General features: G+C 31.0%; 62 protein-coding genes, 1 tRNA gene and 1 pseudogene (1 of these 64 running past the window's edge). 15 read left to right on the top strand and 49 right to left on the bottom strand.

All coding sequences use genetic code 11. The annotated features are described in order from the left end of the window. Window positions 1-3604: the 5' portion of a carbohydrate binding domain-containing protein gene (locus tag IF125_RS08950; protein WP_225542253.1), read on the bottom strand. It extends 50 nt beyond the left edge of the window; only the first 3604 of its 3654 coding nucleotides appear in the window; it begins with the start codon at window positions 3602-3604; its stop codon lies off the left edge, out of view. 44 nt (window positions 3605-3648) lie between these two features. After that, window positions 3649-4335 carry a hypothetical protein gene (locus IF125_RS08945; protein ID WP_225542252.1) on the bottom strand — a complete coding sequence of 229 codons (687 nt, stop codon included), beginning with the start codon at window positions 4333-4335 and terminating at the stop codon, window positions 3649-3651. A 565-nt stretch (window positions 4336-4900) separates the two neighbouring features. Between IF125_RS08945 and IF125_RS08940 the strand changes: the two genes are divergently transcribed. Next, on the top strand, window positions 4901-5656 hold the full coding sequence (locus tag IF125_RS08940; RefSeq protein WP_171624015.1) for an acyl-CoA desaturase: 756 nt from the start codon (window positions 4901-4903) through the stop codon (window positions 5654-5656). A 35-nt stretch (window positions 5657-5691) separates the two neighbouring features. On the opposite strand, the gene IF125_RS08935 is transcribed toward IF125_RS08940, so the two are convergent. Then, window positions 5692-6300, bottom strand: coding sequence for a class I SAM-dependent methyltransferase (locus tag IF125_RS08935; protein ID WP_225542251.1), 609 nt, complete (start codon window positions 6298-6300; stop codon window positions 5692-5694). Then, a complete protein-coding gene (locus IF125_RS08930; protein ID WP_225542250.1) occupies window positions 6300-7211 on the bottom strand; it encodes a UbiA prenyltransferase family protein in 912 nt (303 codons plus the stop codon). Before IF125_RS08930 ends, IF125_RS08935 begins: the two co-directional genes overlap by 1 nt. Window positions 7212-7626: 415 nt before the next feature. Between IF125_RS08930 and IF125_RS08925 the strand changes: the two genes are divergently transcribed. Both IF125_RS08925 and IF125_RS08920 read left to right on the top strand, forming a co-directional pair. Continuing rightward, window positions 7627-8340 carry a CoA transferase subunit A gene (locus tag IF125_RS08925; RefSeq protein WP_171622125.1) on the top strand — a complete coding sequence of 238 codons (714 nt, stop codon included), beginning with the start codon at window positions 7627-7629 and terminating at the stop codon, window positions 8338-8340. Window positions 8341-8345: 5 nt separating this feature from the next. After that, window positions 8346-9002: a CoA transferase subunit B gene (locus IF125_RS08920; protein ID WP_171622126.1), complete on the top strand. Its 657-nt coding sequence runs from the start codon at window positions 8346-8348 to the stop codon at window positions 9000-9002. An 80-nt stretch (window positions 9003-9082) separates the two neighbouring features. Here IF125_RS08920 and rimO read toward each other — a convergent pair whose 3' ends face one another. The 4 genes from rimO to IF125_RS08900 form a co-directional block, all read right to left on the bottom strand. Beyond that, a complete protein-coding gene (rimO, locus tag IF125_RS08915) occupies window positions 9083-10387 on the bottom strand; it encodes a 30S ribosomal protein S12 methylthiotransferase RimO (protein WP_171622127.1) in 1305 nt (434 codons plus the stop codon). Between the two features lie 182 nt (window positions 10388-10569). After that, window positions 10570-11607: a glycosyltransferase gene (locus tag IF125_RS08910; RefSeq protein ID WP_225542249.1), complete on the bottom strand. Its 1038-nt coding sequence runs from the start codon at window positions 11605-11607 to the stop codon at window positions 10570-10572. Window positions 11608-11613: 6 nt separating this feature from the next. Continuing rightward, window positions 11614-12048 (bottom strand): DUF2750 domain-containing protein, encoded by a 435-nt coding sequence (locus IF125_RS08905; RefSeq protein WP_171622129.1) that lies wholly within the window; start codon window positions 12046-12048, stop codon window positions 11614-11616. 5 nt (window positions 12049-12053) lie between these two features. Further along, a complete protein-coding gene (locus tag IF125_RS08900) occupies window positions 12054-13211 on the bottom strand; it encodes a THUMP domain-containing class I SAM-dependent RNA methyltransferase (RefSeq protein WP_171622253.1) in 1158 nt (385 codons plus the stop codon). A 164-nt stretch (window positions 13212-13375) separates the two neighbouring features. Between IF125_RS08900 and IF125_RS08895 the strand changes: the two genes are divergently transcribed. The 4 genes from IF125_RS08895 to IF125_RS08880 all read left to right on the top strand — a co-directional run bounded on the left by IF125_RS08895 (window position 13376) and on the right by IF125_RS08880 (window position 17096). Beyond that, window positions 13376-15151, top strand: a complete 1776-nt coding sequence (locus IF125_RS08895; RefSeq protein ID WP_225542248.1) for an aminopeptidase P family protein — start codon at window positions 13376-13378, stop codon at window positions 15149-15151. 126 nt (window positions 15152-15277) lie between these two features. Next, window positions 15278-15658, top strand: coding sequence for a Fur family transcriptional regulator (locus IF125_RS08890; protein ID WP_225539198.1), 381 nt, complete (start codon window positions 15278-15280; stop codon window positions 15656-15658). Window positions 15659-15663: 5 nt separating this feature from the next. After that, the gene (locus IF125_RS08885) at window positions 15664-16392 is read left to right on the top strand and encodes a class I SAM-dependent methyltransferase (RefSeq protein ID WP_171622132.1); all 729 of its coding nucleotides are present in this window, start codon (window positions 15664-15666) and stop codon (window positions 16390-16392) included. After that, window positions 16389-17096 carry a ZIP family metal transporter gene (locus IF125_RS08880; protein WP_225542247.1) on the top strand — a complete coding sequence of 236 codons (708 nt, stop codon included), beginning with the start codon at window positions 16389-16391 and terminating at the stop codon, window positions 17094-17096. Before IF125_RS08885 ends, IF125_RS08880 begins: the two co-directional genes overlap by 4 nt. Before the next feature lie 43 nt (window positions 17097-17139). On the opposite strand, the gene IF125_RS08875 is transcribed toward IF125_RS08880, so the two are convergent. From IF125_RS08875 to IF125_RS08865, 3 genes are all read right to left on the bottom strand, one after another. Next, complete coding sequence (locus IF125_RS08875) at window positions 17140-17733, bottom strand: hypothetical protein (protein WP_225542246.1); 594 nt, start codon at window positions 17731-17733, stop codon at window positions 17140-17142. 70 nt (window positions 17734-17803) lie between these two features. Beyond that, window positions 17804-18502, bottom strand: a complete 699-nt coding sequence (locus IF125_RS08870) for a pseudouridine synthase (RefSeq protein ID WP_225542245.1) — start codon at window positions 18500-18502, stop codon at window positions 17804-17806. A 66-nt stretch (window positions 18503-18568) separates the two neighbouring features. Continuing rightward, window positions 18569-19363 carry a prohibitin family protein gene (locus IF125_RS08865; RefSeq protein ID WP_171622136.1) on the bottom strand — a complete coding sequence of 265 codons (795 nt, stop codon included), beginning with the start codon at window positions 19361-19363 and terminating at the stop codon, window positions 18569-18571. Window positions 19364-19655: 292 nt separating this feature from the next. Here IF125_RS08865 and IF125_RS08860 point away from each other — a divergent pair, with 292 nt between their 5' ends. Beyond that, window positions 19656-20393, top strand: coding sequence for a Rossmann-fold NAD(P)-binding domain-containing protein (locus IF125_RS08860; protein ID WP_225539201.1), 738 nt, complete (start codon window positions 19656-19658; stop codon window positions 20391-20393). 199 nt (window positions 20394-20592) lie between these two features. Here the strand turns inward: IF125_RS08860 and lpdA are convergent, their stop codons facing one another. The 3 genes from lpdA to IF125_RS08845 form a co-directional block, all read right to left on the bottom strand. Further along, window positions 20593-21993, bottom strand: a complete 1401-nt coding sequence (lpdA, locus tag IF125_RS08855; RefSeq protein WP_225539202.1) for a dihydrolipoyl dehydrogenase — start codon at window positions 21991-21993, stop codon at window positions 20593-20595. Window positions 21994-22247: 254 nt separating this feature from the next. Further along, on the bottom strand, window positions 22248-23261 hold the full coding sequence (locus tag IF125_RS08850) for a 3-oxoacyl-ACP synthase III family protein (protein WP_225542244.1): 1014 nt from the start codon (window positions 23259-23261) through the stop codon (window positions 22248-22250). 83 nt (window positions 23262-23344) lie between these two features. After that, window positions 23345-24220, bottom strand: coding sequence for a DMT family transporter (locus IF125_RS08845; RefSeq protein WP_225542243.1), 876 nt, complete (start codon window positions 24218-24220; stop codon window positions 23345-23347). A gap of 174 nt (window positions 24221-24394) precedes the next feature. Between IF125_RS08845 and IF125_RS08840 the strand changes: the two genes are divergently transcribed. The 4 genes from IF125_RS08840 to IF125_RS08825 all read left to right on the top strand — a co-directional run bounded on the left by IF125_RS08840 (window position 24395) and on the right by IF125_RS08825 (window position 27606). After that, window positions 24395-25201: a TerC family protein gene (locus tag IF125_RS08840; protein ID WP_225542242.1), complete on the top strand. Its 807-nt coding sequence runs from the start codon at window positions 24395-24397 to the stop codon at window positions 25199-25201. A 48-nt stretch (window positions 25202-25249) separates the two neighbouring features. Further along, on the top strand, window positions 25250-26065 hold the full coding sequence (locus IF125_RS08835; RefSeq protein WP_225542241.1) for an HAD family hydrolase: 816 nt from the start codon (window positions 25250-25252) through the stop codon (window positions 26063-26065). Window positions 26066-26143: 78 nt separating this feature from the next. Then, window positions 26144-27031 carry a polysaccharide deacetylase family protein gene (locus IF125_RS08830; RefSeq protein WP_225542240.1) on the top strand — a complete coding sequence of 296 codons (888 nt, stop codon included), beginning with the start codon at window positions 26144-26146 and terminating at the stop codon, window positions 27029-27031. A 281-nt stretch (window positions 27032-27312) separates the two neighbouring features. Then, window positions 27313-27606, top strand: coding sequence for a hypothetical protein (locus IF125_RS08825; protein WP_225542239.1), 294 nt, complete (start codon window positions 27313-27315; stop codon window positions 27604-27606). A gap of 266 nt (window positions 27607-27872) precedes the next feature. Here the strand turns inward: IF125_RS08825 and IF125_RS08820 are convergent, their stop codons facing one another. From IF125_RS08820 to IF125_RS08810, 3 genes are read right to left on the bottom strand one after another with little or no spacing between them, the layout of a single operon-like run. Further along, entirely contained in the window at window positions 27873-28310 is a 438-nt protein-coding gene (locus tag IF125_RS08820) for a protein-export chaperone SecB (protein WP_225542238.1), read from the bottom strand. Between the two features lie 3 nt (window positions 28311-28313). Then, window positions 28314-28709: a hypothetical protein gene (locus tag IF125_RS08815; RefSeq protein WP_225542237.1), complete on the bottom strand. Its 396-nt coding sequence runs from the start codon at window positions 28707-28709 to the stop codon at window positions 28314-28316. Continuing rightward, the gene (locus IF125_RS08810; RefSeq protein WP_225542236.1) at window positions 28706-29107 is read right to left on the bottom strand and encodes a hypothetical protein; all 402 of its coding nucleotides are present in this window, start codon (window positions 29105-29107) and stop codon (window positions 28706-28708) included. Before IF125_RS08810 ends, IF125_RS08815 begins: the two co-directional genes overlap by 4 nt. A 327-nt stretch (window positions 29108-29434) precedes the next feature. Here IF125_RS08810 and IF125_RS08805 point away from each other — a divergent pair, with 327 nt between their 5' ends. Beyond that, window positions 29435-29680, top strand: coding sequence for a hypothetical protein (locus IF125_RS08805; RefSeq protein WP_225542235.1), 246 nt, complete (start codon window positions 29435-29437; stop codon window positions 29678-29680). Window positions 29681-29817: 137 nt separating this feature from the next. Here IF125_RS08805 and IF125_RS08800 read toward each other — a convergent pair whose 3' ends face one another. Genes IF125_RS08800 through IF125_RS08790 form a run of 3 tightly spaced genes read right to left on the bottom strand, consistent with a single transcriptional unit; the run spans window position 29818 to window position 31355 of the window. Continuing rightward, window positions 29818-30378 (bottom strand): hypothetical protein, encoded by a 561-nt coding sequence (locus IF125_RS08800; RefSeq protein WP_225542234.1) that lies wholly within the window; start codon window positions 30376-30378, stop codon window positions 29818-29820. 3 nt (window positions 30379-30381) lie between these two features. After that, window positions 30382-30882 (bottom strand): M15 family metallopeptidase, encoded by a 501-nt coding sequence (locus tag IF125_RS08795; protein ID WP_225542233.1) that lies wholly within the window; start codon window positions 30880-30882, stop codon window positions 30382-30384. A gap of 2 nt (window positions 30883-30884) precedes the next feature. Beyond that, window positions 30885-31355 (bottom strand): phage holin family protein, encoded by a 471-nt coding sequence (locus IF125_RS08790; protein WP_225542232.1) that lies wholly within the window; start codon window positions 31353-31355, stop codon window positions 30885-30887. Window positions 31356-31546: 191 nt separating this feature from the next. Here IF125_RS08790 and IF125_RS14340 point away from each other — a divergent pair, with 191 nt between their 5' ends. Further along, window positions 31547-31702 (top strand): DUF1660 family phage protein, encoded by a 156-nt coding sequence (locus IF125_RS14340; RefSeq protein ID WP_225542231.1) that lies wholly within the window; start codon window positions 31547-31549, stop codon window positions 31700-31702. Here IF125_RS14340 and IF125_RS08780 read toward each other — a convergent pair. The 16 genes from IF125_RS08780 to IF125_RS08705 all read right to left on the bottom strand — a co-directional run bounded on the left by IF125_RS08780 (window position 31692) and on the right by IF125_RS08705 (window position 48372). After that, window positions 31692-33938 carry a sialate O-acetylesterase gene (locus IF125_RS08780; RefSeq protein WP_225542230.1) on the bottom strand — a complete coding sequence of 749 codons (2247 nt, stop codon included), beginning with the start codon at window positions 33936-33938 and terminating at the stop codon, window positions 31692-31694. The genes IF125_RS14340 and IF125_RS08780 overlap by 11 nt on opposite strands. Window positions 33939-33954: 16 nt before the next feature. Further along, window positions 33955-37395, bottom strand: coding sequence for a phage tail protein (locus tag IF125_RS08775; RefSeq protein WP_225542229.1), 3441 nt, complete (start codon window positions 37393-37395; stop codon window positions 33955-33957). After that, window positions 37380-38018: a hypothetical protein gene (locus IF125_RS08770; RefSeq protein ID WP_225542228.1), complete on the bottom strand. Its 639-nt coding sequence runs from the start codon at window positions 38016-38018 to the stop codon at window positions 37380-37382. Before IF125_RS08770 ends, IF125_RS08775 begins: the two co-directional genes overlap by 16 nt. Then, window positions 38015-38539 carry a hypothetical protein gene (locus IF125_RS08765; protein WP_225542227.1) on the bottom strand — a complete coding sequence of 175 codons (525 nt, stop codon included), beginning with the start codon at window positions 38537-38539 and terminating at the stop codon, window positions 38015-38017. The genes IF125_RS08770 and IF125_RS08765 overlap by 4 nt, the downstream gene beginning before the upstream one ends. Then, window positions 38529-42788 (bottom strand): tape measure protein, encoded by a 4260-nt coding sequence (locus IF125_RS08760; RefSeq protein WP_225542226.1) that lies wholly within the window; start codon window positions 42786-42788, stop codon window positions 38529-38531. The genes IF125_RS08765 and IF125_RS08760 overlap by 11 nt, the downstream gene beginning before the upstream one ends. After that, window positions 42788-43009: a hypothetical protein gene (locus tag IF125_RS08755; protein ID WP_225542225.1), complete on the bottom strand. Its 222-nt coding sequence runs from the start codon at window positions 43007-43009 to the stop codon at window positions 42788-42790. Before IF125_RS08755 ends, IF125_RS08760 begins: the two co-directional genes overlap by 1 nt. 5 nt (window positions 43010-43014) lie before the next feature. Further along, window positions 43015-43530: a hypothetical protein gene (locus IF125_RS08750; RefSeq protein ID WP_225542224.1), complete on the bottom strand. Its 516-nt coding sequence runs from the start codon at window positions 43528-43530 to the stop codon at window positions 43015-43017. A gap of 145 nt (window positions 43531-43675) precedes the next feature. Beyond that, window positions 43676-44191 carry a hypothetical protein gene (locus IF125_RS08745; protein WP_225542223.1) on the bottom strand — a complete coding sequence of 172 codons (516 nt, stop codon included), beginning with the start codon at window positions 44189-44191 and terminating at the stop codon, window positions 43676-43678. A gap of 26 nt (window positions 44192-44217) precedes the next feature. Beyond that, window positions 44218-44619: a hypothetical protein gene (locus tag IF125_RS08740; RefSeq protein WP_225542222.1), complete on the bottom strand. Its 402-nt coding sequence runs from the start codon at window positions 44617-44619 to the stop codon at window positions 44218-44220. Between the two features lie 5 nt (window positions 44620-44624). Continuing rightward, window positions 44625-45074, bottom strand: a complete 450-nt coding sequence (locus IF125_RS08735; protein WP_225542221.1) for a hypothetical protein — start codon at window positions 45072-45074, stop codon at window positions 44625-44627. Then, window positions 45065-45397, bottom strand: coding sequence for a hypothetical protein (locus IF125_RS08730; protein WP_225542220.1), 333 nt, complete (start codon window positions 45395-45397; stop codon window positions 45065-45067). The genes IF125_RS08735 and IF125_RS08730 overlap by 10 nt, the downstream gene beginning before the upstream one ends. Next, window positions 45385-45705 (bottom strand): DUF6706 family protein, encoded by a 321-nt coding sequence (locus tag IF125_RS08725; RefSeq protein WP_225542219.1) that lies wholly within the window; start codon window positions 45703-45705, stop codon window positions 45385-45387. The genes IF125_RS08730 and IF125_RS08725 overlap by 13 nt, the downstream gene beginning before the upstream one ends. Before the next feature lie 2 nt (window positions 45706-45707). Beyond that, window positions 45708-46163 (bottom strand): hypothetical protein, encoded by a 456-nt coding sequence (locus IF125_RS08720; RefSeq protein ID WP_225542218.1) that lies wholly within the window; start codon window positions 46161-46163, stop codon window positions 45708-45710. An 11-nt stretch (window positions 46164-46174) separates the two neighbouring features. Then, the gene (locus tag IF125_RS08715) at window positions 46175-47275 is read right to left on the bottom strand and encodes a hypothetical protein (RefSeq protein ID WP_225542217.1); all 1101 of its coding nucleotides are present in this window, start codon (window positions 47273-47275) and stop codon (window positions 46175-46177) included. Window positions 47276-47298: 23 nt separating this feature from the next. Further along, window positions 47299-47688: a hypothetical protein gene (locus tag IF125_RS08710; protein WP_225542216.1), complete on the bottom strand. Its 390-nt coding sequence runs from the start codon at window positions 47686-47688 to the stop codon at window positions 47299-47301. 18 nt (window positions 47689-47706) lie between these two features. Next, a complete protein-coding gene (locus IF125_RS08705) occupies window positions 47707-48372 on the bottom strand; it encodes a hypothetical protein (protein WP_225542215.1) in 666 nt (221 codons plus the stop codon). A 249-nt stretch (window positions 48373-48621) separates the two neighbouring features. On the opposite strand from IF125_RS08705, the gene IF125_RS08700 reads away from it, so the two are divergent. Then, complete coding sequence (locus IF125_RS08700; protein WP_225542214.1) at window positions 48622-49089, top strand: hypothetical protein; 468 nt, start codon at window positions 48622-48624, stop codon at window positions 49087-49089. Here the strand turns inward: IF125_RS08700 and IF125_RS08695 are convergent. The 13 genes and pseudogenes from IF125_RS08695 to IF125_RS08635 form a co-directional block, all read right to left on the bottom strand. Then, window positions 49086-50114 carry a hypothetical protein gene (locus tag IF125_RS08695; RefSeq protein WP_225542213.1) on the bottom strand — a complete coding sequence of 343 codons (1029 nt, stop codon included), beginning with the start codon at window positions 50112-50114 and terminating at the stop codon, window positions 49086-49088. The genes IF125_RS08700 and IF125_RS08695 overlap by 4 nt on opposite strands. Next, complete coding sequence (locus IF125_RS08690) at window positions 50093-50500, bottom strand: hypothetical protein (protein WP_225542212.1); 408 nt, start codon at window positions 50498-50500, stop codon at window positions 50093-50095. The genes IF125_RS08695 and IF125_RS08690 overlap by 22 nt, the downstream gene beginning before the upstream one ends. A 60-nt stretch (window positions 50501-50560) precedes the next feature. Next, complete coding sequence (locus tag IF125_RS08685; protein WP_225542211.1) at window positions 50561-50887, bottom strand: hypothetical protein; 327 nt, start codon at window positions 50885-50887, stop codon at window positions 50561-50563. Between the two features lie 262 nt (window positions 50888-51149). Further along, entirely contained in the window at window positions 51150-52547 is a 1398-nt protein-coding gene (locus IF125_RS08680) for a phage portal protein (RefSeq protein ID WP_225542210.1), read from the bottom strand. 7 nt (window positions 52548-52554) lie between these two features. Next, window positions 52555-54036, bottom strand: a complete 1482-nt coding sequence (terL, locus tag IF125_RS08675; protein WP_225542209.1) for a phage terminase large subunit — start codon at window positions 54034-54036, stop codon at window positions 52555-52557. Further along, window positions 54026-54703, bottom strand: a complete 678-nt coding sequence (locus IF125_RS08670; RefSeq protein ID WP_225542208.1) for a terminase small subunit-like protein — start codon at window positions 54701-54703, stop codon at window positions 54026-54028. Before IF125_RS08670 ends, terL begins: the two co-directional genes overlap by 11 nt. 11 nt (window positions 54704-54714) lie before the next feature. After that, on the bottom strand, window positions 54715-55239 hold the full coding sequence (locus tag IF125_RS08665) for a dUTP diphosphatase (RefSeq protein ID WP_225542207.1): 525 nt from the start codon (window positions 55237-55239) through the stop codon (window positions 54715-54717). Then, on the bottom strand, window positions 55236-55751 hold the full coding sequence (locus IF125_RS08660; protein ID WP_225542206.1) for a hypothetical protein: 516 nt from the start codon (window positions 55749-55751) through the stop codon (window positions 55236-55238). Before IF125_RS08660 ends, IF125_RS08665 begins: the two co-directional genes overlap by 4 nt. A 192-nt stretch (window positions 55752-55943) precedes the next feature. Then, window positions 55944-56016, bottom strand: a tRNA-Phe gene (locus IF125_RS08655). 35 nt (window positions 56017-56051) lie between these two features. Beyond that, window positions 56052-56498, bottom strand: coding sequence for a hypothetical protein (locus tag IF125_RS08650; RefSeq protein WP_225542205.1), 447 nt, complete (start codon window positions 56496-56498; stop codon window positions 56052-56054). A 311-nt stretch (window positions 56499-56809) separates the two neighbouring features. Then, entirely contained in the window at window positions 56810-57124 is a 315-nt protein-coding gene (locus IF125_RS08645) for a hypothetical protein (protein ID WP_225542204.1), read from the bottom strand. Then, window positions 57121-57405 (bottom strand): hypothetical protein, encoded by a 285-nt coding sequence (locus IF125_RS08640; RefSeq protein WP_225542203.1) that lies wholly within the window; start codon window positions 57403-57405, stop codon window positions 57121-57123. Before IF125_RS08640 ends, IF125_RS08645 begins: the two co-directional genes overlap by 4 nt. A 3-nt stretch (window positions 57406-57408) precedes the next feature. Continuing rightward, a pseudogene (locus tag IF125_RS08635) lies at window positions 57409-57671 on the bottom strand (hypothetical protein); the annotation flags it as partial.

Raw genomic sequence — 57671 nt, 5'->3', positions numbered from 1 at the left:
CGAGTTTAACTCTTAAATATTGTGGATTACCATAGTTTTGTCCTTGACGTTTAGTTTGAACTTTCACTAAAATAATTCCTTCATTTTCATACTCTGTGTATAATCGGTCAATTGAATAATACATCACTTTTGCACCAGTATGACTGTACGTTAATTGTGAATTTGGAATATCTTCGATTTCTAAAATCTCCTTAATTGCATTACCATCTTTGTCTAACAATGGCAAATCATTAGTAGGATCTTCGTCATTGTCAGGAATTGTGTATGTCCCTCCGAATTTAACAACTTTTGCAATCGAAATCTCATATTCTGTACAAAAGTCTGGACTTTGAATTGCTAAAAAGTCAGCTGCACAAATTTTTGTCACTTCTTTTGGATCCTCTTGTCCTTCGAATAACATCATTGGAGCAATACGTATATCATGTACATGCATTCCGTCCCCTAAATTTACACTTACTGTACTAAATTGTTGAATTTCGAAAGAATCAAATGGTATTGTAATTGGTTTTGAAATTACAGCTCTACGTTTGTTTTTAAAGTTAAATAATCCAATATCTAAAACTCTAAATTTTTCCATATTCTCTTCCCCAACTTTTGTATCTCCTAAATAATAAACAATTTTGAAGTTTCCTAATTGCAACAAACTTAAATTTAACACATTGATATTTGGGTAAGCTAACGTAATCTGCACTTGATCTCCAGGTCGAGCTGGTTGACGTAAATGTGTACGTAAAAACTGTTGATTTAACACTCCCGCAGTAGCATTAAATAGAGTATAACTATCATAGTTGTCATCTACAGCATAATAAGGATGCACAACAGATGATAAACCACTTGCAACATTTAAAACTTCTGATCTATTTCCCCAAGTGACATCATTCGTAAATTCATTTAACTTGATATCTGTATTTTTAATTCCTGTTAACTTTGTTCCATCTACATCATTTTGTTCTGTTGGATAAACCAAAGATTTTGGTGGATTTACAATGATATCTCCTAATGGTTTATAATCAGGTGATGTAATTTCTTCCTCTTCCTCAATATACGCATAGAAAACAGTTGCCAAATCTGCTACTGATAACAAAGAACCTAATTGTATACGAACTCCGTTATAGCCTACATGCTTTCCATTAGTTTCTGCTGGAATAAAAGAAAACTGGAATACGTTATCTCCTTTTAACAAATCTAATACTCCTCCTTTTACACCAAATGATGTACCTACATTTGAATTTCCTATTCCTATTCCAATGTCTTCAGGATTAGTCGCTGTTGTATGTCGACCGACAACAGTTAATCCTCCAGCTAACTTTAGTCCTGAATATTGTTCCCCTAATTTTATAGTTACTTTTTTACCTCTAAGCTCTTCTGCTGTATATAAAACGCGTTTAGAATCAGGATCGTTTGGATCAGATAATTTCGTAAAGTACAAATCGACACCTACTGTACCAATTCCTAAAATAACGACACCACCAGTAATCGTTGCATAATCTGCACGGTTTCCATTGACTGCTTTTTCTTTCTCCGAAACTCCACTCGCTCCAGAAGTCCAATCTCTAACATCGGTAGCGAAAATCTTTTTCTTCACAATGTCACAATCTTTTAGATCGTATACAATTAATTGAATAGTAACAGAAGTAACACAACCTTCTACTGGCGCATCAGTAGTAGTTGTCGCTTGGATTGTGTACGTATATTCACCTTTCTTTAGATCAGATATTTTATTTCCTACTTCATTTCCTTCTGAATCATAGATAGTAATAGTAGACGAGAATTTTGTTGACACCGTTGGGAAAATAAATTCCTTTCCTTGTTCTACAGCAAATGCATTGACATCATTAGGTAATTCAATTCTATTTTCTTCTGATGGAGTAACTAAAACTGGTGTTGTATAACTTTCAAATCTTTTTGCGGGTAAAGAAAGTCTATAAATACTTGCTTTTCTTCTTACATAAAAAGGTTTTGTTGCGTTATTTATTGTAATTGATTTTTTTCCATCAACAATGATACTACCTATAGATCCAATAGTTCCATCTTCCTTGTCATTATCAGTGGGAGGAGGAGTCCCTAACATCTCATCAGAATTCTTCCAAGATGCCCCATTATCAAAACTAATCTCCCAACTGTATCTTCTACCAACTGAAGAGTATACTGTAATATCTCCTCCACCTGCATTTTCTTCTACAATTTTTACCGAAGAATTGTAACATAAATCAGGATTTTCTACTCTAATACTTCCTGGGTCCCAATCAGAATAAGGAGATTCACTACCCAAAAATGTAACTTGTACATCCTCGCACAAACCTGTCATATTACATAAAGTGTAAAAAATAGCTGTTGTAGGCTTTGGTGTATTAGGTGCTATCGTAATTACACCATTTGCATCCATCGTAATCCCTGAAGGCCAATTCTCTTTTACAGAAATTGTCATATTTTGATCTGATCCAGAAAAAATAAATCCTTCACCTGGTTTATGGTCGTTGTAGATATCATTAGCTATCACATTATAAGTTGTGTTTCCCCAATAAAATGGATCATCATTTCCTGCGAATGGAATTTCTAAAACAATCTCAGCTGTTGTACAAACACCTAATAAGTTACAAACTTGATAAACTAAAGGTAAACCAGGATTTGGTGCATTTGGTGCAATAACCAATTGACCATTGGAATCAAAACTGAACCCTTCTGGCCAAATACCTATTTTACCAATTGTTGCATTTTTTTTATCTCCAGACAAAATAAATTGATCATTCCCTTTATTTAGTGCATCATTTGATAAAACATCAAATTTACCACCTCTTGAATTGAAAGTAAATCGGTCATTTGTAGCTTTAATAATATCATCAAAGTTAACTTGTTCGTTTGCACAAGGTATAACAGGAGCAGTTGGATCATAATATTCTTCCAGTACTATATCGTCCACATAAAAATCATTCCCATCATTTGTTTTTATAGTATTTCTTAATGATATTGCTATATTACTACAATTATCATTTTCAGGAATTTTAAATGTCCAAGATTTTTGTTCCCATTTATTCGCTTCAGACAACAAAAAATCAGATGACTCATCTAAGACTTTTTCAGATAGAATATTTTGAGCTTCAAATTTTACTCCAACATTATTTTTTCCTACACCATATAGGTAGACAGAAATCCTATAAGTCTTTCCTTTTTCTAAAGAGACTGCTCTTCTATAATATTGATTAAGAACTTCATCTCCATTTACAACTAAAACAGCTCCATTATCTGATTGATCAGTATTATTCTGAATTGGTGTCCACCAATTAGCCCAATTAGGCTTACCTGTTGGCAAATTATTGTAAATAAACTTTGGTGCAACTATAGCATAATAACCATTATTTATTGTATTCTGATTTACATTTTCTCCATCATAATTAGGTGCAATTGCAGCATATTTATAGAACTTTGATTGATGAGTAAATACACCTTCTAAACTAGAGTCTCGTCCAGTTTCAGGTACAAACTGAGAAGGTAATCTAATTTCAGATTTTCCAAAATCATCTTTAAAAATTACTTGGGCATCAGCTTGTTGTAGGGTTACTAATCCTAGTACACCAAGGATATAATTTTTTAATTTTAATTTCATATTGTATTTTTTTAAAAGATTTATAAATGATTAACAAGCGTTAATTACTTAACCTTTAATACAATATTCATAAATGTACCATTTCTAATGATAGAATTTGGCGTTACTTTATATGTTAACGTCCCAGCATCATCGACTTTTATATCTGTAAAAACAGTTTTATCTGCATGTGTTATAAAATATTCGTAATTATCTGCTTTTAATACAATATCCTTTAAACCAGTTGTTGTGGTACTATTTGTCACAGGTTCTGTAAATTGTTTTTTGTATAAATCGTGTAATTTAACTGTATATACAGAAGTTGTCGCATCAAATGTATATGAAGAATTTGACGTATCCACTATTCTACTATCAGTTGGTAATGTTGGCAATACAATAGATGGCATATAAAAGAAGCCTGGATTAGCATTTCCCGAAGATAGTTTTACCCAAACAGTACCATCAAAGTAATAAAAGCCTTCAGCATTAATATTTTTAGCTGTATTTTCTTGTGTTCCTGTAGAAATATTATTTACAAAAATCATGGTAGATTTTTCTATATTTCTCATAGATTGCGCTCTTTCTCTATCTACACGTGGTATTAAAATTCCCTCCACTGTTTCCAGATTCCCAGTAGGATTAACAGCTGTAACATCTAATGTTGTTTTAGGATCACTTGTTCCAATTCCAACTTGAGCCATAACATAAGCCGTAGGTAGAGCAAATGCTATTGCAAGTAAAACTTTTTTCATAAATTTATTATTAACTAAACCAATGCATAGGTATAAAATAGAATAACCCTAATTTGCAACATGAATTACATAGCAATACTTTTCAATATTTTATCCATTTAATAAACGGATAAAAAACTGATATATCCTTAATTAATAAAATTCAAAATATTAACATGATTTAAGTCATTCCTTAATAATTTTAACTTATAAATAAAAATATTACACAATAATTTCATTAGTTTTTAATCATTAAATATAAAGCTTATTCAAATTTCTTGAAAAAACAGCCTTACTTTTTATGGTAATTAAAACCTAACGATTAGCTAAACCATTGTGTGTCTATAACTATTCTGAAAATTATTAGTTTAAAAACAAAATTATAGTCTTTATTATTTTTATTCAAATCATATATTTTTCTACTAAGAATCTAATCGTTTAAAATTAAATAGGTAAATTTTTTAGATGAAGAGTATTTCATGTTTTTTTTCATTATAAATAATCCAATATTATTTAACATCTATGATATTGATTAGTCCAAAACACAATACAAAACCCTATATTTGTAGAAATTTTAAAATTAGTAATGACAGCAGTAATCATTATCTTCATCATACATTGGTATGCTTCTTTATTTTTCCAAACTTTTTTTCATCACAGATATGCTTCTCACGCAATGTTTACGATGTCTAAAACATGGGAAAAAATATTTCATGTTTTAGCTTGGATATTTCAAGGTTCATCTTATCTAAGTCCATATACTTACGGTGTTATGCATAGACATCACCACGCGTATGCCGACACAGAAAAAGATCCTCATTCACCACAATATGATCCTAACTTCTTTGCAATGATGTGGAGAACTCGACTTGTTTATAACGAAATTGATCATGATAAAGCACAAGTTTTAGAAAAGTTCAAAAAAGGGGTTCCAGCTTGGAGATCTTGGGATGCTTTCGCAGGAAATAATGCGGTGAGATTAGCTTGGGTAATTATTTACATTTTAATCTATATAGCAGTCGATGCACCGTTATGGACGTATTTTGTATTTATTCCACTACAAGCTTTGATGAGTCCATTACATGGTGTAATCATCAATTGGTTTTCACACAAATTAGGTTACCGTAATTACGATGTTGGAGACACTTCTACAAATTTAATGCCGATAGACTGGCTAATGTGGGGAGAATGTTTGCACAACAATCACCATAAATTTGGTGGACGTCCTAATTTCGCCGTTAAAAAATGGGAATTCGATCCGATGTATCCATGTATCTGGGCAATGAATAAACTAAATATTATTCAGTTCAAAAAAGGAAAATTAGACACCGATTATATGTAAAATAAAAAAAGCGATTCAATCCAGAATCGCTTTTTTTATTTCTTTTGATAAACGTTACTTTCGATGTACTTCTTGAAAAAAAATTGACTATCAATATTCTCATATCTTTTAGCGAAAACTTGTTGCATTTTGGGTAATTGAGTTATATCTAAACCTATAGCAATTCTAAAAAATCTCAACATAAAGTTTGTTATTATTTTCTGCCAACCCTTTTGATCTTGAGTGAAATCTACATAAAACCAAATTCCTTTGGCCTTCAAATTATCATTCAATTGATCAACTAATTTTTCTGCTCTTTCCTGAGAAAAATGATCAAATAAAAAAGTGGTCATCACTACGTCATATTTTTTTGACGTTTTAAATTCAAAAATGTCTGAAACAATAAAATTGATTTTCAAATTACTTGTGTTTACTTTTTTTGCTAAATCAATCATTTTATAAGAAAAATCAATATAATCTATTTCTAATTTCAAGTTGAGTTGTTCTAACGCTGAAATAAACTCTCCAGCTCCTCCTCCTATCCACAGAATTTTGTCACCATCTTTTAAATGTTTTAAAATCAAAAAATGAGCTTGATGTTGCCTATTAAAAAAAAACAACTGACTCAACGAATGATAATATGGTGCAATAAAATCGTAATTCATTATTCAAATAAAATTACGCTTAAAATTCCACAAATTGCTTTGAAAAAAATCATTCCATCAATCGCAATTAAATAATACAAAATAGGTTTTGGACGATGAAGTCTCACTGCAAAAATTGCCAAACAAATTATCGGGATTAACATAAATAAAATTCGATGCAATGGCAAATCATACCAAATACCAAAAAGGACAAAACTTAAAAAACCTAAAAAGATCAAAGGTAAAATGATACGATTTAATGTAAAATGATAGCCATATTTCACTACAAATGTTTTCAAATTTCGATTGTTATCGTCTTCATAATCTTTCAAATCAAACAAAATTGCATTTACAACACAATACATAAAAGTCTGAGAAAATAGAAAATAGAATTTTTCATCAATCATATAATGTGTTTTATTTTTTAACATCAAGAATAAAACAGGTAAAAAAACAGTCGTAATTGCCCATGTCCAACCAATTAAAAAAGGTTTCAATAACATCGTTTTTCTCAACGAAATTCCCAATTTCAAATCATAATAACCGAAAGACAACAATGCTGTAAAGAATAAAACAAAAAACCATTTCCAAGATAAAATATCATAATTTGGTAAACATCTGATTGCCAAAATTGAGCCTGAACAAAAAGCGATAACAAGTAAAAAATAAGTAAAATATCGAATGTTTTTTCGTTGATCAATATAGAATTGAATACGAGGATTTTGAGATGCTTTTACTTGTTTTGGAACACGATAAGCGTACAAATAAAATAAAACCGTGATGGAACTAATAAAAGAATAATACGCTATCGAATTAAGTGGTAAACCAATTTTAATATTCGTTTCAATATTCAGAGCTATTGAAAGTAGAATTAAAAAAAAATTAGAAAAAAAGATGTTTTCGATTACTCGATTTTGTACTTTTTGTTCCATTTTTTCGTTTTTTTAATCGTTGAATAAATCAAGTATCGAATTTCCATAAGTCAAACAGCAGGAAATTTTATTTAATCCAAATATATAATTTTATTCTAAATGGATTTTATTTTTTGTATTCAATAATAGATTAAAAACTGATGATTAAAGTAAAGTTTTAAAAAATTACAGCAAAATATTTCGTGTAAAAAGAATTCTAAATTCTATCTAATCAATTAAGAGGATTTGGGTTTATCTGATTATGTAAAATAGTTATAGTTTTAAATTTTTTCATTTGTACGAATGACAGAAAAAGACCTAATAAAGTGGCTAAATTTTATCTTTTCACAAGATTTATTATAACGGATAATTGAAATATGAGAGGTTTTTATTTATCTTTAGCATATAGAAATATACTCAATCAAACACAACAAAAATGATAAACAAAAAAGTAAACAGCATCGAAGAAGCACTACAAGGTGTAGAAAGCGGAATGACGCTTGCTGTTGGAGGCTTTGGACTTTCTGGAATTCCTGAAAATTTGATTCAGGGATTAGTCAACAAAAAAATCAACAACCTTACTTGTATTAGTAACAATGCTGGTGTTGATGATTTTGGTTTAGGATTATTATTGCAAGGAAAACAAATCAAAAAAATGATTTCTTCTTATGTTGGTGAAAATGCAGAATTCGAACGTCAAATGCTTTCTGGTGAATTAGAAGTAGAATTAATTCCGCAAGGAACTTTAGCTACACGATTGATGGCTGCCGGTTATGGAATGCCTGCAATTTTTACGCCTGCAGGAGTTGGAACTGAAGTCGCTGAAGGAAAAGAAATTAGAAAATTCACGTTTCATGGAATCGAAAAAGAATATTTGTTAGAATATGCTTTCGAACCAGATTTTGCATTAGTTAAAGCTTGGAAAGGTGATACAGCAGGAAATTTAGTTTTCCGTGGTGCAACTGCCAATTTTAATCATCCAGCTGCGATGTGTGGAAAAATTACCATTGCTGAAGTGGAAGAATTGGTGGAAGTCGGTGAACTTGATCCAAATCAAATTCATACACCAGGTGTTTATGTGAATCGTATTTTACAAGGAGAAAAATACGAAAAGCGAATTGAAAATAGAACTGTTCAACCTAAACCATAAAGGCAATGTTAGATAAAAATGGAATTGCAAAACGTATTGCGAAAGAAGTTAAAGATGGATATTATGTGAATTTAGGCATCGGAATTCCAACATTGGTTGCCAATTATATTCCTGAAAATGTAAATGTTGTTTTGCAATCAGAAAATGGATTATTGGGAATGGGACCTTTCCCTACAGAAGGTGAAGAAGATCCTGATTTTATCAATGCTGGTAAACAAACAATCACCACTTTACCTGGTTCAGCCTTTTTTGATTCGGCAATGAGTTTTGGAATGATTAGAGCTCGAAAAATTAACTTAACTATTTTAGGCGCAATGGAAGTTTCTGAAAATGGAGACATTGCAAATTGGAAGATTCCAGGAAAAATGGTTAAAGGAATGGGAGGCGCAATGGATTTAGTCGCTTCTGCAGATAATATTATTGTTGCCATGCAACATGTAAACAAAGCAGGAGAATCTAAATTACTACCAAGTTGTACGTTACCTTTAACAGGAATTAATTGTGTTAAAAAAATTGTGACAGAATTAGCTGTGTTAGAAATTTTACCAGAAGGTGGATTCAAATTATTAGAACGCGCACCAGGTGTTTCGGTAGAAGAAATTAAAAATGCAACTGAAGGAAAATTAATTATTGAAGGAGAAATCCCTGAAATGATTTTATAAAATCAATTATTAAATTGTTTTATACTAAACATAAAAAAACCACTCAATCGAGTGGTTTTCTTATTGTTATATAATTTGAGTTAATCAATTACTTTACCTATTAAATCGAATTCATACGCTTCGATAATTTCTACATTAACAAAATCACCAATTGGTAAATAAGTATCTACTGCAGAAATTAAAATTTCGTTGTCAACATCTGGCGAATCATGTTCAGAACGACCAATAAAATTATCACCTTCTTTTCGATCTATCAACACTCTAAATGTTTGACCGATTTTTTCTTGGTTCAAATCGTAAGAAATTTGAGATTGAATCTCCATAATTTCTTCCACACGTTGTTGTTTTACTTCCTCTGGTACATCGTCCACTAAATTATAGGCATGTGTATTTTCTTCATGAGAATAAGTAAAACATCCTAAACGATCGAACTTTTGAGCTTGAACCCACTCTTTCATTTCTTGGAAATCTTCTTCCGTTTCTCCTGGATAACCACAAATTAACGTCGTACGAATGGTCATTCCTGGAACTTTAGAACGGAAAGCTTCTAATAAAGCATTCGTTTTTTCTTTTGTTGTTCCACGACGCATCGATTTCAAAATGTTTGTCGATATGTGTTGCAAAGGAATATCTAAATAATTACATACTTTAGGTTCTTCACGAATTACATCTAAAACATCTTCTGGGAATCCAGCTGGAAAAGCATAATGTAAACGAATCCACTCGATCCCTTCTACTTTTACCAATTCTTTTAAAAGACTTGCTAATTCGCGTTTTTTATAGATATCTAATCCGTAGTAAGTTAAATCTTGTGCGATTAAAATCAATTCTTTTGTTCCATTTTTCGCTAATTTAGTTGCCTCCGTAACTAAATCTTCGATTGGACGAGAAACGTTTCCACCACGCATCAAAGGAATTGCACAAAATGAACATGGACGATCGCAACCTTCGGCAATTTTTAAATACGCATAATGGCGAGGTGTAGTCGTTAAACGCTCCCCTACTAATTCGTGTTTATAATCTGCACCTAAAGCTTTTAATAACAATGGTAACTCACGTGTTCCAAAATATTGATCAACATCTGGTATTTGCTCTAATAAATCTGGTTTATAACGCTCAGATAAGCATCCTGTCACAAAAACTTTTTCTACTAAACCGTCTTCTTTACGTTGTACATAGTCTAAAATGGTATCGATACTTTCTTCTTTCGCATTATCAATAAAACCACATGTATTAATCACAACAATTTCTCCTGACTGCTCATGAACTACTTCTTTTCCATTTGCTTTCAATTGCCCCATTAATACTTCAGAATCATATACGTTTTTAGAACACCCTAACGTAATTACATTTATTTTCTTTTTCCCAGTCGATTTCGTACGCATTACTATAATTTAAGTGTGCAAAATTACAAAATTTTTAAGAGACTACCCGTAAAGATTAATTGGAAGTGATATAAATGCCTAAAATAAAAACTATTCTATGAAACAAATTCATGATAGAAGGTTTTCAACTCATCATTTTATCTGAATAAACATAATTTATACCCAGAATAATAAGTCAAAAATTAATCAATATGAAAATGACTTGGAAATGCCTTTTTAGGATTTTGCTTAAGTAGATTTAATTTGAATTGACTTTCTAAAAATCCATATCCGTAATTAAAAAATTGAATTAAAGTCGTTTGAATAGATAGTAAACCAACAATCGCAGATTTGAATCGTATGGTTGAAAATATAAAGATTAAAAACATATAAATTAACCACAAAACAAAAGGAAGTTGCAGGATAAATTTATACGCTGGAACGATAAAACTCAATACTAACAAAAGAAAAGCAGCTATTGTTCCGACAAAAAATAAGCTCGGAAACCAAAAAGTTGGTTTGATGTATTTTGGATGACGTCGATTAAGAATTGGTCGAGCAACCCCAAATTGATAGACTTGTTTAGCAAATTTTTTCAAAGAAGTTCTACGTTTATGAATCACTTTCGAATTTTGAAACAAACGAGTGTCAAAACCATTTTCCCATAAACGCATCGATAAATCTGGATCTTCTCCAACACGTAAATCTGCAAATCCTCCCGTTTTTTCATAGGCTACACGAGAAATCCCCATGTTAAAACTACGTGGTTGAAATTTACCTATTTGTTTTTTACCTCCACGAATTCCACCTGTTGTCAGAAAAGAAGTCATCGAAAACGTAATGGCTTTTTGCAAATCTGTAAACGATTCATCTGCATCATCTGGTCCACCAAAAGCATCAACAAAATTAGTTATCAACTCCTTTTTTACAGATTCGATATAAGTTGATGGAATAATGGTATCAGAATCTAAGAAAATGAAATAATTTCCATTCGCTTTTTCCATACCATAGTTTCTCGATTTTCCTGGTCCTGAATTTGTTTTGTAATAATAATGAAGATCTAATTGAGAATCAAATTTAGCACAAACCACATCCAATTTATTTGTAGAACCATCGTCTACAATGATAATTTCGAATAACTTATCCGTTTGTTTTGTTAAACTTGACAATAATTCTGTCAATTCATCTTGACGTTCGTAAACGGCAATAATTATCGAAAGTTGTAAATCTTCTTTTTCCAAAATAAATTATTGATTGAATGATTCTTTCAATTCCAACGTTACTTGCTGAATTTCGTTCAAATTCTTAAAATGATTCAGTTTGAAAGTAGATTTCGTTTGATTTAATTCGTGAACAATTGCCAAAATGGTATCCAAAGGACTTTGCTCCTCTCCTTTTGAAGTTTCGTCAAAATTAATTCCAACCAAAGAAACTTCTTCAATCATTCCGAACAACCATTCTTCTAAAAAAGTATTCAAATCGATTGAATCAATTTTATGATTTTCCCATTGATTATGTTTCGCATTTTTAGCTAAATCTGTATTCGACCAAAAGCAAATCACCTCTAAATTAGAACCATCTTCATACTCAAATTCCTCTGAGTACGAAACAGCAAAACCTTCTTCTGAAGTTAAAATATATACTTTTTGATCTTGACAGATTTCTTTAATAAATTGACTCACTTTTCTTAATTTTGATTTTTAGCTTTTTTACTTCCTTCGTACATTTCATATTGTAAAAAGTCGCATTCTAATTTACCATTAAATACTTTTACTTTTCTCGAAGGACGTAAACCGACATATTTTTTGGCTTGTAAATCTGATGTAATAAACCACGCCAAAGTATTTGGATAACTCGATTTTAATGTATCTCCAATTTGTTTGTAAAATTCTTGGTTATTATTTTCGATACGCTCATCATAAGGCGGATTAAAAACCAGTAAAACTGGGAATAATTCTTTTTTAGATGTAAAAAAATCTTGATTTCTAACTTCAATAAATTCTTCTAAATCTGCAGATTTTATGTTTGCTTGTGCAATTTTCACCATCATTGGCGAAATTTCATAACCAACGATTTTATATTCTGATTCTTTGATTCGATTTAAACGTGTGTTACGAATTTGCGTAAACAATGTTTCGTCATAATCTGGCCAATTCTGAAAAGCAAAATGCTTACGATGAATTTGTGGTGGAATATGATTTGCAATCATCGCTGCTTCGATTAACAAAGTTCCCGAACCACACATCGGATCAAGGTAATTTCCTTTTCCATCATAACCCGCTTTTAACAACAAACCTGCTGCTAAAACTTCATTAATTGGTGCTGGTCCAGTTTCTTCACGATAACCACGTTTGTGCAGAGAATCTCCCGAAGAATCTAAAGACAATGTAATTTTGTCGTGCGAAATATGTAAGTTGAAACGTACATCAGGAAAGTCTTTATCGATACTCGGACGACGACCATCCTTTTCTTTAAAACGATCTACAATAGCATCTTTTACTTTTAACGCTGCATAATGCGAATGTGTAAAATAATCTGAAAAAACAGTAGGATCAATCATAAAAGTTTGATCGACATTCAAATAATTTTCCCAATGGAATTTCTTGAATTTCTCGTACAATTGATGATCATTTTTCGCAGAAAATGTAAGAATTGGTTTTTGTATACGTAATGCTGTACGCAGGCTATAATTGGCTTTATACATAAAACCTAAATCGCCATTAAATTCAACCATTCGGTTTTGAACTTTTACATCTGCTGCACCCAACGCTCTTAATTCTTGCGCCAATATTTCTTCGAAACCAAAAAAGGTTTTCGCAATCATTCTGAAATTTTCCAAGGAAATAAAATTTTTACAAAAGTACGGGAAATAAAGGAAATTGAGAAAGGAATAATCGATTTTCAATTTTCTAAACTTTCTTGCTTTAAGAATTTAAAACAATCGAGATTTTATTTTTCATTCTTCGTACCTTTCGCCCGTAAAAAAGTCAAATTTTAGAACGATATAAAATGGAAAAAATCACTGATCGTCTTTCAGCCTTGAGAGAAGTTATGAAACAAAATGGTGTAAGTGCAACTATTATTCCAGGTACAGATCCTCACGGAAGCGAATATTTACCAAATCGTTGGAAAGAACGTGAATGGATTTCAGGTTTCAATGGTTCGGCTGGTACGGCAGTTGTCACGTTAGAAAAAGCTGCTGTTTGGACAGATTCAAGATATTTTATTCAAGCAGAAGATCAATTGAAAGATACCACTTTCGAATTGATGAAAATGAAAATGCCTGAAACTCCTTCAATTAATGAATGGATTATTTCTCAATTAAAAGCAGGTGAAACTGTAGGTCTTAATCCACAGATGTTTGCACATCATGCATTTACTGAAACAGCGAACGAATTTACATTCAATCAACTTGCTGTTAAATCAATTGATTTAATTGACTTGACGAATAAAAACCGTGATGAATTACCTCAAAATCAATTCTACATTTATGATGTTAAATTTGCTGGAAAATCAGCTGCAGATAAAATTTCGGAGGTACGAAATGAAATGAAAAAAGCAAATACAAACGTTTATTTCATGAACTCGTTAGACGAAATCGCATGGTTATTTAATATTCGTGGAAATGATGTTAATTTTAATCCTTTGACAATTTCATATGCGGCAGTAGATACAGAAAATGCTTATTTATTCATAGATGAAGCGAAAGTAACTCCCCTTACAAAATCTGCTTTAGCAGCTGAAGGCGTTACGATTAAATCATATTTGGAAATATATGATTATCTACAAAACTTAAATGAAAAATCGCACGTTTTGGTGGATGGAAATCGTATCAACCAATCGCTTTACGAAGCTATACCTTCATCATCAACGATCAAATTAGCTTCATCAATTGTAACACATCTAAAATCACAAAAAAACGAAGTTGAATTAGATGGTTTCCGCCAAGCAATGGTAAAAGATGGTGTTGCATTGACGAAATTTTTTATGTGGTTAGAAGAAAATATCGAACAAAATATCAATGAAGTTACGGTTGCAGATAAATTAATCGAATTAAGAGCTCAACAAGAAAACTTTAAAGGTGCAAGTTTCGGAACGATTTGTGGTTACGCTGATCACGGTGCGATGAATCATTATTCTGCAACTCCAGAATCTGCTTATACATTAGGAAAAGAGGAAATGTTATTGATTGATTCGGGCGCACAATTTTTAGAAGGAACAACAGATATCACACGTACATTGATGTTAGGTGAGCCAACTGCTCAACAAAAAATTGATTATACATTGGTTTTAAAAGGAAATATAGCTTTATCAGAAGCTGTTTTTCCTGTTAATTCTCGTGGTTCTTTGTTAGATGTTTTATCACGTAAAGCGCTTTGGGAAAATGGTTTTAATTACGGACATGGAACAGGTCATGGCGTTGGACATTTCTTATGTGTACACGAGGGGCCGCAAAGTATTCGATTAGAAGAGAATTTAACTCCTCTAAAAGTAGGAATGGTTCTTTCGAACGAACCTGGTTTGTACCGCGATGGTGAATACGGAATTCGTATCGAAAACTTAATGGTTGTTCAACCAGCGATGTCAACTCAGTTTGGGGATTTCTTGAAGTTTGAAATTCTTACTGTTTCTCCGATTGATACAAAATTAATTGATAACAATTTGATGACTACTCAAGAAATTGAGTGGTTAAATAACTATCACCAATTTGTATTCGAAAAAATTTCTCCATTCTTAGATGAGAAAGAAACAACTTGGTTGAAAGAGAAATGTAAAGCGATATAAATCGTTGACATAAATAGTTAACTGAATTCGTTTCGGAATTATTCAAAATAAAATCCTATTCGGCATGAATAGGATTTTTTGTTTTCTAACTTTTTTTGTATTATTGCAACATATTTGCATTAAGAGATGAAACGACGAAATACACCAACCAAACAAGCGGTTATTGATTTGTTCAATTCGTGTTCTACTGCATTGAATCAAGAACAAATTGAGACACAATTGCAAGGAAAAATGGATAGAGCGACAATTTATCGTATTCTAAATAATTTTTGCGATGATGGAATGATGCATAAAGTTGTTGGCGATGATGGTGTAAACTATTTTGCGATGTGCAAAACAAGTTGTGAACACACCCAACATCATCACGATCATTTTCATTTTCGCTGTACAACTTGCAATCAATTAATTTGTTTGAAAGAAGAAATAAAAATTAATTTACCCGAAGGTTTCTCAATGCAAGATTGTAATTGTGTCATTACAGGAACTTGTCCAAATTGCCAAAAATAACAACAATGGATTTACAATGGTTTGTAAAATGGTTTAACTCGCCATATTATCATATTTTATACAAAAACAGAAGCTTAACAGAAGCAGAAGATTTTATCAAAAAAATCACCCATTACTTACAACTTCCGCAACATGCAAAACTGTTGGATTTAGCTTGTGGAAAAGGCCGACATTCGATTACGTTGAATAAATTAGGATTTGATGTTTTGGGAATAGATTTAGCCGAAGCAAGTATTTCTTTTGCAAAACAATATGAAAATGAACACTTAAAATTTGAAGTACACGATATGCGCGAAGTGTATCATCCAAACGAGTTTGATGCTGTTTTCAATTTATTTACAAGTTTTGGTTACTTCGAGAAATATGAAGATAATTTTAGCGTTTTTGAAGCCGTAAAACAACAAATTAAATCGCATGGAATTTTTGTGTTGGATTATCTGAATGCAGAAAAAGTTGTTTCACACATGATTCCCTATGAGGAAAAAGTAATTGACGGAATTTTATTTAAAATCACAAAGTCAATTGAAAATGGATTTATTAAAAAAGAAATTGATTTTGAAGATAAAGGCGAAACTTTTCATTTCGAAGAATATGTTCGATTGATTTATTTCAATGATTTCAAAAAAATATATGAAACTGAAGGTTTTGTATTAGATAAAGCTTTTGGGAATTACAATTTGGATGATTTTGATGAACAAACATCCGACCGATTAATTTTAGTATTAAACAAATGAAAGAAAGTTTAATCTTAATTTCAAGTGTTTTAATTGGTGTGATATTCTCTCGAATTTTACTCAAAAACAAACACAACTCAAAATTACTGCTCACCTTTAGTGGTGCTTATTTCTTAGCGATGACCGTTTTAGAAATATTGCCTCAAGTTTACGGACATCCCTCAGATCATCATAGTCATCATTCGATTGGTTTGTTTGTTTTGTTAGGGGTTGTTGTGCAATATATTTTAGAAACAGTGAGCAAAGGTGTCGAGCACGGACATATACATTTGCATAAAAAAGAGCAGTTTCCATTCGGAATTTTTGGAGGATTATTTCTTCACTCTATTATCGAAGGAATTCCCGTTGCAAATGCAGCTTCACATGATTTTATGTGGGCAATTTTTGTACATAATATTCCTGTTTCGATGATTTTATTTAGCGCATTATGTCAACATACAGAATCTAATGCAAAACGTTTTCTCTTTATGTCTTTGTTTGCATTAGCCGCTCCAATAGGTTATTTCTTAGGAAAACACACCATTATTTCGAACTATTCATTAGAAATGAGCGCAATTGTTTCTGGAATATTCTTACACATTTCAACGGTCATTTTATTCGAAAGTAACGAAGGACACAAATTTAATCTACAAAAATTTGGCTCAATTATAATTGGATTTTTATTGGCTTATTTAACCGTTTCTATGCATGTACATTCGCACTAAAATAAAAAAAAAGAAGTTCAAAATTTGAACTTCTTTTTTTTTATTATAACATTTTTCGATGATCTAAAACTAAAATTTCTCCGTTTGAGACAAATTTCCATTTTTGATCTTTTTTGCATTCATTTTTTTCAGTCGTTGATTTAATATCAAATGCGACTTCTTTTCCCTTCATCGAAATTGAAGTGTGGTAATCACAATCTTCAATTTTTACATTTGTCGAAACAAAGTCATTCGCTAATATTTCTGTTTCAGGAATTGCTTTTATCACTTCATTAATAATATTTAAATCCAATTCATTGTAAATTAATTCAAAATTATCCTTTACCAAATTTGTTGACAAACGAAAAGAATTTGATTCTACATCTGTTCTAATCGTCGTATTTTTTGTGCTCAAGTCTAATTCTTCAACACGTTTTGGACAATCTAAATAGTCTGGAAATTTAATTGATTCTTTACTTTGTAAATCTTTTTGAAATGCTTTAATTTCATAAAACAATTGTTTTTTATCCTCAGAAGCATCTTTAAATTCTGATGTTTCAGAAAGTTCTAACGTTGTAAGCTGTTTAACTTCTGACTTGTTCTCGGTGCAATTAAAGAAGAATAAAAATGTAAAAAGTGAGTAAATGTAATGTTTCATAAGCTTGTAGATTTTAATTACCTAATTTACAAAATATAACACTCAATTTCAATAATTTAACACTCCCTAATTATAGGTATTTTTTCAAATCCAATTTCAATATTTCTCCAACTTTAGTAAATTCCTCATTAACTTTCGCATGAAGCGTGATTTTTTTATTTGAAACAGGATGATTAAACACTAACTCATGGGCATGAAGCATCATTCCTTTCAATCCAAAATTCTCTAACCACAATTTATTCTGTTTATTACAGCCATGTGGACGACTTCCTAAAATAGGATGAAAAATGTGCCGAAAATGTTTTCGCAATTGATGCATTCGACCAGTTTCTGGAATTGCTTCAACCAAACAATAACGAGAAGTTGGATGATTATTGAAAGCCAATTCAATTTCAGCTGTTTGCAAGCGATGAAAGTAAGTAATTGCGTTTTGTTTTACACCATCATCATTGGTTAAATCATAATCTATTGTTAGCTCTTCTGGTGCCCAACCACGTAATATCACCAAATATTTTTTTTCGACCGCACGTGTGGCAAAACGGTCATTCATAATTTTTAGACTTTCTTTATCTAAAGCAAATAAAAGTACGCCAGATGTTTTGCGATCTAAACGATGAACGGGATAAACGTGTTGCCCTCCTATTTGGTTGCGCAACTCTTGAACTGCAAAAACAGAAGCATCTCGCGCATAAAAAGATTTATGAACCAATAAACCACTTGGCTTATTAATGGCAATAATATAGTCGTCTTGGTAAAGAATTTCTAACATTGAGCAAAAATAAAAAGAGATTTGGTTTAATAAATCTCTTTTTGAATAATAATTATGTAGATAATGTTAATTAACTGCTTTGAAAAACGAAGGAGCGTTTCCATAAATAGCTGTTTTTCCATCCCACTTTTCTATAAATTGTTGTTGAATCAATAATTGATTTAAAGAAACTTTTCTCAATTCATTTGCTCTTGCTTCAGCTTCGGCTTGTACAATTAATTTTTTAGCATTTGCTTCCGCAACTTTTAATTCGTTTTCTACACGTTGTGCTTCTTGTATCGCGGCATTCTTAGCATTAATGGCTTTTGTAATTGCTTCAGGATATTGAATTCCACTTGTCAATTGTTCTAAAATAAATCCTTCTTGTTTCAAAAATGCATTCATTTTTTGCTGAACTCCATTTTCAAAAGCTTCGCGGCTGCTAATGATTTGATCTGTAGTAAATTTATTAAACTCGATACGGTAAACATCTTTGATATGATTAACTAAAGTATTCTGTAAAACTTCGTTAATATTACGACGATATTTTTTGAAAATTTTTGGCGATTCTCCATCTATAACTTTAAGCGAAATTGTAGGGTCAACCGTAAAAACAGAACCATCTTTTGCATTAACTGTGAATGCTTCATAATTAATAGTCTGCACATAAGTTGGAATTTCGAACACTTGTTCTGTCAAAGGATTATACCAAACTCGACCCGTTACTAAAGCAACATCTTGCACACCTTTGTCTGATCCGTACATTTTGACAAGTAAACCTTCGTGACCAGCATCAATGCGTTCTGTACAAGCTATTGCAACAACTAATAAAAATAATGAAAGTGTTCCTCCTGCAATTAATTTGATTAAATTTTTATTCATTCGTAAAATAGATTTTTTTGAAAATAATTAAAGTTGTAAAAATTAAAATACTTAACAATACGACGCCTATAACAACATGCAGTGTATTTGGTTCGCTAATTAATCCAAATATATATTGAATAGCAAACAATATAAACAGTAACCAAATGGGTACAAATGCAATTTTTAAAATTGTTTTGTTCGACATAATTTAAGTTTTGTTAAAAATATCATAAATAAATTTAATTTATAACATAATTAATCATTGTAAATAGTATTTATTATATTTATATTTATCGAATGTTTTGAAAATATGAAGAAAGGATTAATTATTGGAAAAGGTTGGTTGGGAAGTCGCTTAGAAGAACATCTTGCAAAACACTATCAAATTACTTCAACCAAACGACAGTCTGATGCTCCAAATTGCCTTTCGATCAATTTCGATCAAACATCATTACAACGTATCGATACCAGTATATTCGAGTTTATTATTATTACCATTCCTTTTGGAAAACGCAATACCACAGATGAGTTGAGAATTAGATTTAATCAAATTATTCAGTTTATCGGAACATATAGTCGACCACTTTTTTTGATAAGTAGTACTGGAATTTATCCAGATGTAGAAAAAATTATCAGCGAAAATACGTTAGAAAAAGATAAGCTAAATCAACCTTATTTATTTATTGAAAACAAATTGCAAATGCAATTTCCGCAGCTTAATATCCTAAGATTAGGAGGTTTGATGGGCGATAATCGCCGTTTATCAAACTATTTAACTTTTGAACGTCCTCATTTGAATCAAGTTGTTAATCATGTTCATTTTGAAGATGTTTGTCGAATTATAGCACAATTAATTCAACAAAATAAAACTTCATCTATTTATAATATTGTTGCACCAAAACATCCTACAAAAGAAGAAATTTTGAATTATCAACAACATCAAAAAATAATAAATTCAGAAATAAAAAAAGGTAAAATCATCTCGTCGGATAAAATTATCAACGAATTGAATTACCAATTTATATTTCCAAATCCACTTTATTTTTAACCTATCTTCTTGGATTCTTGCGTTTATTGTTTAAAACAAGAAGAAAAATCACAATTGATAAAACCGTAATTAAAATGGTGTCCCAATGTTCTTTGAATAGTGTACTTATATGATCCATTTTGATTTGTATTTAATTTTAAAAATAACAAAAAAAGCTGTTCTTACGAACAGCTTTTTGAATTTATCTTAAATCTATTGATTAAGCGTGAATTGCACGATTGTCTGTAGCAGCTAAAGCAGCTTCTTTAATCGCTTCTGCAAATGTTGGGTGTGCATGAGACATTCTTGTTAAGTCTTCTGCTGAAGCACGGAATTCCATTGCTGTAACTCCTTCTGCAATTAAATCAGCAGCACGAGCACCAATAATATGCATTCCTAAGATTTCGTCTGTATTTTTGTCTGCTAAAATTTTAGCAAAACCATCCGTATCCATAGAAGCACGTGCACGACCTAAAGCTTTGAATGGGAAAGAACCAACTTTGTACTCTACTCCTTCTTCTTTTAATTGCTCCTCTGTTTTTCCAACTCCAGCAACTTCTGGCCATGTATACACAACACCAGGAATTAAGTTATAGTTGATATGAGGTCTTTGACCTGCCAATTGCTCAGCAACCAATACACCTTCTTCTTCTGCTTTGTGTGCTAACATTGCACCGGCAACAACGTCTCCAATTGCGTAAACGTTAGAAACGTTTGTTTGTAAATGATCGTTTGTTTTGATACGTCCTCTTTCATCTACTTCGATTCCTACATTTTCTAAACCTAAAGAACCTGTGAAAGCACGACGACCAACTGCAACTAAAGCATAATCTCCGTTAATTTCAATTTCTTCTCCTTTTTTAGAAGTCGCTTTTAATGTTACATCGTTTCCATTATTTACAACTGAAGTTACACCTGTAGAAGTGTGGAATTTCATTCCTTGTTTTTTCAATACTTTTGTCAATTCTTTAGACAAAGCTCCGTCCATACCTGGAATAACACGGTCTGCATATTCTACAACTGTTACTTTAGAACCTAAACGTAAATAAACTGATCCTAACTCTAATCCGATAACACCACCACCAATTACGATTAAGTGTTTAGGAACTTCTGTTAAAGCCAACGCTTCTGTAGAAGTAATGATACGAGTCTTATCTGTTGGCGCAAATGGTAATTCAGATGAAACTGATCCTGTTGCGATAATTGTATTTTTTGCTTCGATTTCTTGAGTAGAACCGTCTTTAGCAGTTACAACAATATGAGTTGCATCTTTAAAAGCACCTGTACCTTCTAACACATCAATGTTATTTTTACTCATCAAGTATTTGATACCAGCTACGTTAGTATCTACAACACCTGCTTTGCGAGCAATCATTTGAGTGAAGTTTACTTTTGGAGCATCAATTTCGATTCCGTGCTCTTTAAAGTGATTTACAGCATCGTAATAGTGATGAGAAGAATCTAATAAAGCCTTTGATGGGATACATCCAACATTAAGACAAGTACCACCTAAACTTTCTTTCTCGATAATTGCTGTTTTAAATCCTAATTGCGCGCAACGAATTGCAGCAACATATCCTCCAGGTCCAGCACCAATTACGGCTACATCATAAGAACTCATATAGTTTTATTTTGATTTTGTTATTATAATTTTTTAAACTCCACAAATATAACTAATCCCGAATATATTTGCGTTATAAAATTGTAATGAATTTTATCAATTTAGTCTATTATAAATAATATAAAAGTTTTTAAAACAATATGTATCCTATTTTTTAAAGAATTGATAATAATCTTACAGAAGTACAAAACCCTTCACTTTTCAATGAAGGGTTTTGTATATCATCTAAATTAATTTTAACTTCTATTGAATAATTACCAGTTTATTAACACAGATCCCCATGTAAATCCTGCTCCAAAAGCAGTCATCATCACCAAGTCTCCTTTCTTGATCTTACCTTCTTTTTTCGCTTCACTTAATGCAATCGGAATAGACGCTGCTGTTGTATTCCCGTAGCGCATAATGTTGTTGTAGACTTTTTCGTCAGGTAATCCTAATTGTTTTTGAACAAACTGAGAAATACGCAAATTGGCTTGATGTGGAATAAATAAATCTAAATCTTCTGGCTTTTTATTTGCAGCAGTTAATGCTTCTACAATTGATTCTGGAAAACGAGTTACTGCATGTTTGAAAACGTAATTTCCGTTCATGTACGGGTAAATCTCTTTTTTTGTTAATCCGTGATTATCTTTCAATAATTCGTCTGACCAACCTGTTTTAGTTCCTGGGAAAGTAACGGCTAATTCTTCCGCAAATTCTCCTTCTGAATGTAAGTTTGTTGATAAAATTCCACGACCTTCTTCTTCTGAAGCCGAAACAACTACCGCTCCTGCTCCATCGCCAAAAATAACAGAAACTCCTCGTCCTTCATCAGAATAATCTAAACCAAATGAATGAACTTCTGCTCCAATTACTAAAATATTTTTATAAATACCTGCTTTTATAAAAGCATTTGCTGTAGACAAGGCATACACAAAACCAGAACATTGGTTACGAATATCCATCGCACCAATTGTTCGACATCCTAATTCTTTCTGAACCAACACTCCATTTCCTGGGAAGTAATAATCTGGCGATAAAGTTGCAAATAAAATAAAGTCGATATCTTGTGCTGTGATTCCTGCATCTTCTAATGCATTTTTAGCCGCAATTACACCTAAATCTGTAGATGAAATTTTAGAGCCAGGTTCGATATGTCTTCTTTCAACTATACCTGTACGTTCCTGAATCCATTCATCATTGGTGTCCATTACCTCAGCTAAATCAAAGTTTGTAACTACACGTTCTGGCACATAGTGTCCGACACCTGTTATAATAGAGTTTATCATTTTTTATGGTTTACTTTTCAATTAAAACAAATGTATTAAATGATAACCATTTCTTAAAACAATTACGTCTTTATGACAACAAATTATTTAAAAAACTTTGCTTTTAAGATTCCATTCATAACGATAGAAAGTACCATTACTCCTGTAGCAATATAAAAGACAGGTGTCATAAGTTCTGAATCCCCAAAAATAAGACTTGCTAAAAAGATGCCGTAAACAGGTTCCAAATTTACGTTTAACATCATGGTAAAAGCACTTACATGTTTCAATAAAGCGACAGATTCAATTTGTGCAAATGCTGTAAAAATAACTCCAAGTAATATTAACCATCCTAAGTTTGACCAACTTACATTTACAACTTCCGTAATTGCATCTGGTTGAAACAATACCATAATCAATGAAAGTGTGATAAGCCCTCCAACCATTTCGAAAAATGTAACTTTTGTAGGTTTTATGCTTTTTGGTAATCTCGAATTAAGAACAGCAAATAATGCGGATAAAAAACTACATAAAATACCAATAATTATTCCCAATTTATAATCATCTGGTGACGCATTAAAAATAACAGCAACACAGGCTGAAACAATAATTGCTAAGATAATTTCGAGGAGATTAATTCGTCTTCTAAAAAAAATAGGTTCTAATACTGCACTAAAAAGTGCGCCCATTGATAGTGTGCTCAATGCAATAGAAATATTTGAAAGCTTAATAGATAAATAAAACGTAAACCAATGTATACCTACAATACCTCCAATTCCCAATAGTGTTAACAACTCTTTTTTAGAAACTTGAAAATCAGATTTCTTAAATTTCATGTAAACAAAAACTGCAATTGCGGCAATTAAAACACGATACCAAACCATAGGCAAAGCATTCATGGTAACAAGTTTACCGAAAACACCTGTAAATCCCCACAATAAGACAAGAAATTGTAATCGGAACTGCACGTTTGAAATCATCTTTAGCTTTTTGGCAAAAGTAGAATTAAATTCTTGATTGTAAATAGCTTTTTGAATGAATTATTTACTAATAAAACTCTATTATGAAGTCAATATTAAATTAACATTAAATAATTATTTACATAAAATTAAATATCAATCTCGTTGTATTTTCGTTTTTTTTAAAAATTATCAATGGATTTTAGTATTTTTTTACAACCCGATGCATTAATTGCATTGTTTACATTAACGATGTTAGAGATTGTTTTAGGAATCGATAATATTGTTTTTATCTCTATTTTATCAGGAAAATTACCTGCACATCAACAGAAAAAAGCACAACAACTTGGTTTATTCTTAGCCATGTTTACACGTGTTATCTTATTGTTTTCGCTAAGTTGGGTGATGAGTCTTACGACACCGTTATTTAATATTGGCGATTGGATTGGAATAACATCAATTGAATGGGTAGAGAAATTAGCAATTTCTGGGCGTGATTTGATCCTATTAATTGGAGGTCTATTCTTAATTTATAAATCAACCGTTGAAATTCATCACAAAATAGAAGGCGTAGAAGAAAACGAAGGAAAAGTAAAAGTACATTCTTTTGCTCGTACAATTATTCAAATCTTAATTTTAGACATTGTCTTCTCTTTAGACTCGGTGATTACAGCAGTTGGTATGGCAGAACATATCGAAGTAATGATTGCTGCAGTTGTCATCGCAATAGCTGTAATGATGTTGTCGGCAAGCGCTGTTTCTAAATTTGTAAATGATCATCCAACAGTTAAGATGTTAGCATTATCATTCTTATTGTTAATCGGTGTTTCGCTATTAGCAGAAGGATTTGATCAACACATTTCGAAAGGATACATTTATTTCGCAATGGGATTCTCAGTTTTAGTTGAATTCTTAAATTTGAGAATGAAGAAAAAACATTCAAATCCTGGTGTTATTCGAAATATGGTTGGCGATGCAGAAGAACAAAACAAGAATTTATAACTATCTTTAAGGCCTCAACTAAGAGGCCTTTTTTATTCAATAAAATCAATGCAAAATATAAAATTAATAGTAACTGATATGGACGGAACTTTATTACGTTCAGATCATTCATTAAATCCTGAATTCTATACAATCTATGAAGAATTAAAACAAAATAACATCCTATTTGTGCCTGCAAGTGGACGCCAATATTATAGCATAATCAACTATTTTGAGCATATAAAAGATGAATTAGCGATTATTGCCGAAAACGGAACTTATGTAACGTATAAAGGCCAAGAAGTTTTTGTTGATGAATTGGATAAATCTGTAATAATAGAAATCATTGAAGAAGTTCGCAAAATTGATGGTGCTCACCTTGTTTTAGCAGGAAAAAATGCCGCTTATGTAGAATCGAAAGATGAAACGTTTTTAGAATATTTTAAAAATTTTTACGACAAAAATGTTTGGGTTGAAGATTTAACACAAATCGAGAACGAACAATTCATTAAAATAGCGGTAAATCATCAAGGAGGAACAGAACATCATGTTTTTCCAAGATTAATCAATTTTGAAAAACATGGCCTTAAAGTAGTTGTTTCAGGTGATGTTTGGTTAGATGTTATGAACAAAAAATCAAATAAAGGTGTCGCACTACGAGCATTGATGAATAAATTACATATTTCGTCTGAAGAAATCATTGTTTTTGGCGATTTTATGAATGATTACGAAATGCTAAATTTGGCAAAATATAGTTTTGCTATGGAAAATGCACACCCTTCTATTAAGGCAATTGCAAATTATATTGCTCCTTCAAATGATGAAGATGGTGTAATCCAAATAATTAAACAATATTTACAACAATCAAAAACCATAAATATTTAATAATCTTATAAATAACATCAATTATTTAACATTCAAATCACATTAAATTATTAATTTCGAAAAAAACCTAAATAACCAATGTTCAAAATAAATAAACATCTAAAAAATGTTTTCGTAATCGCCTTTTTACTTGTCATTTTTTCGTGTAAAAACGAAAATCATTCCGTTCAAAATCAAACTTCAATTTCTGAACCGAAAGAAATTTTACAAGATGAAGTCGATTCTATTTATACCGTAAAAATTGACTCTTCTTTGTTACAATTAGACACAATTGTTAAAGCTGAAAAACTGCAAAAAGTTGATTCGACAAAACAATATGTTTATTTAACATTTGATGATGGTCCTTACAAAGGAAGTAAAAATATCAATAAAATATTAACAGAAGAAAATGTAAAAGGAACTGTTTTCTTAGTCGGTTTTAATGCATTTACAAAAGACTTGAAACAAAATGTAGAAGATTATAAAGCAAATCCTAATGTGGAAATTGCTAACCATACTTTTTCTCATGCACGAAACAAATACAAAACTTTTTACAGCATACCGGAACAAGTTTATGAAGATATTCGCAAAAATGAAGTGGTTTTGGACATACATTCGCGCTGGGTTCGTTTGCCTGCACGCAATACGTGGCGTTTGAATAAACGTAAAAGAGACGACCCTATGAAAAATGCAATTCCAACTGCTGATTTAATCGCCAAAAATCAATATTATATTTATGGTTGGGATTATGAATGGAACCGCAACAAAGAGGGCTTAACTTCTCCCGAAAATATCTACAATGGTATTGTAAACCGTTTGGATCAAAATAAAACATTTGAAAAAAATCATTTGGTAATTTTGATGCACGATGATATGTTTAATTCTGATACAAATGCAGAAAAATTAAGACAATTAATCGTTTTGTTAAAACAAAATCCAAAAATTGTAATTGAAGGAATATCAGGATATCCTATAAGAATTAGTTAATAAAAATCAATGAATATATAAAGCCACTTCAATAGAAGTGGCTTTTTTATTTGTTGAAAATTTAATCTTAGTTTCCTAAAATGTAATTGAATGCAATTATTAATCAACTGTATATCTGTAATATACATTGATTTTAAATCTATCATAAAAATTTTTGCAATGATTTTGCAATTCTACCCGTTTTACAATAAACACAAAACGTTCAGAATTGTCGTTCTGAACGCTTAACAAAAGTACGCTTATTTTTGATTTATTAATTAAATTTTTAAGATATTTAATGTATGATTTCGAATTCTGATTTAGATAAAGTCTTTTCGTTGTTAAAATGGATTGAACCACGATCAAGTGAAAGTGCTCAAACTTGGATGAAAGAACGAGATATCATGTCAAATTTTGTTTATAAGATTGAAAAATTAGGAAAAATTAAAATGATCTTCTGTCAAGTTTTCAACTTGAAAGAGGCTAATTTTAAGAAAATTTATAAAAAAAGAAAAGAACTTTTGCATCTTGATTTTACTCTTAAAATTAAAGGAGATAAATGGATTTTAATTTGGGAACCTAAAGATGTAAAATAAGCTTGTTTACTTCATATTTGACAAAATCGATAGTTTCTTGAACTTCTGTAATTCCAATTGGACAATAATCGATGTTTCGCTTATTAAATCTTTCAATTTCAGGTGGCAAATGATATGATGTTCGATGGAGTTGATCTCGAAACTATTCAAACTATTTTCGGACATTCAAAATCTAAGACTACTGAAATTTATGCAAATCAAATTAATCTTATCCGATTTGAGAAAGCGTTTGTGTAATATAAAAAACCGCTTAATTAAGCGGTTTTTTATATTTCTGAAATATTAGCTTCAAGTTTCTCTTTTAAAGATGTTAAATTCATTGTTGGTAAAATAATAGGTTTACCAAAGCCTGAATTTGATGTTAATGTCGTGATATATGATCTGATATAAGGAAACATAATTGCAGTTGAATTCGTTAAAAAATATTTACTTAAATCTTCTGTACTTATATCAGAGTCAAATTCAAATTCTCCAATAGACTCAACTATAAAATGAACATTCTCTTCATTAAGCTCTTCTTCATTTTCATTGTTTTTCAAAACAAAACCTAAGAATAAATAAAAAATGTTATTTTCTCTATCTATTGTTCCTTTTACATCAAAAGCAATGTCAGAATTATCTATATCGAAATCTTTAATAAAATTAAAAATAGATCGAGTTACTTTGAAGTCTGTGAATCTAAATTTTGAGATTGTTTTTTCCATAATTTATGCCGCTAGAGCATATTCAACTCCAGCTATTTTATTGTTAGTAGGTACATGTTCATAGTTGTTTAATTCTACTCCCCCGTTATTATTAAAAAGTTTATTTTTACGAATTAATTCTAAATATGATTGTTCTCTAGAAATTACTAAGGATTCAAATTTTAAATCATTATAAAAATCATCATCAGAACTAATAAAAACAATATTTGTATTATAGTTTTCAATAAAGTTATTAATTATATCGAATTGAATATCAATGAATTTATCTGAATTTAAAAAACTATTATCACTAACTTTTACAACATAACATTCTCCTAAATTATCATAAGAAAATCTAAATTTAAGATTATTGTTTTTTAAATTTTTAAGTTCTTTTATTAATTGTTCTTTAATTTTCATTTGATAGTATTTAAAATATTACAAATTTTATTTGAAGAATCTAAACTATTTTTTGACTCTTTTTGAGTTACTAACTTATCTGAATAATCTCCTTTTTTTCTTAAACTTTTAATTTTTAAAAACTCTGTATTAACATAAATGAAATCTCCTTTCTTCATTTTGCTCTTAAATGATAATACAAATAAATTAAATTTATCCTTATGAGAAGATTGTCCGTTTTTCTGATTATTCTGAATACCTAAAGTTCCAATACCATTGGTTTTAGTAAGTAGAATATGATCCATCATTTGTAAAGTTGCATAATAAGAACAATGCACACTTTGGCAAAAATGATTGCTAGTATGTAAATCTGAAGCAACGGATAAATTATTACTAGATTTGTTATTGTAATTACTCAACTATTATTAAAATTTTAGGTAAATATACATTTGTTTAGTACAAGTAAACAAATGTAACCTATTCATAATTCTATGGTAAGTATAATTTTTTATGATAATTAACCTATCTACAGCCTATATGACACTAAAATAGTGTATTTTCATATTATTTAGAATAATTCCATATTACACACTTGTGTATGTTATTACACAATCGTAGTTAATAGAATTATCAAAATAATTACAAAAATTAGCTCCGTTGGGATATTGATTTCAATATTATATTCTTTATTAATATCCGAATTGTAATACAATTTCAATTTATTACTTTTACAAAAACTAAAAAAAATGAGTAATAAAAAATGTCAGACATGTGGAAAGCCAGCACATAATTTTGAAAAAGAGGAAGCTTTAGATTGTGTACCACCTAAAGATGTATTGATTTTTGGAAAATATTCTATAGATAAAAATTATAGAAAAGCTTTATTTAAAGAAGCTCCATTTTATACTTCAGAGGAAATTGTTGGTAGTTACTTGGGTTACAACCATACATTTCCATCACAAGATGAATGGTTAGATTCTAAGAATAAATAAAAAAGTGGTCGTATTTGACCACTTTTTTTGATTAAATATGAAAAACAGGTATTTTTTATATGACTTTAAATAGTCATTATTTTAATTATTATTTGGAGATGCGCACATTAGTACAGAAAAAAACATCTTTTTACAAATTACAATTTCGGTAATCCAAATTTCCATAGGAGGATTAAAGTTACAACAACTGCAATTGTGATAATTATCGTTGAATTAAATGAAGGTCCGAAGCTTTTATTTTCCTTATTCTTATCAACTTTCGATTTTGATTCCTTAACTTTATTTTGGTTTTTTGAATCGGATTTAATGTCTGTATTTTCGTTGATATTTTCAGATTGAATTTTAATTGTGGCGAAATCGCCTGAATTAGAATCTTCCTTTAAATTAACATTCAGTTTTCCCGAAAATTTCCAGCCTTTATCAGTTTTTTCAATCTTTCCAAAATCTTCTAAAGTTGTTCCGTTGTATGAAATATCATATTGTTTGAAATAATTATTCCACCCAATAGAATCAAAATTTGTGATTTTGTTTGTTTTGATAACTTTCGAAACAGAATCAATTCTGTTGATTTTAAGTTCAGATTTCTTAAAACTCTCTTTTGATTTTTCAGTAACGCTTTTTGAAGTCCTGCAACCGTAAGAAATTACAACAAGAAAAAGAGCTAAAAAGCAGAGTAAATTACCTATAAATGTTTTCATAGACTAAAAATTAGATGGTAAAATTGGATACGATAATCCGTTATATAATTGGGTTTTTAAACCTTTGAAATAAGACCAGCTTAAACCTTTAGAATATTCTAAATGCGGAGCGTCTTTAAAAGATTTAAAATCACCACCCCAAGTAAATCCTTTTGATTTGAAATAGTTCGCAACTCTCTTCCAATATTCATTAACTGTAAAATCAGCTGTTTCAAAAGTGCCATTGTTATCTAAATCTCTTAAAATCACAAAGTCGAATGCAAGTCCGTAATTATGGATAGACTGCCCTCCTTTCGCATTTGTAACTACCGAACCTTTCTTAGTTCTTCCTTGCGCATACAAATCATTCTGTTCCTGGATTGAACGGTAAACGTGTGTAATTCTCAATCGGTAACCTTTTGGAAGTAGCTTATTATTCGCTTCTAAATACCATTCTTTCAACTTATCACGCAATAATGGATGAAAAGTTTCTATTCTATCTAAACTAATTTGATCGTAAAACATAACTACAATATTTCTTTTTGACGTTTTAATTTTTTTTCTTCGACTTTTCGTTGTTCTTCCATGCTTAGGCTGTACATCGGGTTATTTTTGAGCTGTAGCGTGAGTAATCTGTGAAATGGTATAATAAACACTTTGGCGAATGTTGAAGTCTTATCGATAGCAATAGCGTTTTCTAAAATTGAAATAAATTCAATGTAAACCATTAATACAATTACTCCGTTTTGCAACCAATTAGAATAATCTTTGAAGAATTGATTTGATTGGTCGAAACGCATTAGATTGAGCAGCATAACCACAACTATAATAGCTGAGCAGTACTGAATGATTTTCTTGACTGTTTTCCGAAAAGCTTCGGAACTTCGATTTACTTTAAGAAATTTAGCCTTCATAAAGCCAGTTACAAAATCAATTGCCATTAAAAAAGTTAAGGCAATAAACAATATCCAATCAGGATAAATGAAAATTTGATTCATTAATACATTGTTAAATAAGGCGCTAACAATGTTTTGTAAAACTAAATCAACGAAGTCGCATTATGATAGTTACTTTTAAGAAGATAAGAGCGAGATAGTTCGGAAAGGACATAAAAAAACCACCTTTTTTTGAGGTGGTTTAATTTTATTACATTTGCGTTAATATTTAATATTTTTTCAAATAATAACATATGAAATTACTATGTAAACTAAATTTCCACAAATGGATTTATTCGTCGAAAACAGAAAGACGTTGCAATAACTGCGCTATTAAACAAGAATTAATAAACGAAGGAGCCGTGTCTGGCATGTCTGACTTTAAGTACTGGCAGAAAGTTAAAAAATAATCTCAAAAATAGGACACCAATTATATAAATTAAAGTAATCTACAACTTGATTAAAATAGGTTTGAGAATCTCTTAAATTACCTCTTGCACCTAAAACTTTTCCACTTCGAGCATTTGCTGGTCTTACACCATCTATTGAATCATATCCTTGTCCGTTAACACCATAAGTAAGCCTACTACCTACTAATGGATTTCCAGATAAAGTTATTTTAATTGTATCCTCTGAATAGATTTCAACTGAATAGATTGTTATACTTGATTGAGAAATAGTTGCTGTTGTACTAATCTCATTTGTAACATTATAAATATTAAAACCTTTATTTCCATCAGTTAACGGATTTACTAAAATTTCATCAAATTTTAATGGTGGTTTAGGTACATGAAACTGAATAAAGATTTCATTTTCTCTTATAAAATGCTTTATCGGATAAATCGGTAAATAATGTTTTTTATTTACAATTGCCTCGAATAATCCAATACCATAATAATTACCCATATTTCTATAAGTTTTATTTGGTGCATGAACATAATCAGCCGTATTATAGTCTACATCATACATTGTTTTTGCAAGTACAATTCTATTATCTTTCAAACTCGCTTTTAATTGCTCTAAGGCTATTCTTGGATAACGACCATAAGTATTATGACAAGCTAACTGATACATTACACATTTGACATCAATAGTTTGTTTTGTAATTTCTTTAATATCTGCGTTTAAATCATCTACTAATTTTATTAATTTTTCAGCGTATTTTAATGGCTCGTAAGGAGCGACTCCATAGTTAGCTGAATTACCTCCCGATCTGTAATCTTCTTCTCCTTGAGTCCAACAAAAAGCAGGTACACTAAAGGTTTTCCCTAAACTATCAGCAGTAGCTTTAGCGGTTCTAACATTATTAAGTATGTTATTATAATACGTAGTACCTTTAGATAAGTTGCTAATCGATATACCGCCTGCTCCACCTAAACACGTCATTATTTTAAAATCAGAAGGTAATTTGTAATTATAATGTTTTGCCATGTCTTTAAACATTTCTATATAACCTCCATTCATATCTTGTACGTTAGAATTAACTCCGTTGACATTATACGCTATGTCTATTGGAGAAGTGAAAGTTGACGCACCTCCGTTTGTACCGATAGATAATGACTGACCATAACTCGGTATAAGTATTATATCAGTTAGATTATTTTTTTGATTTTCAACTACATAATCCATTACAGCTTTAACATTTGGAATCGATTTTGAAGATGAAAAATCGATTTTATCTACTACTTTACCATTAACTGGAATTGAATTGACAACATTATATTCTAAAGCATATTCTAATAAGTGACCATCTGCTTTAGCAATTGACGACAAATTAATATTATTAGTGTTATTTAAAGGTACTCGCGTGTAAGTTGAACCGTAAATTATTTTACCTGGAGTAGGAACTGTATAAATAGTAACACCTCCAAAATATAAAATATCATTTTTTTCAAAATAAACATCTGTCATATCGATTTCGTTCATTCCAATATTAACAGCATTTATTTTTGTTGATTTATACACTAAGGTAGTACCATTTACACTGTATATTTTTATATATATTTGCCCAGCTGTAGCGCATCGTATTTTTAATTTTTTACCTTTTGCAACTTCATCACTTATTTTATCAGAAAATGCAAAATACCCTCTATCCGCAGCACCTTCAATTTCAGAATCAAAAGTGTTTATTCCTAATATTTTTAAATCTCCGACAACTTCTTCTTCAACTCCAAATAACCAATCATTCACTGCCTTAGAACTCGTTGCATTCTCAGAGGTCGGTATAAATTCTTGGTCGACATCAACCGCAAAATTTTCGATAAACTCATCAACTTTATTTTCATTCTCTGTAATTCGATTTTCTAAAGGCGTTAAATCTTGCATTGGTATTTGAACCTTCGTTAAAACCTTCCAAGTCGTTCCTGTTTTATTAAAACGATACTGCCAACCAACAGGAACATTTGTACCAAAAGCATAAGTTCCAGCTTCTGATGCATAATAATTACCATCAGGTAATGCATTTAATTGTTGTAAAGTTTGCGAAGGAGAAATACTTCCTAAAGTACCTTCTCTTAAATCTTCTACGAGCTCATTTACTTGCGCTTTGTTGTAAACTTTATTTTCTTTTCCTGCATCAACATAAGCTGTATTAGCTAAAGGTGATACGTCATTAATATTGATTGTAATATTTCTATCTATAGCCATTTTAATATTTTTAATTTTAACTTCTTACTATTGTTATCCATGAATTTCCTATAAACACAAGCATCATTGTGTTACTAAATGAAAGCTGTTTATCTTGATGCAACCATTTTGAAGCGATTGAATGATTACGGCTTTTTACAGTTACACTTCCTATTTCAGGTAAAGGGTTTATTATCGTAAGCATTTTACCTATTCTCGGATTATCAGGTAAATAAATTTCATTTGGATAGCCAGTGCGAGGAGTAACATAACATAGATCAGAATCTACCCTGATAGTGTTGGTTGATAAGATGCTCTCCACTTCAAATGCTAAACCAGAGAAGTGTCCATTTTTAACCTCAATAGCTGGATAACTTAAAAGATTATCATTGTAAGATTTCATATCTAAATGAATACCTGCTTTGTAAGACTCCCATGGTGTAATAACTTTTTTAGCCTGATTATGAATCATTAAAAAAGGATAATAATTCTGATCAGGTAAAATTCCCGTTCCAATATTATTTCCTAATCGAATCGATGACTTGTAATCTTCATTTTCATAAGTAAACCAAATACCTGAATTAATATCAGTTGTTGTTAGTAGCTTATCTTGTAAAGTTAAACCACCAATGTAGCCTGAATTCGCTTCTATTCGTCCTGTAAAAGTTCCGCTTGTTGCATGCACTTCGCCTTTGATATAAGCGTTTTCGGCAAACACAGAACCATCATCAAGTACTCTAAAAATAGCATTTGCTCGACCTGAAGCTTTAGCTCCTGCCCAAAAACGAACTGATTGTTTACCGTTTTCTGAAAAACCACTTATTCCAGCATTTGCGCCTTTTAGATTTCCAACCATCAGCATGCCTGTAGCGACAATATTTCCCGAAATAGTTGTGCTTAAAAAACTTGCTTTTTCTTCAATTTCTTTAATACGATTTTCATTGTAAACTTTTATATCGTTACCACTTTCCGAGTAATCAGTTGGAAATTTTCCAAGCTCAAGTTTTGGCTGTAAAAATTCAACTTCAATATCTTGATCGTTTGCTTCATTTTTAAGGACAAGGAAAAACTTTTTATAAGTAGAAATATCGCATTCAAAAGATGCGTGTACTCGACTTCGTTTATTCCCTTTAATTCCTTCAAAAACTTTATAGCCTAAAGCCTCTGCAGTATTATCGTTTTTCCTTCCAATGACATAAAAACAAACATCTATATTAGTCGGTAAAGTCACATCAACAGATATGCAAAATTCTTTTACTTGACCTGCATAACGAAGCTTTTTGTCTTCTTCTAAATCGTAACCTAATTGCTGAGTACTTGAACTGCTTAATAGATTTTCACCACCGATAACAATTCCGCCATAAATTTGCTCATAAGCTTCTGAACCATCTAAAAACATAATCCTTCCACTTATTTCTCCTGTATCTAAATCAAAATAAGTATTACCGCCGCCACTCGATTCAATTCGCCCTGTTTTTATAAATCTTCCTGAAACGGTTGTAAAACCATACATCAATGAGATTTCACGTGCTTTTACATCTTCTGAATAAGTGTTTACTATTCCGATTAAGAAATAATAAAAATTCCCTTGATCTACCGTGTACTGTGTTTCCGTAATTTCAATTACACCAATATTATTTGATTTGTTACATTTTGCATACAAATAATAAGGTTTGTTCGACTCTAAATCCTTCTGACCTCCTTGTATTTGCCAATCAATTATCTTATCAGAAATAGTAAAATGAACAAGTTTACAATTAGACCATCTTATCTTATTAGGATTACCTTCAAAATTAGGTTCGAAAAATGAATCGATAAGGTTAAATTGCATTGACTTAGCACCGACTTGCAGGTGAGTTGTTTCGATTGAATTTGGTTTAATCTTCTCAGTGTAATAATCACCTTCAACATCAAAAACCATATTCAAAACCTCTTGCGCATCCCTCCAAGATCTTCTTGCTCTTGCAGGATCATTAAGATTGTTAAGCTTAATGATATTTTTAATCGTGTTTATTTCTCCTGGAATAGTTCCGTTTAAAAAGTTTGTAACTTTCGAATCTGACAGCGTTAATTTATAATCAAAAGGATTCCTTAAATCTCTTTCAATAGATTTGATTCTGATGTAACGATTAATGTCAAAATCTTCATCAATAACTTTGATAAAATCACCAATTGAAAGGAATTGCGTAACAGTATCATTTAAAATTCTTTGAAGATGTAATGTATCAACATCAAGTAAATACTGAATGTTCGGTTCAAGTTTATCCGATAAATATTCATCAGCTTTTTCAAAAAGTTCAGCCTCTGCGTTATCAATGTAAACTTGTGGCATTTGAATGTCTAAAATTACATACTCATCACCAATACCAATTCTAAATGCATCATTATCTTTTGAAGGAAATTCATAACTATTTTCATCAGCAAATTTGATAATATGAAATTCCTTTGTCGTATGGTTGTAATCGTGAACTTCAAATTCATAACCTGCTAAATCGCCTGTATTAAAATGAATTTTAGCGCTTACTCCATCTAATAGATATTTGGTTCCGTTTTCATCTTTTTCTTTTAAATCAAAATCCATTGATATATCAGAAAACTTGTAAGGTGATTCTGAATTAATAGAGGTTACTTTCCCTTTGCGTCTTGGATAAATATCATCAAAGATTTTAGTTGATTCGTAAATCCCATATTTAGCAACTGCTTGAGTATTTTCAATATAGGAATTAGGTTTGTTTTTATCTTTTAAAACTAATCGATTAGCTCGATAATCAGTACCTAAATTCTTATCTGAACCATAAACTTTTAAGCGAGTAACAATATCGCTTGCATCAACTTTTTCACGAGTTAACGTATAAAGTCCTTTTTGAAAACCGACTTTAAACTCTAAAGGAATTTCAGTTCCTACTTGCTTAAAGTTTAGAATATTAACTCCGTTGTTATTAGTCTTAATTACAAAATCAGTATCATATTCATCGCAAAGCATTTGCAAAGCAGCCAAACAATTCTCTTCTTCTGAAAAAGTAATTGTTTTTGTTTCTGTTTCAGATGGCAATTCACCTAAAACCCATTTATCAGGGAAAACACGATTTATGTTTTCAATTAGAATTTTAGCGAATAATTCTAAATCCGCTGTTAGTGTTTCGCCATAAATTGCAGATCCTGTTGTATCAATATTTACATCATAAGAAGCTCGACGTAAATCGAACATTACACCTTCAAATGTCATTGAGAATTGAAAATCATTTGAGCTATTTTTGAAGTATCGTGGGATTTGATTTAACGTATATTTTTGACCTAAATAATGAAAAGAATCACCAATTGTAAAATTGATAAATTCTCGACTGATAAGCTCAACATTGATAACGTCATTACTCCTTAATTCAGTTGATTGTATAATTGATGAAATAAATACTCCTTTGTTTTTATCTTCTAACAGATATCCAGTATTATCAGCTCGTTTAACTAAAATCTGCTCCATAAAACATCTGCATTTGAGTTAAACGTTGTGATTGAATCCAAATCACCTAAAACCATTGGGTAAAATACACCTGTAGCTTGATAAGTATGAGAATAAATCTCAGCATTTGGAGAAGTGTATTGCTCGGACCCATCTCCCCAATTAATTACTAAAACCTTTTTAGATTTTAAAATAATATTGGTTGTTTTTTGAATTGACTTCAAAATCCTTTTAACAGGCATATTTTCAATCAATTTTAATTTAAAAGTACCTACTGCATTAGAATCGTCATAATTCAATTTATTTTCAGCTGTATCTTGTCTGAAAACTTGATATTCCATTCTTAAATCACCAGCAATAACTGATAATCTGCGAGATCCTTTTTTATCTAAAGCATTATAGAAATCATTGTACTTTTCAATACATTCTTTCAAAGTTTTAGCATGAATAAAGCAATCAATTGTAATCGTTTTAGAATTATGATATCGTGATTGCAAATCAATATCATAACCGTGTTCATCGCTCCAATCTTTCTTTTGATTTTCTTTTACAGAAGCTTTATCAAAAAGATTTGAAGAATCTGAAACATAAACATTGTAATTTTTAAAGGGTATATTGTCAAGTAAATAAACTACAGGAATCATCTATACGTTTTAAAATCTTTATTTGAAATTTTTACATAACTATCATCGTTACTTTTATAAGTAACTTTAGCACCTTTATAGCAATTCACTCGAACGTTAGCTTTGTCGCTTGCTTCTATTTCTAACTTAACATTGTCAAAAATATCAATCATAACAAACGCACTATCTCTTACGACTAACCGAGCTTTCACATTGTCTCGCAAATACAGCTGAGTAACAGAAAATTCATCAGCTAAATAGTTTAATCTTGAATCACCAAGACAAACTATCTCTCTGTTATTATGCAAGTCAATCGAGTCATCAAGGAAAATTCCTTTATGTTCCATTTTTCCTTTTAGATTTCTTCGTATAAAATCATTTGAAATAAATTCAGATGAAAAAGAAAAATCAATTCCTTTGATATACATATCAAGTAGCTCATCCAAAGTTTGGGCGTTTTCCATTTTAACCGCCCATTCTTCGCATATCTCGTTTTGTTTAGCTCTTTTTAGAACTTCTATTTTTATATTATTAAAATCCATATGATCTGTTGTTATCCTTGTTACTTTGCATAAATGCATACATTTTATCTAAAATCACATTTGCATTCTTTGTATTAAAATCGATATTCGCTAATCTGTCTAAGCTTTGAAGTAAAATTCTATTCGTTTCAATCCTTGTTTTATTTGCTTCCACAATTAGCAATCTCATCGCGTTAACTTGTCCAGCTATTAAAGACGCTGTTTCTTCTGAAACTCCTTTAATTGCTCCAGCTAATGAAGATTCGTTAGGATCTACTAAGTCGCTAAATAATTCCGAATAACCTTCAAGCGCGCCTTGGAAACCTTCTGCAATTTCTTTGATTTTATCTCGAAATGCTTGCTGTTCCTCTGGAGTTAATCCGCTCCAACCTTTATCATCAACTCCCATATCTTTTTGAAGTTGATCTAAGGCTTTTTGAAGTTGATCTTCAATAAATCTTTTCTTAAGTTGATTTAATACAGCGTTTTTAAGAACGTCATTCGCAACTTTTTCAAATGATTTCGCCGCATCTTCACCTTTCCCAAAGGCTTCCGCAAGTGCGTCACCTAAAGTGTTTGCTAATTCTTTTGCAGTAGTTTGCAAAATATCGCTTGCAATATTTTCTTGAATTTCTTGAATTTGTCTATCAATATCAGCAATTGCGTTCTTCCATTCGTTTACTTTATTTTTATCAGTTTTCTTTTTAGCTTCTTCATTTTTAATCATTTGCTCCATTAGAATTTTTTGTTCTTGGAGATTTTTAATCTGATCTTGTTGAAGTGAGTAATTTTTGCCGCCTAAAGCTCTATCAATTGCAAAACTCAAATCATCGTACGCACGTTTTAAATCATTAACAGCTTGTTGTTGTTTTTTAATACGTTTTTCTAACCTTTTGTCTTTTGAACCTCCGATAAGTTTCGCAACCTCAACAACTACCTGAACAATACCTGCTACCATTTGCGCCCAGTCACCTGAGAAATAACCTTGAATAGCATTTCCGATACCGTTAACAATATTTTGAACAGATTGTATAGTTTGTTTTGCAGAATCATCTAACTTACCCCCAAATGCTTCCACAGCATCAGTAGTCATATCCATGATTTCTTTAGTAGCTTCAAATGCAGAATTAGAAGCGTTTAAGAAATTTTTAATAGCATCAATATTATCATCATCTGTAGAAGCTTTTATGAAATCTTTCCACGCGTCAGCCATTCCTTTAAAAGGATTCTTTTTAGAAATTTCACCTTTTAATTTCTCTATTTGATCTAATAATATTTTTAAATCTTCTTCATCTAATTCAATACCTAAAACTGAGTTATCTTTAGTTTTCTCTTTAATTTCAGTTAATAATTTATCTAAAGACTTAACCGACATTTTATCAAGACTTCCTAATAATTTAATATAATACTGGGAACTCTTAAGTTGTTCAAATGCGATTTTTGATAAAGCTTTTTTCTTTTCTTGAAGAAGTTGTTCTTCTAATTTCTTATCGTTATTTAGTTTAGCAACTGCAATTTTATTATCAAAATCAAGAGTTATATCAGCTTTTTTTTGTTCGAATGACTTAAATTCTAATAATAACTTATTGTAATTATCATCATTGGTAGGGAGATCTTTTGAATCTTCTGCGAATTTTACACCTCGCTTCCAAATTGAATCATTTATAACTGTTTTTTCAGCTTCCGTTTTTGCATTTTTAAGCGATTCTGTTAAGATTAGAATATCATTATTATATTCATTTGTAAGTTTTTGCAGTTGAGAGTAACCACCACCTAAAGAAGCGACTAAATCTTTGCCTGCTTTGTCTAATTGCTCAAGCAGTTCTAATTGAGTTTTATCAATAAATTCAATCTTAGGAGCTGTAAGTTCATTCGTATTTGAACTTAATTCATTTTTAACATCATCAATGATTTTTAATTTCTCAACAACTGAATCAACATTATCAAGCTGTTTGTCAAGATTATCCTTAAAAATTTCAACTTCACTATGATTAATTAATTTTAATAACTCATCATTTACGAATGAAAGTTTTTTTCTTGTAATCTCTGATGTTTCTGCTGTTTTTGAGAGTTCTTTTTGTTGAGTACGCAAATACTCTTCATAAGTCTTTTCTTTACTTGATAATTGAGATTGTAAAATTGCTTTCTCAGTAACAAATGAAATATCGTTTGAATCTAAAATTTTTAAATATCGTTCGTGTTGCTTTTCAATTTCAGAAACTTGTTTTTTGTAAATTTCTACAGGATCATCAGATTTTTTAGTTGGCTTAATGGATTTTGGTTTAGCAACCTTTGCAGATGTAACGCTCCATGCTTTTAAAGCGTTATCAGCTTCGTTAATTTCATTTGTTAGCTTGTTCCATTCTTCTTTATTTCTTGGGTCTTTTGGATCGAGTTTATCTCTTTTGCTTGTTGCATCGGATTTTTTAGTATCCCAATATGATTTATTTTTTATTTCAGGAACAGCAGAATTAATCTGTCCATTAATAGCAATCAATTGATTCTGCGCTTCATTTAATTGATAATTTAAACGAGAAACGTCCCAAGATTGGAATGCATTCGAAACCTGCTGCGCAAGATTTAATCCTTGTTCTTGATTAGTATTAACATTCGATAAAGTAAATATCTGTTTTTCAGTTGTGGAAATAATACTTTCCCAATATGCCTTTTTTTGTTCCAAAGTCATATTAGCAAATTTCATATCTCGATCGATTTGATTTACTTTACTTAATTGTATATCGTACTGCTTATTAAGTACTTCTAATTTGTTATAAGCATCAGAAAGAGCAAGCCCCGTATGTCCTTGCGCTTTGTTCATTTGTTGAATCTGATTTTTTACAGAATCAATCTGATTTTCAATTTCAACTAACTTTTGTTTTTGCAAATCAAGCCCTTTTACATCATTAGCTTCATTAATAAGTTTTTTTAACTCATTAACATCCATTGCTTGAACTTGCTCTTGACTAAGATTTTCAAATCCTTTTAATTTCAGTAATTGTAACGCTTTATATGCTTCAATTTGCTGATAAACGGTTGCTGTTTCATCTTTTAAAATACTTATATATTCCTCAGCTTTTTGTTTAGTTTCGTCAAGTTTAGATTTAACTTCTTCCTGTGTTTTATTATACGATTCTTGCGCTTTTTCAGCAGCAGATGTATGATCTGCTAAAAAATAATAAGCAGAACCTAATGCTACAACAGCGGCTATGACAATTGCATACGGATTTGCCATCACAGCGGCATTTAATGCTGTTTGAGCTGCGGTAAGTTTAAGAGTTGAAACATATCTTAACGCTTGCATAGCTGTTACTCTACCTTCTGCAGCTCCAATTGCTAAAGTTGTAGTTAATCTTGCTTTTTCAATAACATTTAAAACAATTAAAGCCGCTTTATAAGTTCCGTAAGTAGCGACTAACACAGCTATTGTTTTTCCAATTGCTTCATAATTCTCAACGACACTCGAAGCACCTCCAATAACAGATGTTACAAACCCTTGCGAATCTTTACCGATTTCGTTAAACATAACATCAACTGCATCCTTTAACTGTTCGATTTGTCCTGCAACAGATTTTGATTGAGCTTCCATTAACCCACCGAACATCGAACCGCTTGCAGTAAGATTATCAATAACTTTTTGAACTTCTGGAAAACCTACTTTACCAGCTTCAACTAATCCTTTTACCTCGTTTTTAGAAACTCCTAAAATTTTTGCAAGTTCGTCCATCATTGGAATACCACGACCTAAGAATTGGTTTAAGTCTTGAGTGTATAATCGACCTTGCGTCATTGTTGTTCCGTACAAATAAGCAATATCTTTCAAAGGAATACCAACCCCTGAAGCTATATCTCCAAGTTTTCGCATTGTATCCAAAGCGGTTTCAGCACTTTCTCCATAAGCTAATAACATTTTAGTAGCTTCCGAAGTAGATTGTAAACCGAAAGGAGTTGTTGCTGCAAATGTTACAATTTCTTGCATTAAAGAATCTGCTTTCTCCTTACTACCTAACATAGTTGTGAAGGCAATTTCTAATTGCTCAAATTCCCCTCTAACTTTAACCATTTGAGAAACAAATTGAGTTGCATAATCAACTGTTAAAAAAGCTGCTACTCCTTTTGCAAGTGTATTAACTACCCCTGTAGATTGTTTGAATTGATTTTGAACGTGTGTATTAAAATCTTCTACACCTTTATTCGATTGTCGAAGTGCATTTAAAAATTTTTGATTATCTAAGTCTTGGGTAAATCCTAATCTTCCGTTATTTATATCCATTAGCTTTGAAACATTTTAAGAATGTCGTCTGCATTCTGTTCTGTTATTTTTACTGCTTTTTTTGTTTGGGTATTTATATTTTCGTCATCATCGTAATCGTAAGAAGGTAAATCTGCCATCAAACGAATTACTTTTGACCAAGGGATTTGGTTTTCTAAATAATCAAGTGTCCATCCGAAATGCGCACAAATAGAAGCTCTTGTTCCATAGGTACTTTTCATTCCTTTTACTCTACTTCGTTCGGACTTATCGTCGTCTTTATCGATGCTAATCGAGTAGAGTGCATAAAATTTGCAAGATCTTGTGATTTAAGAATCTCATTTATAATCTCAAATAGTTTAGCTGGCGTAAGTGAATTGTAAAGAATGTTTGAAACTCGTTTAAATTCTGATTTAGAGTAATCAACTCCAACGACTGCAACTGCAACTATATCCGCCATTATTTTAGCGTTTTTATATGCAATAAGTTTTGTTTGATTAAAAATTTCAAGCTCGTTATTCAATTTACCTTCATCAAAAAATAATTCGATTTGATATTGGCAAAGTCGGTCCAAAGTCGATAATGTACAAGGTTTGATTTTGAACTTTTCTTTGACCTTTTTAACTACCTTTTTTTTACAAGGAATTAAACCAAAAAAGTATTTTTCTTGAACGGTCACTTTTTTATTGAATTCTACTTCAAACTCGTAAGGCGCTTCAATCAAAGTTTTGATTTCTTCTCTTTGTATATCTTTTTGATCCATGGATTTCGATTTATACAAAAATGGCGAATGAATAAGGATTTAGTATTGTAAAATCTGGCGAGATAAGAGTGAGTTAAGGGAAGGAAATAAAAAAACCACTCCTATAAAGAGTGGTTTTTTAGTTATAAAATATTAAATCAATTGCTTAACCCGTTGGTAAATCTGTTACTTTACCTGATAAAATTGAAGGTTTACCATCTGCAGGAGACAATGGACTAACTGTAAAATTTAAAGTTAATAATCCATCTTCGTTTAAATCGCCTGTTACAACAGCAGAAATTGAAGCTTTAGGTAATTTCCAATACAATCCTTGTTTAGGTTTGATAAACAAAGCTTTTTCAATTGATTTTGTTTTCCCGTCAAACTCCCATTCTTTTGTTACATCATTGTAGCTTCCTCCAATGTATTCGCTAAGCATTTCAGGATCTGCATTCATAACGTTAAAATTCCATGACCAAGATCCAGCTTTAGAAATTGTTACTTTTGGAATTGGATTCCCTTCTTCCTTAAATTCTGTCTTATCGCCTTCTTCTTGAGCCATGTTTGCAGTTCCTTCTAAAACTTCTCCAATTTTAGTCATTGCAGAAGCTTCAGGCATTAAACCTGTTGCTAAAGATGCTGCTACTAAAATCTCGGCTAAACCAAATGTGTATGTTGCCATAATATCGTTTTTTTAAAAATTAATAATTAGTTTGTTTTTTGATCGTAAATTCTCCATTGAATGCGAAGATTTACGTAATGTTCTTTTTCGTTTTGTTCTTGGATGATTCCTAAGTCTGAAATATAAACTGACTTCCCTATGAATTGATGATTTTCAAATACCTTACGAACGATTCTTGAAATCTCTTTTAAACGTCTTGAATTTTTGATTCCTAATTCTAAATCAGGAACATAAATGTTGATATTAGAAGTTGCTAATTGAGGTTTAAAAACGGTTGTTATTGTAATAGTATTCACGACAATGTCTTCGTTCAGTGAATTTATTGGACGACTATCATTATACAACTTACCTTTTATAGCAGATTTAATTTCATCAATATTTAGAGCTTTAAAAAGTAATTCGTTTGCATCAAAAGTATCGTACATCATTATATTTACATTTTTGGATCTCGCATAAAGTTTCTAAACATATTCAAAGCATGTAGTTTTGCTTCATGTTCTGTTGCTGTCAAGACATTGTAACCTTTAGATTCTACGTATAAAGCGTAATTCATTCCAGCGGTTAAGACAAGTACAATTTTATTATTTCGTAAAGTTGAAGCTATTCTCTTTGCTGTTTCTGGACCTTCTTTAATACCTTCATTTCCTTTTTTATGAAGAGTATATGCTTCTTTGTAAACTTGACCATTTACAAAAAGGACATAACCAATAGATGATCTCAAGTTTCCTGTTTGATCCATAAATTCTACGTTATTTTTAGCATGAGTTACAAACGCTTCTCCGAGATATAAATAACCTCTTATAGCTTTTTCGAAAACTTGTTTCTCAATCTTCTTGTGATACTTATCTAAATCTTTACTCGAAAAATTCGGTCTTATACCCATAATCGATTGTGTAATAATCCTTGCGTAAACCTTAGAACACTACCTTTAATCCTTACGTCCTTACCTTCTGAATCATTTGAAACAATGATAGTTTTTCCTAATTCAATCGGTAAAACAGATTTATCTAAATGAATCACTGAATTAAAAGCAATTGTAATTCCATCAGTACCAGCAATCACTTTTCCACTTGAGTTAACCTGTTCGCGACATATAGAAATAAACTTTATTCCGTTTTCATTCGGAATCATTTCGCCTGTTTCTTCATCGTAAATCAAAGAATTATCTTCAATAAATAAATAATGATCGTGCCCTATTGTCCCCATGGATTAATCGCTGTTACAGTTGGTTCGTTTTCATCTAAAGGATTAGGTAAATCTAACTTTGCAGCTAATCGACCTAACATCATTCGAATTGCATTCCAATTCCATTTAACCGTCATATCTCCTTCGGAAATACTTTCATACATCGGAATCCAAGAACAAAAAGAATCATACAAAGCCTTCTCGCAATCTTCCAAAATCAATTGTCCGTCTGGGTTTAAAGTTGGATTTTCAGCAAATAAAATAGTGACATCATTTGCATTAGCTCCAACTCTCGACATTACGCTTTGTATGTATTCTTTATTTGTCATGATTAAGCTTCTGAGATTAGTTTACGTTCTAATAAAGAAGCAATTCGAGATTCTTCAAAATCAGCAGGAACAACTTCGTTCACTTCGTAAATCTTCGATTCGTTCTCTTTATCACGGAAACGAGAAATCACTTTGTAAGATTTAGGTGTTTCGTCTAAATTCTCGTCTAAATTTTGAGAACTCTCTCCTTCTTTAGACGTATCTAAATCTTGAACCTCAACTTTCTTTTTAACTCGGATAACTTGACCAACTTCAAAACCTTTAGAAATTAATCCTGGTTCTTTGTCCAAATCTTCTTGAGTTAATTCAATCAATTCAGTTGTTTCTAAAACCTTGTACAACTCATCTAATTCCGATTGCTCAATTTTAGAACCTACTTCGATATTTCTCTCAGTTAGCAATTCCGCTAACTGAGAGTTTTCTTTTACCAATGTTTTAGTGATTGTTACTTTAGCCATGATATTTGATTTTAGCCTGTTGGAAGATCATCAGTTGTTGAATTAGTATTTAAAACATAAATACCGTCTGCATTAATCACAGGCAATACTTCCGCTTCTGCTTTTGTAAATTCAACTAATGGATCTAACTCACCAAATTTTGAAATTAAGATGTAGTCAGCTTCTGCATAATCTGCAAGCTTAGATCTGCGCGTATGTTCAACAGTTTTAGAATTTACTAAATTCCCAACTTTAGGTGAACTTGCGAAAACCATCGCTCCATCTGTCCAAGCTTTTACAATTTCAGTTTCTGCTTTTTCGTTTTCAATTTCAAAAGTTTTATCTACATCGTAAACTAACTTTATTTTCCATTCAGTAGCAAAATAATTCTCAACCTGAGCAGTATTTAAAGCAGGATATTTTGTAGCATCTTCTAACACTACATTTGCACTATTAGCAACAGCCGCTCTAAATGATAAAGAGTTTTTGATTCTACTCAATGAAACAGCATCAATAAATAATGTTGTTGGTTTTTTTCTTGCGTTATCAATTACCTTTTGAACATCTGAAACTTCAACCGTACCAGCAACTGCAACGTTCAATTTTTGATCGTCTGTATAACCATAATCAGCACGAACTTCTGTACCTCTTGAAACATTTCTCCCAACTGCTGCAACTCCGTTTTGTAACCCGCTTAAAAAAGTATATTCATTTAATCGGTAAATGTTAAGGATTGCATTTTTAGCATCGTCCGTAATTTCTTTGATGATTTCTTTTTCATCTTCATTATTACGAATCATAGTTTCTAAATCTTTGAACTGTTGCTCGTCCATAGAATATTTATTAGAAACTTTTGGGATTTTTCCCTCTGCTGAACCTTTTGAACCTCTTGTTTTTAAAGTTGCAGGCGAACCGATAGCGACATAATCAGCAACTAAACGTTTGAATGTTCCACGAATTGTAGTCCATCTTCCGTCTACTGAATATTTAGGCTCTAAATGCGTTTGGTACAAAAATGTTTCATCTGTATCAACATCTTTTTTTCCTGAACCGTATTTTTTTACAACCGCAAGTACAATTCCTCTGAATGCTTTTAGTCTACCTTCTTGATCTAAAAAAAATGATTTTACCATTTGTTATTTGATTTATTTTTTAATTAATGTAATTGTAATGCTGGTAATGCAGTTTTAAATGCAGTTTTTACCGCAGGAGTTAATTTATAAGGCATCGCACCTTCTCCGACTACACCTGCTGTCAAAATTGAAGCAAAAGCAGTATCGGTATAAATTGAACTCGATAAAACACCAACAATTTCTTCTCCTTCTAAAGGTTCTGCGAAATCAGTTCCGCTAACTTTTAAAGGTTTATATTCTTTTGTTACTGAGTCTTGAACAATAATATGTCCTGCATATAAAGCTTCTTCCGTTACTCCTGTAACATCTAATGAACGCCCGCTGTCAATAAATGAAAGACGTTTTCTAATAACTACTTGATCTTTACCATTTGTTGGATTAGATCTTTGTTTTGTTAAGTCTACAAATGCCATGTAATTCTTTTTAAAATGTTAAACCATTGCATCGTAATCAGCTTCTGTAAAAGTATCACCACTTCCAGCTCCGCCATTACCTGGTCGATGACCTGCTAAACCTTGATTTACGATTGTTTGATTGATTGTTTGAATATCCGTTGTAGTTTCTGTCAAGTATTCCTCAAAAGATTCATCATTTTCAAAAGACATTCTTCCGAAATCTTTAAGCGTTTTAGCTTTTAATTCAGGATTGACATCTTTTAAAACTTCTTCCATACGAGAAAGCCTTGTTTCTATAGTTTTGCCAGCTTTGATAGAGTTGATTTCGTCAGCAAGTGTTTTCTGAGTTTCAGCAATCTGTTTTAATGCTTTAGCAATTTCAGACTCTTCTCCTCCGTTCCCTTCTTCACCTTTTCCAGGTTCTGAGCTTCCTTCTCCTGCCCCTTCACCACCTTTACCTTTTCCAGCATTTTCTAAAGCTGTTTTAGTAGCTTTAGCAATTTCAGAATCTACTTCCGAACGGTGTTCTTTTTCAAAGTCAGTAACTTGTTCAACTGTAACCTTGTTGATAAGCGCCTGAGCTTCTTCTTCTGTTGCGCATTGTGTCGCAAAAGCAGATGCTAATCGAGCCAATACGTCTTTACGAGTAGTGCCTTTCCCTAAAAATTTAGCAGTAAGTAACTCCAGTAATTTTTGTTTCATTATAATGAGATTTTAATTTCAAATCGATTAAAACAAAAATATTGAACGATTTTCGCTTAAGTAGTGTATTTTTTAACGAGATAAGAGCGAGTTACGGGAAAGAAAATTGAATTATTACGGTTTCACGTAAAACAAATCTATTTTCATTAGTTATCTTTAAAATTCCAATTAAAAAAGATAAGAAAGCAAATGAAACTGATTACTTTTGGCTTGGATGGGTTGCTAATCAATATTATTAACTAATAAACTATGGATAAAGAATTGAAAATAAATGAAAACGTACTTTTCCATTATCATTTTAACTACAACAATTTAGGAGTGTTTTACAGTCAATATAATGTGAATTTTGAAGTTAGAGATAATAAAAATAAAGATGGTTACGATGTTTATTACAAAGATGTTTTTGTTAAAAAAGTTTACACAATTGAAGAATTAAAAACTGTATTAAAGAGTAAAAATATTATTAAACTTTATATTATGAATTTAGAAATTAAGAAAACTATCAATCAAAAGTTATTGCAAAAGAGATCTTATACAGTAGACCAAGCTGGAATTGATTTTAATGTTGAAACCAAGTATTTAACTCTTTTAGATAAAAACGGTTTTGTAAAGCAAGATATGAAAGTCAATGATCAATCTGTAATAGGAAGTAAATATGATTTAACTGATAAAGGCGCTGATTTTATTAATATTTTTCAAGAATTGATAAATATTTAAAAACCCTTAACCCAATAAGGAACCGTCTTATACCCCTTGTAAATGTCTGCCTTTTCTTTCAAGTGTTCTTTGAAGTTAGCAGGCATTTCTTTTATCTCAGTTTTTTGAAAATTACCTAAATGCGAATAATCTTGCTTTACAGCTCCTTTCAATTCATCAGTAAACATTTCAATTGGTTTAAGGATTGGGATTTGGTAACAGCGACAATTAACGTGAAATCCAATGAATTTAAACGTCTTAGGATATTTTCCTGCTAACGGACTGCAAATACCACAATCAAAAACATTATTAGATCGTTTAATTTCAAAACCAACAACAAAGTCCATTGACTGCCAACGTTGATTTTCTGATTCTTTGTAATAAGTATTGATTTCTGAACTTGCAAGTCTTAAAGCATTTTTATGAGCTGAACGATAAACACCTTGTCCCGGATTATAAGCTGCAGCATTTTTACTTAAATGTAATTGTCCTTTAACATCTCGAACACGTCTAAAAAGCTTTTCAGGTTCGTTAAGGTATTGTTTAATATCTCGTGCTAAAACTTGAGCAGAATCTCCATTTTTCAAAGCTATTTCTAACGAATCAATGATATTCGTTTCAAAGTTTTTAGAATACTTCCAAACTCTATCTGATAACTTGAATTGATTTAATCTTGATTTGCGTGCTTGCATATAGTTTTCAAGATTGTTATTTCGGAAAATATCTTGAGTAGCTTTGTTTAGTTTATTAATATCAAAATAAGTTTCAACGAATCTTGTTGCTGTATTTTGAGCAAGTAACCATTGTTCTTTTGTTGCAGAATTGATTTTTTTTTCTAAATCGATTGAAAGTTGTTTCGTTAGCTTTTCAATTTCCTTTTTTAATTGCGGAGTTAAAGTATCTAAATCAATATTTTCGTTTAATTGATAGAAAGAAATTACTTTCGAAATGTATTTTTGAAATAACTTTTCGATTTGTTTTAAATTTTTACCTGCTGCAATTCTTGCAAGTTTTTCGTCTTGGATTATAAATTCTTCAATTGACATAAATTCAATATTTCATTACATTGGATTTTCCATTTAGGTTGCATTACGTCTATTGGATTTACTTTACTATTCTTTTCTAAGTCTTTTATAACAGTCCAATCATCATCTAAATGACAAATAAAACTTTCATCTAAAAATTTAGACTTTAAATCCATTTCTGTAAAGATTATATTTTCACGAGGTATTTTTAATAAATCTGTAATCTTATATAAATCGTTGTTAGCAGGTGTAGATTTATCTACTATCTTAAATAACTTATCATTATATTCTTTAGTTCTAAACGTGCAAACATAAATATGGAAACCTTTATTGATTAAGTATTTCGCATAATCTTGTACTATTTTTTCTGTTAAAGTTCCGTCAAAATCAAAAGACACCTTTCTCATGTTACAATTTCTTTATTTTTTTAACCTATCAACAAAACGTGTTAAGTTTTATCGATTTATTTAACTTGATAATGTTGATAGAAACTTATTGATTCTTTTCCAAATTTCATTAAAAATATACTCAGTCAAATAAGCTTGTGTTTCATCATTACACGTATCTAAGTTCACTCCTTTGAACTCGAATATACGATTGACAATATGTACTACTTCATGTACAATTAATGCAGGATGTAAATTCGTTTCTTGAAACGTTACATAGATTGCTTTTCCTTCTGTCGTGCATACATAAGCTTGACCATCTTCTTTTGGGATTTCATCTACGATAAACAAATGAAAATAATGGTCGTAAATTGGAACGTATATTCTATTCTTTAGAAGTGTTTTCATTTAAAGGATTTATAATATTTATACTTCATTGAAAGATTATTGTAGCGATTTCTTAATTCTTTTTTAACCTCCAAACTTACCTCTCGTAACGGGACAAAACCTAAACTATCTAAATTAAATTCTATTTTAATAGTTTGAGATTCTTTGTTTAATTTCCTTCTACTTATTTTCATTTGATGGTTATTTGACAAATAAACCTTTTACAACCTGCTTATTTATGCACTTTTTGCACAAATAAGCAGAATTGCAAGGTTTTTATTTCTTATTCGCTCGCTGGATTAAAATAATCCAAATTACTTGCTTCTTTTTCCTCTTTTTTAATCTCCTCGTAGTCCTCAGTATCTTGACCTTGCCAATTCTTAACTGACTTCTCGTGAGATTCTAAAGGTTTGTTTCCGTTTTTAAGTAGAGCGATTTCAACTTGTTCTTTTTCGTTTTCAACCATGAAAGGAACGATTTCAGGCTCGATAACAAGATTATCAATCGTAGTCTTCCATTCAGGTTTCAAAGTCGCAAGGATTCTTTTAATAATATTGATTCGTCGTTGCAAATACTCGTCATAGATTTCTCTTTTCTCCATTACTTTCAAGTGAGCGTCAAGGAATAACATTTTTAAAGCTGTTCCAGAAAGAGCGCCTAAATTCTTGACTTCATCAAATGAGATATTTGGGGTTTGAGTAATCATTTGGATATTTGAAATAAGGTTTTCAATTTCTAATTTTATCGAATCAGTTGCTTGACTCCATGATAAATAAGAAGCTTTTGAACCATTTTTAAGTTTTAATCCTCCCCCTGGCCCTTTTTCCAATGAACCTTGCAAATCTCCTTCAATCAGTAAAACAGGATAAGCGTTTCTGTCATTTACTTCTGCATGGTCTGATAATAAAGTTTCTAATCGTTCGATCATCCATTGAACATCGTACCAAGATGTAAAATCTTGTTCAGCAAAAACAGCAGGTATTTTTTCTAATTGCTGTTTTCGAGGATAACCTTCAACGATTTCCCATTCTTTAAAGTTTGAAAATAAGTAAGTAAACTTTTGTGTGTAAACTTCGAAAAACTCAACATCTTTACCTTCTATCTTTTTGATGTAATTACGTGAAAACGCAATCATATCATCAAAGTCATCCTTAGTTGGATATAATTGACTTCCATTTTTTAAAGAAAGAAGCATTGCTTTAATTTTCATTTTAGTTTTAAAGCCATAAGTTTCATGCTCTTCTTCGTCTTCTTTTAAATACCAAAGCTCTCCTCCTTCGGTATAAGAACCAACAGATTCGGCAAGTTTTCTATTGAAAGATGATTCTTTTATATCGTGTAAAATTCTTTCAATTGCTTTTACTATTAATTTTGCAACATCTCCATCAGGATTAGAATTTAAAATCGGTTGATTTCCAAAAATCATTGCTTTTTCTTTCTTAACAATAATCTTCTGATAAGCAACAGCAATCATATTCATTTTTTTATCATCCTTTTTTGAATCCTCTTTATTTTTTCTTCTTCTAAGGTGAGGGTTCATAATATCATGCTGCTTTGGATCAAGTTGTTTTCTTGCTTCCTCGATGATTTTTGTTTTATCTTTTCCTTGCTTTAAGGTTTCGATAATTTTTTGAATTGTTGAGTTTTCGGGTATATTTAAAAGTTTACATAGTTCGTTCATTTATTTTTTAAAAGTTCAATCTTGATAGTATATCTTCGGTTTCTTCGATACTGCTTTCTCCTCTCCTTTCAACCGTTCCTGTCAAAGCATCTGGAGCGTCGTCAAATTCGTTTTTACCAACCTTCATATAAGTTGTAATATGAGTATGAAAAGTAGGCCATAATTTATCCCAACCAACAGGAAAGAAAGTTAAATTCATAACTTCATTTGATCGAGTAAATATTCGTACATTCTTATTTAAACTTTGATGAAAATCATCAACATAAGTTTCGTTGTTTCCCATTTCTCGCATCTGTTTTTCAACATTACGAGCGAACCCACGACCTCCGTTATTTGATTCAATTACCGCTTCTTCAACAGCGTGCATAGTTAAAGATTCAGCAGTTTTCGGCTCAGTGTATTCCATTGGTTTTTGAGTGTATAAAACATCTAAAATGTAATTTCCATGCGGTTGTTCTTCATAAGAAATTGCACATAAATAATCTTTTCCTTCATCAGCTGTATCAATATAAGCCTTACGGATTGCAGATTTGGAATAAGGAATAACTTCGTATGTTCTGAATTCACGATCATACATTAGTCCTTCCAATGGCTTAGGATTCTGCATGTATTGGGTTTCGAAAACAAATGAATTCTTTTCTTTTTCCTTTCTTAATTCAGCTAAAGTGTGTTTAAATTCCCAAAGCGCAACTTCTTCACCTTCTTCGTTTGTATAAATACAAGGAAGTTCTAAAACCTCCCAATCCTCACCTTCTTCACGAATTAATTTACCACATAAATCATCAACGTGCAATCGCTGCATAATAATGATAATTGGTGTATTTCTTGAATTGACACGGTTTTTAATTGTCGTGTCGAATTTGTTGTTTACTTTGTTACGAATAGTTGCAGAAGTAGCATCATCGGGTTTAATTGGATCATCGATAATAATCGCACCGCCAAATTCAGTTCCGTCAACAGCAGGAAGAAATTCGTTTAAATTATTTAATTCCTCTTCAATTTCTTTATCAACTAAACCAGCTCCAAACCCTGTTACTTGTCCGCTTGATGAGGTTGCGTAAAGTCCTCCTCCTTCGGTTGTGTACCATTTCTTTTTACCTCTATTTGATAATCTTGTTTCGAATAATTGCTGATACTCTGGAAGCTCAATAATATCGCGAACGCCATCTGAATTATCTAAAGCTAAATCATCTGAATACGACAAATGAATAAACTTTGCTTTGGGATTTAATCCTAACCCCATTGCAATAAAGTTTTTTACCGCTAACTCTGTTTTACCATAACGTGGAGCTACATTGATGATAAGTCGCTTAATCTCTCCTTTTAATACTCGATTTAAAGCATCAGATATTTTTTCATGATGAGATCCAACAACAAACTTTCGATTTTGATTATGTTTGAAAAAATAGCGTGTAAAATTTAAGGTACTCGAAAGTACCCAAGTTTTTAAAACATCAATATCTCGTATGTCAGAATTCTTAATAGTCATTTTCTAAACTATTGTAAAGTTCTTGCGCTTCTTTCTTTGTTAGAATACGAGCTGGAGTTGTGATTGTTTCTCCGTTGGATGTATAGTCAATTTTATCTCCGTATTTTTTAGGATTCATTTTTGCTAAAATCCATTTACGAGCGTCTACTCTTAACCTGTCACGCTGGATAACGTCATGATTAACTCTCGGTTCTCCATCATCAGGACCTATAATATCTTCATCTTCACAGTCTGCAATCTCTAATATTTCATCAAAAATATTGTCTGCTCTAACTTCACATGCGCGCGCGTATCGCTCGGATGTTTCTACATCATTTTTAAGCCATTCATAAAACGTATCTTGATTAATAACAGGTTTATTAGGGTTGTCATTTCTAAATATCCTACGCACTGAAAAACCTTTTAATCTAATTTGAAGGAATATGTCATTTAAGATTAGTTCTTTTTCTTCTTCAGTATAAGCTTTTATATTTTTAGACTTACTTTGAGTTTTACTCAACAACTGCTCAGCTTCTTGAAGTTTTAATGTTTGAGCTATAGTTCCTTTAGGCAACCTAACTTTGTCTTTCCCAAGAACAACCCAAAGTAAACCTTTGGAATCCTTCTTGATTTTTATATCAGATGATTTCCACTCTTTTACGATTTGTGATTTGCTTTGTTTTGCCATTGGTTTTGTATTTACTTTCCTGTTGATCCGTAACCTCCTTTCCCTCTTTCAGAATCAGATAATTCTTCTACTTCTTCGAATTCAATTTGTGGATAAGGTAAAATAATAATTTGACCTATACGTTCTCCTAATTGATACTCAGTAAAATTCTCAATATCATCTTCATTTAATAAACCTAATTGCTTGAAATCGTCTTTAATTTCAGCCATGTTTTGAACTGCTATAATTGTATTTAAAACAGATTTTTCATTGTTTATTTGTTTCTTAAACTTAAACATAACTTCTCCTCTACAACCACTATCTAAAACACCTACTGAATTACTTAATAATAAATCTTTTTCAGCATTGCTTGAACGTGGAAATAACAATCCGACAAAACCTTTTGGTATTTCAAACGCTAATCCTGTTCCATAAACAACGTTACCATGTTCATCATAGCTCTTTGATGTCGCTGTTAAATCCATTCCAGCATCTCCGTCTTTTGCATAAGTTGGAATTACTGCGTCTTTATGTAGTTTTTTGATTTTTACTTTCATATTTTGTCTATTACTTGATTATTTGTTATTATTTGCATCACGTCATTATAGTTTCTGCGATACTCTGGTGTATATTTAAAAAAATCATCGTGTTTTTCAATGATTTGTTCAATTGTTTTAATTGATTTATTAATTCTTTTTGAAATAAGTTTCTTTTCGATTTTATATGAAAAGCAAATAGTAACATAAATTACTCTCGCATAGAATAAATGAGTTCGCCTGTCATTTAAAGCATAATCATTAAGGTTTAATCCTGTTGCAACATTGATTGCTTTTTCAATTTCTTCAAAGATTAATTGAGTTGAAGTTTTCGGAGCTGAATCAGCGTATTCAATTTTATAATTCTTTTGTTCGGCTCTAAATTTTAAAACTATAAGTTCATCGTCATTTATCCAATCATTTGGAAGAAATAGATACTGCTCATCTTCTAAAATCTCAATCCTTTTTGAAAGGTCCGGGATTAAAGATGTTTGAACATTCTTTGAATTAAATCTATTTACCTTTTGATTCATGAATAAAATTAAAAAAGGCAGTTAATAGCGCTCTGCTACTTACTGCCTAATTATTAGCGCCTATGTTATAAAATTTAAAAATTCAATTAAAGAAAAGGCTGATTACTGAACTTCATCAGCCTTATAATACCCGAAATAGTCCCTTAACAGAAAGATTTGAATTGATAAAATCAATCAGAAAACGGGGAACTGTGGAAAAGAAAGGGCTCGAACCTTTGACATTTGGAGCTTCAGTCCAACGCTCTACCAACTGAGCTACTTTTCCAACCAACAAAAACACAAAAAAATATATGTAAAAATTCACCTTCCAAATATTAAAAGCATCGCGTCTCGTTGCTCTTGGTTTGTCCTTTTCTTAATTCCTGTAATGAGTGAAAAATCTTTGTTATCTCTTTTTTTAGCGGTTGGTTTAACTTTAAAATGAGTTAAGTTCAGATATTCACACATTTCAAGAATCTTATAAGCTACTTCATGATTTCGTCCTGTTCGATTTCCTATATTTGCATTAATCGACGCAGAACCTTTTCTGATTTTATGCCAATTAGATTTATTTAAAAATCCACATTCGACAAAAACTTTTATTTTATCAGTTCCAAAATCACTTTTCAATGATTGTAACTTATCATAAAGCTCAAAGAACGTTAAGTTTGCTAATTCGTAATTTTCACCATGAATTAAAGCAAAACCATTTTTATCAACATCTGGATCAATACCAATTAAAATCATAAAAAAACCTCCTATTTTCATAAGAGGTTTAAAATAAATTTTCCAAGAATATTAGCCACAAAACCCCTTTCGTTGAATATTGATTCAAATATGAAGTAAGTGCCTGTATTAAAAAAGAATAAACAACAAAAAAACGTGATTTTTGAGTGAAATTTCTGTTTTTGTATTCAAGCGTATAACTTTATATACAAGTGAGTAGATTTGTTATTCAAGTAAGCTTTTCATTTAAAAATAATTTGATTTTTATAACATCTTGTAATTTCCCTTTTCTTTTACCTTTTAGTATTTGTTTGACATGATTTATTTTTAAATCAGTGTTCTTTGCAATTTCTTTATAGTTCATTTCTTTCATTATAAATATCGTTTGCTTTTTTGATTGCTTGAATGGTTGCTTCTTGGCGTGTGTCGAAAACGGCATAATTTAAAGTACTTAAAAGACTGCTTTGAGAATCTCTTATTTCTACTCTCCATGTGTATTTATAGAAAATATTAATATGAATGCCGTATTCATCAAAAAACTCAATTATTAAGGCGTTTAAAATAACTGATTCTGACATAAGTTCTAATTCTTTTAGTGTTAACGTTTTACCTTCTCTGTTTTCGTTCCACTCCAAAAACTTTTCTTTTGCTATTCCTGTTAAAATCATAGTATTTCTGTGTTTAGGATTGAGTTTCGGTCTACTTCATAAAAATCAGCACCCATGCCTTTAAATATTTTTTGACTTTCACCATCGTTTGGACAATTTAATGAATTATAATCGTGTCTTATTAATGCATTTTCAGTTACTCTCTTAAGTAACTCCTCTTGAATTAAGTCGGTTACATTATTAAAGTGAGTAAATATCCTATCTCTTTGTGTATATAAATCCTCCCAACTCTCATAACCTTGCTCAATAGCGTAGGTATTCATAATTTCGTCTTTTGTCATATCTTAATAAATTGGTGGTTTTGGTTTAACAATTGGTTGGTAGTGGGTAATTTCGTTAATGTATTTTAATCTACTTAATTCTTGCGGACTTCTTTTTTTTATAACTCCTTCTATATAATTTTTTCCATTATAAAAACAAGTCCTACATTCAATAACTTCTTTCGGCAAATCCCCTTCACTTTCAATCTTAATCCAACCGTTATTATGCTCAATTCCTTCAAGAGAATAAGGTCTTAGCCCATTACCAGCTTTGAAATCCATATCGT

The organism is Empedobacter stercoris, assembly GCF_020281205.1.
Taxonomy (GTDB): Bacteria; Bacteroidota; Bacteroidia; order Flavobacteriales; family Weeksellaceae; genus Empedobacter; species Empedobacter stercoris.
Note: the sequence above shows the minus strand (reverse complement) of the source record. Positions and strands in the feature narration are given on the sequence as shown.

What these genes read in the sequence shown, in the direction of transcription:
- IF125_RS08945 (WP_225542252.1), bottom strand. Translation starts at nt 4,335, where the DNA reads ATGAAAAAAGTTTTACTTGCAATAGCATTTGCTCTACCTACGGCTTAT.
- IF125_RS08940 (WP_171624015.1), top strand. Translation starts at nt 4,901, where the DNA reads ATGACAGCAGTAATCATTATCTTCATCATACATTGGTATGCTTCTTTA.
- IF125_RS08935 (WP_225542251.1), bottom strand. Translation starts at nt 6,300, where the DNA reads ATGAATTACGATTTTATTGCACCATATTATCATTCGTTGAGTCAGTTG.
- IF125_RS08930 (WP_225542250.1), bottom strand. Translation starts at nt 7,211, where the DNA reads ATGGAACAAAAAGTACAAAATCGAGTAATCGAAAACATCTTTTTTTCT.
- IF125_RS08925 (WP_171622125.1), top strand. Translation starts at nt 7,627, where the DNA reads ATGATAAACAAAAAAGTAAACAGCATCGAAGAAGCACTACAAGGTGTA.
- IF125_RS08920 (WP_171622126.1), top strand. Translation starts at nt 8,346, where the DNA reads ATGTTAGATAAAAATGGAATTGCAAAACGTATTGCGAAAGAAGTTAAA.
- rimO (WP_171622127.1), bottom strand. Translation starts at nt 10,387, where the DNA reads ATGCGTACGAAATCGACTGGGAAAAAGAAAATAAATGTAATTACGTTA.
- IF125_RS08895 (WP_225542248.1), top strand. Translation starts at nt 13,376, where the DNA reads ATGGAAAAAATCACTGATCGTCTTTCAGCCTTGAGAGAAGTTATGAAA.
- IF125_RS08890 (WP_225539198.1), top strand. Translation starts at nt 15,278, where the DNA reads ATGAAACGACGAAATACACCAACCAAACAAGCGGTTATTGATTTGTTC.
- IF125_RS08885 (WP_171622132.1), top strand. Translation starts at nt 15,664, where the DNA reads ATGGATTTACAATGGTTTGTAAAATGGTTTAACTCGCCATATTATCAT.
- IF125_RS08880 (WP_225542247.1), top strand. Translation starts at nt 16,389, where the DNA reads ATGAAAGAAAGTTTAATCTTAATTTCAAGTGTTTTAATTGGTGTGATA.
- IF125_RS08875 (WP_225542246.1), bottom strand. Translation starts at nt 17,733, where the DNA reads ATGAAACATTACATTTACTCACTTTTTACATTTTTATTCTTCTTTAAT.
- IF125_RS08870 (WP_225542245.1), bottom strand. Translation starts at nt 18,502, where the DNA reads ATGTTAGAAATTCTTTACCAAGACGACTATATTATTGCCATTAATAAG.
- IF125_RS08865 (WP_171622136.1), bottom strand. Translation starts at nt 19,363, where the DNA reads ATGAATAAAAATTTAATCAAATTAATTGCAGGAGGAACACTTTCATTA.
- IF125_RS08860 (WP_225539201.1), top strand. Translation starts at nt 19,656, where the DNA reads ATGAAGAAAGGATTAATTATTGGAAAAGGTTGGTTGGGAAGTCGCTTA.
- lpdA (WP_225539202.1), bottom strand. Translation starts at nt 21,993, where the DNA reads ATGAGTTCTTATGATGTAGCCGTAATTGGTGCTGGACCTGGAGGATAT.
- IF125_RS08850 (WP_225542244.1), bottom strand. Translation starts at nt 23,261, where the DNA reads ATGATAAACTCTATTATAACAGGTGTCGGACACTATGTGCCAGAACGT.
- IF125_RS08845 (WP_225542243.1), bottom strand. Translation starts at nt 24,220, where the DNA reads ATGATTTCAAACGTGCAGTTCCGATTACAATTTCTTGTCTTATTGTGG.
- IF125_RS08840 (WP_225542242.1), top strand. Translation starts at nt 24,395, where the DNA reads ATGGATTTTAGTATTTTTTTACAACCCGATGCATTAATTGCATTGTTT.
- IF125_RS08835 (WP_225542241.1), top strand. Translation starts at nt 25,250, where the DNA reads ATGCAAAATATAAAATTAATAGTAACTGATATGGACGGAACTTTATTA.
- IF125_RS08830 (WP_225542240.1), top strand. Translation starts at nt 26,144, where the DNA reads ATGTTCAAAATAAATAAACATCTAAAAAATGTTTTCGTAATCGCCTTT.
- IF125_RS08825 (WP_225542239.1), top strand. Translation starts at nt 27,313, where the DNA reads ATGATTTCGAATTCTGATTTAGATAAAGTCTTTTCGTTGTTAAAATGG.
- IF125_RS08820 (WP_225542238.1), bottom strand. Translation starts at nt 28,310, where the DNA reads ATGGAAAAAACAATCTCAAAATTTAGATTCACAGACTTCAAAGTAACT.
- IF125_RS08815 (WP_225542237.1), bottom strand. Translation starts at nt 28,709, where the DNA reads ATGAAAATTAAAGAACAATTAATAAAAGAACTTAAAAATTTAAAAAAC.
- IF125_RS08805 (WP_225542235.1), top strand. Translation starts at nt 29,435, where the DNA reads ATGAGTAATAAAAAATGTCAGACATGTGGAAAGCCAGCACATAATTTT.
- IF125_RS08800 (WP_225542234.1), bottom strand. Translation starts at nt 30,378, where the DNA reads ATGAAAACATTTATAGGTAATTTACTCTGCTTTTTAGCTCTTTTTCTT.
- IF125_RS08795 (WP_225542233.1), bottom strand. Translation starts at nt 30,882, where the DNA reads ATGTTTTACGATCAAATTAGTTTAGATAGAATAGAAACTTTTCATCCA.
- IF125_RS08790 (WP_225542232.1), bottom strand. Translation starts at nt 31,355, where the DNA reads ATGAATCAAATTTTCATTTATCCTGATTGGATATTGTTTATTGCCTTA.
- IF125_RS14340 (WP_225542231.1), top strand. Translation starts at nt 31,547, where the DNA reads ATGAAATTACTATGTAAACTAAATTTCCACAAATGGATTTATTCGTCG.
- IF125_RS08780 (WP_225542230.1), bottom strand. Translation starts at nt 33,938, where the DNA reads ATGGCTATAGATAGAAATATTACAATCAATATTAATGACGTATCACCT.
- IF125_RS08775 (WP_225542229.1), bottom strand. Translation starts at nt 37,395, where the DNA reads ATGGAGCAGATTTTAGTTAAACGAGCTGATAATACTGGATATCTGTTA.
- IF125_RS08770 (WP_225542228.1), bottom strand. Translation starts at nt 38,018, where the DNA reads ATGATTCCTGTAGTTTATTTACTTGACAATATACCCTTTAAAAATTAC.
- IF125_RS08765 (WP_225542227.1), bottom strand. Translation starts at nt 38,539, where the DNA reads ATGGATTTTAATAATATAAAAATAGAAGTTCTAAAAAGAGCTAAACAA.
- IF125_RS08760 (WP_225542226.1), bottom strand. Translation starts at nt 42,788, where the DNA reads ATGGATATAAATAACGGAAGATTAGGATTTACCCAAGACTTAGATAAT.
- IF125_RS08755 (WP_225542225.1), bottom strand. Translation starts at nt 43,009, where the DNA reads ATGAAAAGTACCTATGGAACAAGAGCTTCTATTTGTGCGCATTTCGGA.
- IF125_RS08750 (WP_225542224.1), bottom strand. Translation starts at nt 43,530, where the DNA reads ATGGATCAAAAAGATATACAAAGAGAAGAAATCAAAACTTTGATTGAA.
- IF125_RS08745 (WP_225542223.1), bottom strand. Translation starts at nt 44,191, where the DNA reads ATGGCAACATACACATTTGGTTTAGCCGAGATTTTAGTAGCAGCATCT.
- IF125_RS08740 (WP_225542222.1), bottom strand. Translation starts at nt 44,619, where the DNA reads ATGATGTACGATACTTTTGATGCAAACGAATTACTTTTTAAAGCTCTA.
- IF125_RS08735 (WP_225542221.1), bottom strand. Translation starts at nt 45,074, where the DNA reads ATGGGTATAAGACCGAATTTTTCGAGTAAAGATTTAGATAAGTATCAC.
- IF125_RS08730 (WP_225542220.1), bottom strand. Translation starts at nt 45,397, where the DNA reads ATGGGGACAATAGGGCACGATCATTATTTATTTATTGAAGATAATTCT.
- IF125_RS08725 (WP_225542219.1), bottom strand. Translation starts at nt 45,705, where the DNA reads ATGACAAATAAAGAATACATACAAAGCGTAATGTCGAGAGTTGGAGCT.
- IF125_RS08720 (WP_225542218.1), bottom strand. Translation starts at nt 46,163, where the DNA reads ATGGCTAAAGTAACAATCACTAAAACATTGGTAAAAGAAAACTCTCAG.
- IF125_RS08715 (WP_225542217.1), bottom strand. Translation starts at nt 47,275, where the DNA reads ATGGTAAAATCATTTTTTTTAGATCAAGAAGGTAGACTAAAAGCATTC.
- IF125_RS08710 (WP_225542216.1), bottom strand. Translation starts at nt 47,688, where the DNA reads ATGGCATTTGTAGACTTAACAAAACAAAGATCTAATCCAACAAATGGT.
- IF125_RS08705 (WP_225542215.1), bottom strand. Translation starts at nt 48,372, where the DNA reads ATGAAACAAAAATTACTGGAGTTACTTACTGCTAAATTTTTAGGGAAA.
- IF125_RS08700 (WP_225542214.1), top strand. Translation starts at nt 48,622, where the DNA reads ATGGATAAAGAATTGAAAATAAATGAAAACGTACTTTTCCATTATCAT.
- IF125_RS08695 (WP_225542213.1), bottom strand. Translation starts at nt 50,114, where the DNA reads ATGTCAATTGAAGAATTTATAATCCAAGACGAAAAACTTGCAAGAATT.
- IF125_RS08690 (WP_225542212.1), bottom strand. Translation starts at nt 50,500, where the DNA reads ATGAGAAAGGTGTCTTTTGATTTTGACGGAACTTTAACAGAAAAAATA.
- IF125_RS08685 (WP_225542211.1), bottom strand. Translation starts at nt 50,887, where the DNA reads ATGAAAACACTTCTAAAGAATAGAATATACGTTCCAATTTACGACCAT.
- IF125_RS08680 (WP_225542210.1), bottom strand. Translation starts at nt 52,547, where the DNA reads ATGAACGAACTATGTAAACTTTTAAATATACCCGAAAACTCAACAATT.
- terL (WP_225542209.1), bottom strand. Translation starts at nt 54,036, where the DNA reads ATGACTATTAAGAATTCTGACATACGAGATATTGATGTTTTAAAAACT.
- IF125_RS08670 (WP_225542208.1), bottom strand. Translation starts at nt 54,703, where the DNA reads ATGGCAAAACAAAGCAAATCACAAATCGTAAAAGAGTGGAAATCATCT.
- IF125_RS08665 (WP_225542207.1), bottom strand. Translation starts at nt 55,239, where the DNA reads ATGAAAGTAAAAATCAAAAAACTACATAAAGACGCAGTAATTCCAACT.
- IF125_RS08660 (WP_225542206.1), bottom strand. Translation starts at nt 55,751, where the DNA reads ATGAATCAAAAGGTAAATAGATTTAATTCAAAGAATGTTCAAACATCT.
- IF125_RS08650 (WP_225542205.1), bottom strand. Translation starts at nt 56,498, where the DNA reads ATGAAAATAGGAGGTTTTTTTATGATTTTAATTGGTATTGATCCAGAT.
- IF125_RS08645 (WP_225542204.1), bottom strand. Translation starts at nt 57,124, where the DNA reads ATGATTTTAACAGGAATAGCAAAAGAAAAGTTTTTGGAGTGGAACGAA.
- IF125_RS08640 (WP_225542203.1), bottom strand. Translation starts at nt 57,405, where the DNA reads ATGACAAAAGACGAAATTATGAATACCTACGCTATTGAGCAAGGTTAT.